Below are 57671 nucleotides of genomic sequence, written 5' to 3' on the forward strand. Positions count from 1 at the left end.
GTGTGTCTGAACGCCGGAAAGTGGTTAAAAAGTAGCCGATGTAAGTCGAGCCAGTAGGTGTTTAGCGGTGTTACAGCCTGAGTGCGGTACTGGCTGAGGTACTATGAGAAATCCAGGCTAGGTAGTTAAATACTCGATAGTTAAATACTAGATAGTTAAATACGGCCTGACTTAAGGCCATCTAGTTAAAAGCTATCAGTTAAACAGTGTTGACCATGGTAATCCAGGGAGGTAGAACATGGGCGATGTGGCTTTGAGTGAGGTTGCTAACATTAAAAGCATGCCGGACGAGAGCATGGTAGAAAATGACGAACAAGAGGGGCCTAGACTGAAAGAGGTTCCTTTTACCCATAACCAAGTAATCCCCCGGCACCATTTAAATCAAACTGTTACCGATCACCGTTATGACATTATCGATCGAAGCCATAACGATAAACTCGACTCTCCACAGCGCATTCTATTTGTTACCACTGAAATTACCGATTTCGTTAAGGTCGGCGGTCTGGGTGACGTCTCCTCGGCGCTTCCCCGCGCACTGGCAGCGCATCACGATGTACGGGTATTAATCCCCGCTTATCGGGAAATGGTTCAGTCCGATTATGACATCGTGATGGTTGGTCATTTGCCCGCTTTTGCAGGATTGCCAGCGTGTAATATTGGCCAGCTAACCTGCCGCGATGGGCTGATCGTTTATGTACTGCTCTGCCCAGAGCTTTATGAGCGTGAAGGCACTCCCTATGGCACCGGCTCTAGCGGTTATGGCGATGGTCAAGATGAAGGCTGGAAAGATAATGATATCCGCTTTGCTCGCCTGTCACGGGCAGCTGCCGATATCGCCTTGGGCAAGGCAAATCTCGATTGGCAGCCCCAGTTATTGCACCTCAACGATTGGGCCTGTGGCTTGGCACCGGCGTATTTGCACTGGCAAGGCCAAGGGCAACCCATCCCGACTGTTTTCACCATTCATAATCTGGCTTACCAGGGCGTGTTTGATGCCTCGCGCCTTGAGGTGCTCGGCATTCCTGACGAGGCATTTCATATTGATGGCGTCGAATACTATGGCGACATTTCCTTTATGAAAGCGGGAATCGTCTATGCCTCGCAAGTGACCACCGTTAGTGCGACCTATGCCCAGGAGATCACTACACCGAAATTCGGCTGTGGGCTCGACGGGCTTCTTCGCTGCAAAGCCGAACAAGGTTGCTTGAGCGGCATCCCCAATGGCATTGACGATTCCTGGGACCCACGCACCGATAGCCTTTTGATCCAAGCGTTCTCCTCTAACGATTGGCGCGGTAAGCGTGCCAATGCTGATTATGTGCGTCGTCACTTTGGGCTAACCCCCAGTCAAGGCCCCTTGTTTGCGGTGATATCACGCATGGTGCATCAGAAAGGCCTGGATCTGACCATCGAGGCCGCGAAGGCCATTGTCCATGCGGGCGGCCAAATCGTTTTTATGGGCTGCGGCGAACACCATGTCGAGGAAGCGCTACGTAAGCTGGCCATTCGTTTTCCTGGCGCCATCACTGCTTACATCGGTTTCGACGAGTATCAGGCTCGCTGCCTTTTCGCGGGAAGTGATTTTCTGTTGATGCCATCACGCTTCGAGCCATGCGGGCTAAGTCAGATGTATGCCCAGCGTTTCGGCTCCCTGCCGATCGCTCACCGCACCGGCGGCCTGGCCGATACGATTGAGGACGGCGTGACCGGCTTTTTGTTCGACGACATGCAGTTCGGCAGCTACATGCACGCCATTCAGCGCGCCTTTGCCGTGTACCGCTCAACCGATCTGTTCAATGCCATGCGCGGCGCTGCGATGGCGGGACGTTACCACTGGAAACAGTCAATCGTCCCCTACAGCAAGCTGTACCTGCAGGCCCTTGAGCAGGCAGGTAACGAGGCGTCCCTGGCCCAGTAAAAAGGTCCTGGTGAGAAGTGAGAACGCCCCTGTGAAAGCGACTGGTGAAAGAGGTGGCAAGCGATGTTTGAAAGGCCTCAGCTGCAAAAGAATAACTTTCAACCTGCCTTCGGCGCGCAGATCGTCAAGGAAGGTTTAACTCGGTTCGTGCTCTGGGCGCCAGGCGCTCGCCGGGTCGATGTAGAGGTTGAAGGACTGCCCAGTGTCACCATGGACCAGGCCGATGACGGCCGCGCAACGGCCGAAGTGGCTTGTGAGCACGATGCTCGCTACCGTTACCGAGTGTTCGACGATGAGAACGATGAGCAGGGCAGCCTCGTGCCCGACCCTGCCGCCCGTGCCCAGGCCGGTGATATCGACGGCCCCAGTGTGGTGATCGACCCCAACCACTACCAGTGGAAAAACACCGATTGGCAGGGGCGCCCGTGGCACGAAACCGTGCTTTACGAACTGCATGTCGGCACCCTGGGTGGCTTTAAAGGCGTGCGCCAACACCTGCCCTACCTGGCCGAACTGGGGGTCACTGCCATTGAGTTGATGCCGGTCTCAGAATTTCCCGGTGCGCGTAACTGGGGCTACGACGGCGTGCTGCCCTACGCGGTGGAAGCCTCCTACGGCAGCCCTGATGACATGAAAGCACTGATCGACGAGGCCCACTCCTACGGACTGATGGTGTTTCTCGATGTGGTCTACAACCACTTCGGCCCCGACGGCAACTATTTGGCTAACTATGCTGGCGCCTTCTTCCGTGAGGATTTGGTCACGCCCTGGGGGCCCTCCATCGACTTTCGCCAACCAATGGTACGCCGTTACTTCATCGATAACGCCTTGATGTGGCTAGAGGAGTACCACCTGGATGGCTTGCGCTTCGATGCTGTCCACGCCATTAGCGAGCAGGATTTCCTGGTCGAGTTGGCCGAAACAATACGCAACCGAATAGCCCCCGAGCGGCATATTCATCTGGTGCTGGAGAATGAAGGCAATACCGCCAGCCTACTCAACCAACAGCAGTTTACCGCTCAATGGAATGACGACTGGCACAACGTGATGCATGTCTTGCTGACCGGCGAGAAGGAAGGCTATTACAGCGATTTTGTCGATAACGCTACGCCCCGGCTGGCCCGCTGCCTCAGTGAAGGCTTTATATTTCAGGGCCATACATCGCGTCATGGGCATTCCCGAGGAGAGCCCAGCGCCCATCTGCCGCCGACGGCCTTTGTAGCGTTTCTCCAGAATCATGACCAGACCGGCAACCGCGCCCTTGGCGAGCGGTTAAATGTACTCACTGATGCCGATTCACTGGCAGCCGCCGAGGTTTTACTGCTGCTGTCACCCATGATCCCGCTGCTGTTCATGGGCGAAGAGTGGGGCTCCACCCGGCCCTTTCTATTCTTCACCGAACACAATGAGGAGCTCGCCCAAGCGGTTCGCGAAGGGCGGCGGGCAGAGTTTGCCGACTTTAGCGCTTTTCTTGACAAAAAGAGCCGCGAGCGCATACCCGACCCTAATGCGCTGACCACCTTCGAAGCCTCCATCCCCGACTTCGCCGCGAGGGAAACCTCTCCCTTTGCCGCCTGCTTGCAGCGCTATCGCACGCTATTAGCGCTGCGCCACCAGCATATTGTGCCGCGCCTGCCTGGCGCGGAAGCACTGGGGGCAAAAGTACTCGGCGACAAGGCCGTACTCGCCCGCTGGCGAATGAATGACGACACCCAACTGGTGATAGCACTCAATCTTGGGCAGCAGGCAGCCACCACGCCGGGATTGGGAGTAGGTCAACTGCTTTATGAAACCACCGAAGGGGCCGCAAAGGCCGCCGAGAGCGGCCGGATGCCAGCCCGTACCGCGGCTGCCTGGTTGCGTCACAACCCCGGTGACGAGGAGGTCAGTGCATGAAAGCGCCGTTGAAGGAACTCGCCGAAGCGGCCGGTTTACTGCTGGAGTGGGAAAATAGCGACGGCGAGCCCTGCCAATTGTCTGAGCAGGCTCAGCGTAACCTACTGGACGTACTCGGCTATTCAACGGCGAGTGAGTCCGCCATAGAGGAAGGCTTGCAACGCCTGAAACATCTCCATGCACCGGCAAGCCCTGCAGAATGGCCACCGCTGCTTACCGCCGACTGTGACACACCGATCACGCTGCCCTCGCCGTTGCCTCCCGGCACCGCGTTTACATTGCAGCTTGAGCAAGGCGGTTCTAAACAAGGTTACCTCGACGATAATGGTGCGGTGCCCAGCGTTACCGAGATCGGCTATCACCAGTTGCAGATAGCCGATACCGAACTGACCCTGGCCGTCGCGCCACACCAGTGTTATTCGCTTAGTGACGCCAGCGGTGAGACCACACCACGGCTATGGGGCTTGGCAGCGCAGCTTTACGCCTTGCGGCGCCCCGGTGACGGCGGTATCGGCGACACCTTGGCGCTGGAACAGTGCGTTTTGCATGCCGCCGAGCAAGGCGCGGATGCCCTGGCGATTAGCCCGACCCATGCCATGTTCAGCGCCGACCCTGAGCGCTATAGCCCCTACTCCCCCTCCACACGGCTACTCTATAACGTGCTTTACAGCGCTGCGGAAACCCTGCTGGGTGACGCCAGCGTTCATGGCGCTCAGGCCCGTAATGGGCTGCAAGCTGAGCTGCGACGCCTGGAAGCCGATGACTACCTCGACTGGCCCGAGGCAGCACGCGCCAAGCTCTCCTGGCTGCGTTATCTCTACGATGACTTCATGGCGCGTGAAGATGATGAAGCAAAAGCCCTACACCGAGAGATGCAGGCATTTCGCCGTGCGGGTGGTGCCTTGCTGGAAGATCATTGCCGCTTCGAAGCGCTGCAAAGAGAACTCGGCCCCGGCGACTGGCGAGAATGGCCCGCGGAGCTACGCGACCCCGCCAGCCCTAAACTCGCTCACTTCGCCGAAACCCGCGCCGATGAAATAGGTTTTCATGCTTTCTTGCAGTGGATAACCGCTGAGGGACTATCCCGTGCCCAGCGCGTCGCCCGTGAGAGTGGTATGGCGATTGGGTTGATCGCTGATCTGGCGGTAGGGGCAGATGCTGGAGGCAGCCAAACCTGGAGCCGCCCAACGGATATGCTGGAAGGCGTCTCAATCGGCGCCCCACCCGACCTGTTTAATGCCCGTGGCCAGGACTGGGGCCTCGCCGCCTTTTCACCCGACGGCCTGAAGCGTTCAGGCTTTCGTAGTTTTATCGATATGCTGCGCAGTGCCTTCGCCCACGCCGGCGGGGTGCGGATCGATCATATCCTTGGCTTGTTGCGACTATGGCTCATTCCCCGTGGCGCACCGCCCACTGAAGGCGGTTATCTCCGCTACCCGCTAGACGACATGCTGCGCCTGGTGGCACTGGAGTCCTGGCGACACCGCGGCATCGTGATTGGTGAAGACCTGGGCACCGTCGCCCCCGGCTTTCGAGAACGCCTTACCGCACGCGGCATATTAGGCATGCAGGTGCTGTGGTTCGAGCAGGACGAGGCGCATAACTTCCTTGCCGCCTGCGATTGGAACCCACATGCCATGGCAACCTCCTCAACCCATGACCTGCCCACCGTGGCGGGCTGGTGGGCAGGGCGCGATATTGAATGGCGCAGCCGCTTGGGGCTGCTCAAGGAAACGCAAAGTGCTGAAAGTGAACAGCTAGCCAGGCGCAAGGAACGGGCCAAACTCGCCGCTACGCTGGGCTTACTGGGTGTAAAGCCGACGACCGAGACACTAGAAGCGGCCGATATACCCGCCTCGCAGGTACTCGATGCGTGTGCGCGCCACTTAGCTGCCACGCCCGCGCCGTTACTCCTGCTCCCAGTTGAAGACGCCCTGGGACTTGAGGAGCAAGCCAACTTACCAAACACGGTGGATGAGCACCCTAATTGGCGTCGGCGCTGGGCATATGATGCCAATGATCTACTGACATCGGATGAGGTTCGTCACCGGCTCGTGGCGCTGACGCGTGCACGCAAAGACTCCTCCTCTGGCAAACCATCACGATCCGCCCTATCTGGGAAATCGACTCATGAATGAAATCCTCGCAACTGTGCGGTTGCAGTTTCACCGCGACTTTACCTTAGAGGATGCCGAACACTGGGTAGACTATTACGCCAGCCTGGGGGTGAGTCATATCTACGCCTCACCGCTACAGGCATCACGTGCCGGTTCGCCCCATGGTTACGATGGCATCGACCCGACAAGCATCGACCCCGAGTTAGGCGGCGAGGCGGCGCTGGAGCGCTTAGTGTCGCGGCTTCGCTCGCGCGGCATGGGGCTAATCCTGGATATTGTCCCCAACCACCTAGCGGTGGGTGGCTCACAAAACCAGTGGTGGCAGGACGTGCTGGCCTGGGGGAAGGATAGCCCCTATGCCGACTTCTTCGATATCGACTGGGGCGCTGCTGATATCAACCACGCCGCCCCCTCGCTTGTCGGAAAGCTGCTTGTGCCGTTCTTGGGTGACCCTTACGCCGAAATCCTGCATTCGGGTGAATTAGAACTGAGCTACGACGCCGATAAGGCAGGCTTCCATGTGGATTATCACGAGCACCGCTTTCCCATCGACCCCCGTCATTACGGCGACATACTACGCTTTGCTGAGCACAACGTGCTGCACGAACAGGCGGCCTTTTTCGATGCCCTGCAGCAACGCGAAGACGCCTATACCGCCGCTGACGAGGCGCGTTACCAGCTAAGCAAGGTGATGGAATCCCCCGCTGCCCGGCAGTCACTTGACGCTGTTCTGCCCCTGTTTGACGGTGCACACCCCAACGGTGCCATTCGCCTGCATAACTTACTTGAACGCCAGCATTACCGCCTGGCGTGGTGGCGCACCGCCTCTGATGAGATCAACTGGCGGCGCTTCTTCGATGTCACCGAACTGGGCGGGCTACGCGTTGAAGTGCCGGAAGTGTTCGAGGCCGTTCATGCCCTGCCGTTACGTTTGGTCGAAGCGGGCTGGGTAGACGGCTTACGGGTCGATCACGTTGATGGGCTTGCCGACCCACGCGGTTATTGCCTAAAGCTTCGCCAGCGCCTGGATGCCTTGCAAGCCAAGCGACCGACCGATGTGCCTCGCCACATCGCTCTCTATGTAGAAAAGATTTTGGGTGATGGCGAAACGTTGCATGACGACTGGGGCGTGGACGGCACCAGCGGTTATGAGTTTATGAACGAGGTCTCAGGCATACAGCACGACCCAGCCAGCGCCGCACCACTGCGCAAGCTTTGGCAGGAAATCAGTGGCCGAGACATTGATTTTTCAACCGAGGTACGGCTGGCCAGGCGCGAGATACTGACCTCACTACTAGCCAGCGAATTCAATGCCTGTGCCAACGCCCTGCATGCCGTTGCCCGCGCCCAGCTTGCCAGCCGTGATATTACCCTGGCGGCCATCAGCCGGGCACTGGAAGCGTTAATCGTTCACTTCCCCATTTACCGCAGCTATGCCGACGAGGCCGGACGCCCCGAAGCCGATGCTCCTTTTTTCGCTCAGGCGATGCGCGGGGCTCGGCAAGCGCTAAATCCGCCAGACATTGCAGTGCTCGAAGCGTTAGAGCGCTGGCTGGGCGGCGAAGCGCCTCGTGACATCGCAAAGGATGACGAGCGCCGACTGCGCCAGCGCGCCATCGTACGCTTCCAGCAGCTCACCTCGCCGGTGGCGGCCAAGGCAGTGGAAGATACCGCGGGGTATCGCAGCGCCGTATTGATCTCGCGAAACGATGTGGGCTTCGATGGCGAGCACTTCAGCCATTCTCCCAAACACTTTCACGAAGCGAATGCCCGGCGTGCCCGCCAATTCCCCCGCAACATGGTGACCACCGCCACCCACGACCACAAGCGAGGCGAAGATGTTCGCGCGCGATTAGCAGCACTCAGCGAGCACGCCACCCACTTTGCGACGCATGTTGAGCATTGGCGGCGGTTAGCCGCTCCGCTGCGCCGGTCGTTGCCCAACGGGGTTGCTCCCTCACCGGGCGATGAACTGATTCTCTACCAAATTTTACTAGGGGCCTGGGCACCAACGCTTGACCCGCTGGACAACGACGAGATGCAAACGTTTACCCAGCGACTCGCTCAGTGGCAGCAAAAAGCCCTGCGCGAAGCCAAGTTACGCAGCCATTGGCTATGGCCAGATGATACTTATGAGTCCGCTTCACAAGCGTTCCTTGAGGACTTACTGACCACACCGCCCCTGCGCGATTCCATTGCAGCGGCGGCACGCACTATTGATCTACCGGGCGCCCTCAATGGCCTCGTACAAACGGTACTTCGCCTGACCGTACCCGGCGTACCTGACCTCTACCAAGGTGGCGAATTCTGGGATTACAGCTTGGTCGATCCTGATAACCGCCGCCCCGTCGACCATGCCGCGCGTCAAGCAGCGCTTGAAGCGGCCCTAACGTCTACAGAGGCACTATTAACCTGGCGGGATGGACGAATAAAGCAAGCGCTCATCGCCCGGTTACTGGCGTTGCGCCATCGTCATCCACGGCTATTTACCCACGGTGATTATCATCCTATCTCGGCAACCGGTGAGCATGCTGACCATGTGGTGGCATTTACCCGGCGCTACGCTGGCTACCGATTGTTGGTGGTAGTACCCCGGCTGACGACAGCGCTACTAGGCAACGCTGAGCTACCGCATATTCCCCCGACGCACTGGGGAGATACTTTGCTACAGCCAGATGCTGGCGTTTGGCAGGGGATTTTGACCGCGTCTTCGCTGGAGATAGGCGACCACGGACTTCCTATTGCCTCCTTGCTGGCGGAACTACCCGTCGGTGTCTACCTGCGCGACGACGACACGGAGAGCAGTGGCGCTTGGGTTACTTCTAGATGACTTCCACACCCTGTCACATCGAAAACGAGCGTCGAAAACGAATTGTGACATAGCACATAGGATGAGCTGACATGACTGACGAAGAACGCGTGCGTCAACTGGCCTACAGCATCTGGGAAGCTGAAGGACGCCCCGAAGGCCAACAGCAACGCCATTGGGATAGGGCATTAAAGATCGTTGCCGCTGAGCAAACAGCCGGTAACGACGCCGATTTGGAAGAAGTCGGTGAGCCGCTGGACGAAACACCTATCTTGGAGGAGGACTTGCCGCTAGAGGATGACGAGGTAGGCATCCAGGAGAACCGTTTACCGCTGGAAGACCCGGACGGCGACCCCGACTTCGATGAAGCTCCCTTTCGCGACGACACCTTAGTCGGGCAGGACGTGCCGGTACAGGATCGTGGCCATCCGCCCCCGGCGCCCACCGCCCCCGACGCTACAGCGAGTTCAATGGAACCGCTGCCTGAGGACTCCGCCACGGTGGCGCGTACCCGCCGCCCGCGGCGTAGCAGCGACCCGCTGGCCGCTAGCAAAGAGACGAGCACAGCTAAGACAGCTAACACATCTAAGAAAGCAGGTAAGACGGCAACGGCTAAAAAGACAGACGCCAAGACAACGAAAAAAGCGACGCCACAGGCGAAGAAAACCAATACGCCTAAGACAAGCGACCCCGAGAGTTAAAAGCTGTTTTTAAAAACGGTCGTTAAAAAACGCTTGTTAACAAACAGACGTTAAAACGTTAGCTAACACCCAAGTGCCCGAATGGCCCAAGGATGAATGCAATGAATACAAGCCACGCCTCGCGGGACAGCGATAAGTCCGTTGCCGCCGACGAAACCCCAAGCGTTATGCGGCAGACACGTGTTCACGAAGGATCATCGTTTCCTTTAGGGGCGACCTGGGATGGGCTAGGCGTTAATTTCGCGCTGTTCTCGGCGAATGCCACGAGGGTTGAACTATGCCTGTTTGATGAAACCGGCGAACAGGAGTTGGCACGTGTAGAGCTGCCCGAATATACCGATGAAGTTTGGCATGGCTACCTACCCGACGCCCGCCCCGGCCAACTGTATGGTTACCGTGTACACGGCCCTTACGCCCCCGAGGAAGGCCACCGCTTCAACCCCAACAAGCTGCTGCTCGACCCTTACGCCAAGCAGATTGTGGGTGACCTGCAATGGGATGAAGCACTGTTTGGTTACACCATCGGCCATCCCGACGGTGATCTAAGTTTCGATGAGCGGGACAGTGCACCATTTATGCCGCGTTGCCGCGTGATCGACCCGGCCTTTACCTGGGGTCGCTCCCGGGATGTGCAGTTGCCTTGGGATCACACCATTGTTTATGAGACCCATGTTCGTGGGTATACCATGCGCCATCCATCGGTACCAGAAGCGCTACGTGGCACCTTTGCCGGGCTGATGGTCAACGATGTGGTTGACTATATTCACTCCCTTGGCGTGTCGTCGGTTGAGTTATTGCCGATCCACGCCTTCGTAGATGATCAGCGCCTGTTAGAGCAAGGGCTGCGCAATTACTGGGGCTACAACACGCTCGGTTTTTTCGCCCCCCATTCGCGCTATATCTCTGGCGAAAGCATCAATGAATTTAAAGAGCTAGTGGCGCGTTACCATGCCGCCGACCTGGAGGTCATTCTCGACGTGGTCTACAACCACACGGCCGAAGGTAACGAGTTAGGCCCCACCCTTTCGCTTAAAGGCATCGACAACGCCTCTTACTACCGGCTGATGCCCGAAGAGCCGCGCTACTACATCGACGATACCGGCACGGGTAATACTCTTAATCTTAGCCATCAGCGTGTGCTGCAAATGGTCACCGACTCGCTGCGCTATTGGGCCACAGAAATGCGCGTCGACGGTTTCCGCTTTGATTTGGCGACCATTCTTGGCCGCGAACCCCACGGCTTCGACGAGGGGGGCGGCTTTCTCGACTCCTGCCGACAGGACCCTATTCTCAGCCAAGTTAAACTCATTGCCGAACCCTGGGACTGCGGCCCCGGCGGCTATCAAGTCGGTGGCTTCCCTCCTGGCTGGGCAGAGTGGAATGACCGCTACCGAGACACGGTACGCGCTTTCTGGCGCGGCGATGAAGGGCAGTTACCGGAGCTTGCAACTCGGCTAATGGCATCGGCTGATTTCTTTAAGCGTCGCGGACGGCGGCCATTCGCCTCGGTTAACTTCATCACTGCCCACGACGGCTACACCCTTTTTGATCTGGTGGCCTACAACGATAAGCATAACGAGGCGAACGGCGAGGACAATATGGATGGCCATGACCACAATTTATCGTGGAACCATGGCGTCGAAGGCCCTACTGACGATGAGGATATCCAGGCATTACGGCTGCGTCAGATCCGTAATTTTATCGCCACCACGCTGCTCTCCCAAGGCACGCCGATGCTGCTGGCGGGCGACGAACTATTGCGCACCCAGCAAGGCAACAATAACGCGTACTGCCAGGATAACGAGATCAGTTGGGTGGACTGGAACCTCGACGGTGACGCCCACGCCATGATCGAGTACCTGCGGCGCGTGATCGCACTTCGGATGCGTTACCCCATCCTGCGGCGAGGTCGCTTCCTTTCAGGTGAATACAACGAAGAAATGGGGCTCAAGGAAGTGACATGGCTGGCCCCGGATGGCGCCGAAATGGATGTTGAGCGCTGGGAAGATACCGAGGCGCGCACACTCGGTCTTTTACTCGATGGTCGCGCGCAGCCTTCCGGCATACGCCGTGCGGGGGCCGATGTCACCTTGCTGCTAATTTTCAATGCGCACCACGAGGCCGTCGCTTTTCAACTACCGGCCGCCCCAAGCGGTAGCGGATGGTTATGCCGCCTCGACACTAGCCAAACCTGCGAGGAAGCCCCGTTCCAGCGCGCCTTTGGTGAAGAACATAGGATGGAAGGTCGTTCACTGGCCCTGCTAGAGCTAGTACAGCACAGCGAAGGCGCCGTTACCTAGATATAAGGCGGCGCGGATACCTTCGCTGTCGTTTTCGCGCTGCAAGGAGAAGCATGCGATGAGTTCACCTGTCTATCCCACGTCCGGGGCTTTCCCGGCACAGAGTCAACACCAGAACCATGGCCTAGCGGCCACCCATGCCCCGCGCATTGCCATTGAAGCCGTCACCCCCTCCCTGGATCAGGGGCGCTTTGCGACCAAAGCCATCGTTAATGAAACGGTGATGGTGAAAGCCACCATCTTCGCCGATGGTCACGATGTGCTGGCAGCCGCAATCTGCTGGCACGACGATGAGGGGCAGCAACAGCGCGCGCCCATGAGCCAGGTCGAGCCCCTTGGCCTGGATGTATGGGAAGGGAGTTTCACGCCTCTCCGGGTGGGCCGCCATGGTTTTATTATTGAAGCCTGGTGGGATGTGTATGCCACTTATCACTACGAACTTGCCAAGAAACACCAGGCGGGGGTTCCCATCGGGCTCGAACTGGAAGAAGGCAGACAACTGGTGGAACAAGCCGCCGAGCGTAGCGAAGGAACGCTTTATGAATCACTGTCTGATCTCCTTGAGCAATTTCGGCTAGCGCAGAATGATGCAGACCGCGTCGCGCTGCTATTAGATGATGAAACCACTAGATTGATGCACGAAGCGGATACTCGTCCGCACCTAACCAGAAGCGACGCCCTCTATCCGCTCGAAGTCGAACGGCTTAAAGCGCGTTTTGCCAGCTGGTACGAACTGTTCCCCCGCTCGGAAACCGACGATCCCAATCGCCACGGCACGTTCAAAGATGTGCACAGGCGGCTACCGTTAATCCGCGACATGGGCTTTGACGTACTCTATTTTCCGCCTATCCATCCCATCGGTCGGGCGTATCGCAAAGGGCCTAACAACAGCCTTGAAGCCGGGCCGAACGACCCAGGCAGCCCTTACGCCATTGGTAGCGAAGAAGGCGGACATGACGCCATCCATCCTGAACTTGGCACCCGCGAAGATTTCCGCGATCTGGTGTGTGTCGCGGCGGATCATGGCCTAGAGATAGCGCTCGATTTTGCCATTCAGTGTTCACCGGATCACCCCTGGCTAAAGGAGCACCCCGGCTGGTTCTCCTGGCGGCCCGACGGCTCAATTCGCTATGCAGAGAACCCGCCCAAGAAATATCAGGATATTGTTAACGTCGATTTCTACGCCGCAGAGGCGATTCCCTCGCTGTGGCTTGAACTGCGTAATGTGGTTCAAGGCTGGGTCGATGAAGGGGTAAAGATATTTCGTGTAGATAACCCACACACCAAACCGCTGCCCTTTTGGGAATGGTTAATTGCCGATATTCGCCAACGTGACCCTGATGTGATTTTCCTGGCCGAAGCGTTTACCCGCCCGGCCATGATGCTGCGCCTGGGCAAGCTGGGTTTCACTCAAAGCTATACCTACTTTACCTGGCGCCATACCAAGGCCGAAATAACCCAGTACTTCACGCAACTCAATGAATCGCCCCTGCGTGACGGCTATCGGCCCAACTTTTTTGTCAACACACCGGATATCAATCCCTACTTTCTGCAATCGTCTGGGCGGGCAGGTTTCCTGATTCGCACGGCGCTTGCCACCATGGGTTCAGGATTGTGGGGCATGTACTCCGGCTTTGAACTCTGCGAAGGCGCACCGGTACCCGGCAAGGAGGAGTACCTCAATTCAGAGAAATACCAGATTCGCCTGCGCGACTATAGCGCGCCCGGCAACATCATCTATGAGATCGCCCAGCTCAACCGAATCCGGCGCGAGAATCCGGCGCTGCATAGCCATCTTGGGCTGACTTTCCATGCGGTACACAACGACCGTTTATTGCTCTTCACCAAGCGCACCGAGCAAAGCGACGAGGCCATCTTGGTCGCGGTCAACCTTGACCCGTTTGAGCCTCAGGAGGGCGCCTTTGAGTTGCCCATGGCGCTATTCGAACTTCCCGACGAAGCGGCACTGCATGTGGAGGATCTCATGAGTGGCCGTCAATGGACTTGGCATGGCAAATGGCAATCGATGCGCTTAGACCCCACCGTTATGCCGTTCGCCATTTGGCGTATTCGCCCGGTTCACTAGCTACCGGTTTACTAACTCCCGGTTTATTAATAACGGTATTGGCTTGGAAGCCGCTAGTTCATGTCAATTTTGACCTAATGATCAAAGCAGAGAGGGTAAGCCAATGATGGATGCCAGCAGCGAAACACACGCCGTCGAGGCGATGGATTTCCTCGATGACCCACTCTGGTACAAAGACGCAGTGATTTACCAGGTACACGTGAAGGCCTTCTTCGATGCCAACGACGACGGTATCGGCGATTTCGAAGGTTTGATTCAGAAGCTCGACTATATCGTCAGCCTGGGTGTTAACACGATTTGGATTTTACCGTTCTACCCCTCGCCGCGTCGCGACGATGGTTACGATATTGCTGAATACACCAGCGTTAGCCCCGATTACGGCACGCTTGATGACGCCAAGCGCTTCATCCAGGAGGCCCACCAGCGCGGACTGCGCGTGATTACCGAACTGGTCATCAACCATACGTCTGACCAGCACGAGTGGTTTCAACGCGCCAGACAGGCGCCAGCAGGATCACCAGAACGCGACTTCTATGTCTGGTCGGACACCGACCAAAAGTACCCCGGCACACGGATCATCTTTCTCGACACCGAATCCTCCAACTGGACCTGGGACCCGGTGGCTGGCGCCTACTACTGGCATCGTTTCTACTCCCACCAGCCGGATCTCAACTTCGACAATCCTGTGGTACTCGACGAGATTCTCAAGGTCATGGAGTACTGGCTCGATATGGGGGTGGATGGCCTGCGCCTGGACGCCATACCGTATCTGGTTGAGCGCGAAGGCACCAACAACGAAAACCTGCCCGAAACCCACGTGGTACTCAAGAAGATCCGAGCGGTGCTCGACGAGCGCTACCCCGACCGCATGCTGCTCGCCGAAGCCAACCAGTGGCCCGAGGATACCCGGCCCTACTTCGGCGACGGCGACGAGTGTCACATGGCGTTCCATTTTCCTTTGATGCCGCGCATGTATATGGCTCTCGCCCAGGAAGACCGCTTCCCAATTACCGATATTCTACGTCAGACGCCTGAAATACCGGCCACTTGCCAGTGGGCGATCTTTTTGCGTAACCACGACGAACTGACCCTTGAAATGGTCACCGATAAGGAGCGCGACTACCTCTGGAATCACTACGCCTCTGACCGCCGCGCGCGGATTAACTTAGGCATTCGCCGTCGGCTAGCGCCGCTGCTTGAACGCGACCGGCGGCGTATTGAGCTGCTTAACAGCCTGCTGCTCTCCATGCCGGGCACGCCGGTGCTCTATTACGGTGACGAGATTGGTATGGGTGACAATATCTATCTTGGCGACCGTGACGGCGTGCGCACGCCGATGCAGTGGTCGGTGGATCGCAACGGCGGCTTCTCCCGGGCCGACCCAGCCAAACTGGTGCTGCCGCCCATTATGGATCCGCTCTACGGCTATCAAACGGTGAATGTGGAAGCGCAAATTCGTGACTCGCACTCACTGCTTAGCAATATGCGGCGGCTACTCGCAGTACGCAGCCAGCACCGTGCTTTCAGCCGTGGCACCATGCGCCCACTCTACCCCTCCAATCGGCATATTCTCGCCTACCTACGCGAGATGACACTCGATAATGGCGAGACAGAAACACTGCTGTGCGTGGCCAATGTGGCCAGCACTGCCCAGGCGGTGGAGCTCGATCTTTCCGCATTTGCCGGTCAGGTGCCGGTAGAAATGGTCGGCGGAAGCGCTTTTCCACCGGTGGGTAAACTGGCGTACCTGCTGACGCTGCCTCCCTACGGTTTTTTCTGGTTCTTGCTGGCCCCGGCTACCGCCATGCCGGAGTGGCATGTTCCTGTACCAGAGCCCATGCCGGATTTCGTCACGCTGATTATCAAAAAACGCCTTGAGGAGATTTTTGAGGAGACGCCCAGACGGCTACTCGAACGTGAAACGCTGCCCAGCTACCTGCCCAAGCGACGCTGGTTTGCTGCCAAGCAGTCCCGTATCGAACACGTCCACCTACACCCCACCGGCCGTCTTGAGCACAGCGGGCACTCACTGCTGTTTAGCGAACTGGAGGTCAAACATGGCCAAGGTAGCGAGCGCTACCAACTGCCGCTGGCTTTCCTGGGCGAAGACGAGCAAAGCAATCCGCTACCCCAACAGCTCGCCATGGCACGGGTGCGTCGTTTCCACGAAGTCGGGCTGCTCACCGATGCAGTCACCCTGGATGCCTTTACGCTGGCGGTACTAGAAAACATGCGCCTAGGCACTGTGCTGCCTTATGAGAAAGGAGAAATCCATTTCTTGCTCACCGCCGCCTTCGCCGAACTGACGCTTCCCGAGCACCCCGAGGTAGTGCAACAGAGTGCCGAGCAGTCCAATAGCTCGGTGATCATCAATCATCAATTAGTGCTCAAGCTGTTCCGACGCTTGGAGCCGGGCATTCACCCCGAAGCAGAGATCGGCAGCTACCTGACTGAGCGGGGCTTTATGCATACCGTGCCCCTGTACGGCGTGGTAACCCGGCTTGAACAGGGCTCCACGCAGACGCTCATGATTCTGCAAGGCTTCATCGACAACCAGGGCGATGCCTGGTCATGGACGCGCAATAAGCTGGAACGTGCCATTCGTGAAGCGGTGGCGGACGACGAACGCGCAAGCGAGCCAAAAGCCGAATCCCGCTACGGCGCCTTCGAGGAGTTGGAAGAATTTTCCACCACCTTAGGACGCCGGCTGGGTGAGCTGCATATGGTGCTGGCGATGCCCAGCGACGACCCAGCATTCGCGCCCGAAGTCGCCGGGTCATCCCATGTACAGCACTGGACGCAACGCGTGACGCAGCGTGTTGAGGAAGCGCTAAACGTGCTGGAGCAACACAAGAATACTGCCAACGAAGCCGAACAGCGGCTTGCCGACATCATTTTGGCTCGCCGCGCCAAGTTGATAGATGCCATCAAAAAGATGGCGGAACTTGCCCAAGGCAGCCTGCTCACCCGTATTCATGGTGATTTACATCTCGGCCAAGTTCTAGTGGCTCATGATGATGCCTACATCATCGATTTTGAAGGCGAACCGGCCCGACCCCTGGAAGAGCGTCGCGCAAAAGATAGCCCGCTGCGCGATGTGGCTGGCATGTTGCGCTCCTTCGACTATGCCTATGCCAAGGTGGAGGAAGCCCGGCCCGGCGACAATGAAGGCGCCGATACACATACCGACACTAGCCATTCGGTGGTGGAGCAGTATCTGCTTAAAGGCCGCCAAGCCTTTCTCAACGCTTATTGGCTGGCCACCATGGAAATACCCCACGAGTGGAAGCAAGCCAGCGGAGCCGCCGCGGCGGTGGACCTGTTCGTGCTCGAAAAGACAGCTTACGAAATTGCCTACGAAGCCGCCAACCGCCCCGAATGGTTGGGTGTGCCGCTGCACGGCTTAGCTGCCCTCATCGAACAACTCAACCCAGGAGAGCCACATGAATAATGTTGTTCACACCCGACCCCTTCTGGATCGCAGCTTGTGGTTGACTGAGGAAGACGCCAGTGCACTAGCGCAAGGAACCCATCGCGATCCCTTCGCCATTCTTGGCATTCACAGTGATGGCAAAGGACAGTTTTTGCGCGTATTCCTACCCGGCGCGGTAGGGGTTGATGTTCTCGACCGCGACGGCGGCAATGTGCGTTGCTGCCTCACGAGCATGCAAATTCCTGGTCTATTCGCCGCCCGGCTGCCGCATGCGGCTCCCTATCTGCTGCGTATTCGCTGGCCCCAAGGCGAACAGCTAACCGAGGACCCGTATAGCTTCGGCCTGCTGCTGGGCGAAATGGATCTTTACCTGCTGGGCGAAGGCAATCATCGACAGCTGGGGCACTGCCTGGGTGCCCAGCCCATGACAATAGATGGCGTCAACGGCGTGCGCTTTGCGGTCTGGGCGCCGAATGCCCAACGTGTTTCCGTGGTCGGTAATTTCAATAGCTGGGACGGCAGACGACACATAATGCGCCTGCGCATCGCTGCTGGGGTGTGGGAGTTATTCGTACCGCGCCTTGGTCCTGGGGAGGCGTACAAATATGAGGTGGTCGAAGCCCACGGTGCAATTGGCCTGCGTGCCGACCCGGTCGCTTTAGCCACCGAAGCACCGCCCTCTACCGCCTCGGTGGTAGCCGACACCACGCCCTTTACCTGGCATGACGACGCATGGATCGCCCAGCGGCAAAAAATCCATGACCCGACCCACCCAATAAGCATTTATGAAGTGCACGCCGCCTCCTGGCGCAAGCATGGCGGCGACAACGGCGAAATCTATAGCTGGCGTGAACTGGCCGAGCAATTGATTCCCTATGTGTTGGAGATGGGGTTCACCCACGTTGAGCTCTTGCCCATCATGGAGCATCCCTTCGGCGGCTCCTGGGGTTACCAGCCGCTGAGCCAGTTTGCGCCTAGCGCCCGCTTCGGTAAACCTGCCGACTTTGCCTACTTCGTTGATGAGTGCCATCGCGCAGGGCTGGGCGTCATTCTCGACTGGGTGCCGGCCCACTTTCCCACCGACCCCCACGGTTTGGCACGCTTTGATGGCACCGCTCTGTACGAATATGAGCATCCTTTTGAGGGGTTCCATCAAGATTGGGACACCTATATCTATAACCTGGGAAGGCGCGAAGTACATGGCTTTATGCTCGCCTCGGCACTGCACTGGCTGCGGCATTTCCATGTCGATGCACTGCGTGTCGATGCCGTTGCCTCAATGCTCTATCGCAACTACTCCCGTAACGAAGGCGAATGGATTCCCAACCGCTTTGGCGGTCACGAAAACCTGGAAACCATCGACTTCCTGCGCCACCTCAATGACGTCATCAGTGAGGAAGTCCCCGGCACCATCGTTATTGCCGAGGAGTCAACTGCTTGGCCGGGTGTCACCCAGCCGACCAAGGAGGGCGGGCTGGGCTTTGCCTATAAATGGAACATGGGTTGGATGCACGACACACTGGAATACATCGCCAAGGACCCGGTATATCGCAACTACTCGCATCACGATATGACCTTTCCGATGGTCTACGCTTTCTCTGAGCACTACGTGTTGCCGATTTCTCACGACGAAGTAGTCCACGGCAAGGGGTCGCTGATCGGTAAGATGCCCGGCGATGAGTGGCAGAAGTTCGCCAATCTCCGCGCCTATCTTGCCATCATGTGGTCGCAACCCGGTAAGAAGCTGCTGTTTATGGGCTGCGAGTTCGGTCAGTGGCGGGAGTGGAGCCACGACCGTGAGCTGGATTGGTCCCTGCTCGCCGAAGCCCGGCATGCCGGTGTCCACCGTTTGCTGAGCGACCTTAACCGCTGCTACACCGAGTTACCCGCCCTGCACCAATGCGATAGCGAACCACGGGGGTTTACCTGGGTGGTGGGCAACGACAACACCAATAGCGTTTTTGCCTGGCTACGCTGGAGTGCCACCGGTGAGCCGTTGCTGGTGGTTGCCAATATGACCCCAATTCCACGTATGGGTTATCGGCTGGGCGTGCCGCTAACTGGGGGGTGGGAAGAGTGCCTTAACAGTGACGCGGAGTGCTATGGCGGTTCCAACATGGGCAACCTGGGTCGGCTAACCGCCGAAGACTCCCCCCTACATGGGCAAATCGCCAGCCTGGAGTTGACGCTACCGCCACTCGCGGTATTGCTGCTACGTCCGGCCGGCATGCCCAACACTGACTGAGGTGCTCAGCCCAAACACGACCTAAACCTGGTGGCAGTATAAGAATATGCACGAATTTAATATTGGATTATTAGTCGTTGCAGCTAGCGCCTTATTGCTAGGGCTATTATCAACACCGCTGAAGCGCGTCGGCTTGCCCGACTCCGTCAGCTTGCTGCTGGTCGGGGTGGTGTTGGGGCCTACCGGATTTGGGCTTCTTGACCCAGCGCAGTGGGGGAATGAAATGGCCATTTTAGAGCAAGTGGCCCGTCTAGCCCTCGCCATTGGTTTGATGGGTATCGCGCTGCGGCTCCCCAAATCCTATATTTTTCACCATTGGCGATCGCTCTGCGTGTTATTGCTGGTGAGCATGCCGGTCATGTGGCTGTGCAGCAGCGTTATAACCGGCTGGGCTCTTGGTCTGCCATTAGGAGCGGCGTTACTCATCGGTGCTGTGATTACCCCCACAGACCCGGTGGTTGCCTCTACCCTGGTGACCGGCCCCGTTGCTAAAGAGAACCTCCCCGCTTATCTACGCCATATCATTTCGAGTGAATCGGGCGCCAACGATGGGCTGACGTTCATCTTTGTCATGTTTGCTGTGTTTTTGCTGACGTTACCGGCGAATCAATCAACAACCGTACACATGCTAGGGATTATAGGAGGCGATATTTTAGCGGCCCTTATGTTGGGGGCCATCATCGGTTACACGGTAGGCTTTGCAATGCGCAAGGCTGAAGAAAAAAACACTATCGACCAACCGTCGATGCTAATGGTAACCACAGCGCTTGCGCTCACCACCCTTGCCGCGGTGAAGCTAATGGGCAGCAATGGAATACTCGCTGTATTCGTAGCAGGGCTAGCATTTGATCAACAAGCCAACGCTTCAGAACGGCAGGAGGAAGAAAGAGTGGTGGAAGGCGTGGACCGCTTTTTCACCTCTCCGATTTTCGTCTTGCTCGGTTTAATGATCCCCTGGCAAGCATGGCTCTCCTTGGGGTGGCCAGCCCTGCTGCTGGTGATTGGTGTGCTTTTCCTGCGCCGCTTACCCATTCTGTTATTAGTAGGTGGCCGTATTAGGGATCTTCCCAGCAAGTTAGATGGCAGTTTCTCAGGCTGGTTTGGGCCGATTGGGGTCGCCGCGCTTTACTATGCGGCATTGGCTCATCATAAAACCGATGTTGCTGAACTCTGGCCCGTGGTGAGCTTGCTGGTAGTGTCGTCCATCTTGGTTCACGGGCTGACCGCCATGCCGTTTTCGCATCTTTATAGGCGAATGAAGGGATCCAGTGCTTCATCGTAAGAGTGCTCTCAGCGTTCTATTCGCTACTGGTTCTTTGGTTAACGCCATAGGCCACCTGGAGCGCTTTCGCATATCGGGATCAGCGTCTACTTTTAGGTGGCAAGATTAGGGTTTGCAGGTAGCAGACCAAGAGCATCATTAAGCAAAGGGAATGCGTGCAAACACCTATTACTCCTAGGTGTTACCGCTCAAGGACGAAAGGTGAAATATGGCAGGTGCCAGCAGTATGTTGATCGCGCTCGCGGCCTTCTTCTGGGGTATTTCAGGGGGAATCGCAGGCATTCTTTTAGACGGCGGCTGGGATGCCTCTGTCGTCTCTTTTTATCGTGGTTTTGTAGGGCTTCTCTGCGCGCTGGCGTGGCTTCTACTGCAACGCAGCCATAGCGGCTTAGCTAGTCGACAGCTGTGGTTCTGGTCGGTGGTGGCGGGCCTTGGCGTAGCGGGCAACTTCACTTTCTATTTCATCAGTATTGATCATGGCAGCGTGGCGGTCGCGGCTACCTTGATGTACTGCGCCCCAGTATTTGTTTATCTGATCTCCTTTGCCCTTAAGCTTGAGCGCCCCACCGCTGCCAAGTGGCTAGCCATCGTGCTAGTAATGGTGGGTGTGGTGCTGTTAACCAAACTGTATGCCATTAGTGCTAGCGGCCTCTCGTTGATGGGCGTAGCTACCGGGCTGCTTGCCGGACTCTCTTATGCGGCCTTCATTTTTGGCTTTAAATACGCTGCACCCCATGGCAGCCCCCAGGCAATACTGACGATCGCCTTCGCGGTACTGGCCATCATGCTCGTTGTGCCAAGCGATACGGGGCAGATTGTGAGCGTCCTGGGCTCATCGGATTGGCCTCTATTTGTAACACTCGGCCTCTTGGGTGCAGGCGTGTCTTTTGTGCTGTATATCGCGGGGATAAAACGTACAACGCCAGCGCTCGCCTCCATGGTGGCCATGGTCGAACCAATCACGGCCACCCTATTTGGGGTCGCCGTGTTAAATGAAAGCTTGGGTGTTATTCAGATAGTCGGTGTGGGACTGATCCTGGTGACCGTCACCGCACTGAGCGTTACATCGAGCTAGGCATAGCTTTTCACAAGTGTTCTTTGTAAGCACTCTTTGCAAGCGCCTATCCATTGGTTCGTTAGATCTTCTCGGCAATACGGTGGGCTAATTTATGAATAAAGGGTCCGCTGATAAACGCGATGATCCCTGCGGCTGGCCACGCCAACAGCCATGCATGCATCCAGATACCGACAAAGTCAGCATGCGTACCAATATTCACATAGGTCACCCAGGCGGACATAATCAGCGACAGCGTAAACGACATGAGAATTGCGAAGATAATTCTATGTTTCATAGAAAGTCCTTAACTACCGTTGTACGTACATCAAAGCTATTCCGCTGGTGCCGTCGCACCAGCAGAGATGAGCTGTCATTGATCTTGGTTAACGCTTAATTACCCGCTTTCGCCGCCCGAGCAGCGTGGAGCTTCTTGTAGCTATCGATCAGGCGCTGGTGGCGCTCAAGGCCCTCTAACTGCATGTTAGTCGGCGTTAGGCCATGGAAGCGTACTTCGCCACTCACCGAGCCCACGACGGCCGCCATGGTTTCCTCGCCAAACATGCGCTGGAAGCTATGTAGATAATCGTTTAGCTCCAGCTCGTCATCCAGCACAATTTCCAGCACCGCGCTCACTGCTTGATAGAACAGGCCGCGCTCGACGGTGTTGTCATTGTACTGGAGGAACATCTGCACACAGTCCAGCGCCTCTTCATGACGCTGCAGCGCCAGATAGACCAACAGCTTCAGTTCCAGAATCGTCAGCTGACCCCAGACGGTGTTCTCGTCAAACTCAATGCCGATCAGGGTAATAATGTCGGCATGGTCATCCATCTGGCTCTCTTCCAGCCGCTCGACCAGATCAGTGAGCTGATCGTCGTCGAGGCGGTGCAGGTTGAGAATATCTTCGCGGTAATCCAACGCCTTATTAGTGTTATCCCAGATCAGATCTTCGATGGGATATACCTCGGAGTAGCCCGGTACCAGAATACGGCACACCGGTGCGCCCAGGTCTTCGTGTACCGCCATGTACACTTCAGCGCCCAACTCTTCAAAGATGCCAAATAGCGTCTCGGCCTCTTCATCATTGCTGCCAGAGAAGTCCCATTCGCTGAACTCGAAGTCAGGCTTGGCACTAAAGAAACGCCAGGAGACCACGCCGACCGAGTCGATGAAGTGCTCCACGAAGTTGTTCGGCTCAGAGACTGTCTGCGAATTGAAGGTGGGCAGCGGCAGGTCGTTCAGGCCTTCGAAGCTGCGGCCCTGCAGCAGCTCAGTCAAGCTGCGCTCCAGTGCCACTTCAAAGCTCGGGTGGGCACCAAAGGAGGCAAACACGCCGCCGGTGCGCGGGTTCATCAATGTGACACACATCACTGGGAACTGCCCACCCATGGAGGCATCTTTTACCAGCACCGGGAAGCCCTGTGCTTCCAGGGCGTTAATGCCTTCGACGATACTCGGGTACTTGGCTAACACCTCCTGCGGCACATCCGGCAGGGTTAATTCCTGCTCGAGGATTTCACGTTTCACCGCCCGCTCAAAAATTTCTGACAGGCACTGCACCTGGGCTTCTACCAGAGTATTCCCTGCACTCATACCGTTACTAAGAAACAGGTTTTCGATCAGATTGGAGGGGAAATAGACCGCTTCGCCGTCGGATTGGCGTACAAACGGCAGCGATACAATACCCCGGTCTTCACGGCCGGAGTTGGTATCAATCAGGTTGGAGCCGCACAGCTCGCCTTCCGGGTTGTAAATGGCCAGGCAGTGCTCGTCGAGAATTTCTGCGGGCAGCTCGTCGTTCGGGCCCGGCTTGAACCACTTCTCATTGGGGTAGTGAACAAATTCACTGTTGGCAATCTCTTCACCCAAAAACTGGTCGTTATAGAAAAAGTTGCAGCTCAGGCGTTCGATAAACTCGCCCAGCGCCGAACAAAGCGCACTCTCTTTGGTCGCGCCTTTGCCGTTGGTAAAGCACATCGGTGAGGCCGCATCGCGAATATGCAGCGACCAAACGTGAGGCACGATATTGCGCCAGGAGGCGATCTCAATCTTCATGCCCAGGTCAGCCAGGATCGCACTCATATTGGCGATGGTCTGCTCCAGCGGCAGGTCTTTACCCTCGATATAGGTGCTGCTGCCTTCCGGTGCGCCCATAAGCAGCGCTTGGGCATCTTCGTCTATGTTCTCTACCGTCTCGATCTGAAAGTCGGGACCAGTTTGCACCACTTTCTTCACCGTGCAGCGGTCAATGGAGCGCAGAATGCCCTGGCGATCTTTTTCAGAAATATCTTCCGGCAACTCGACCTGAATTTTGAAGATCTGCTTATATCGGTCTTCCGGGTCAACGATATTGTTCTGGGAAAGACGGATATTCTCAGTGGGAATGTCTCGAGCGTTGCAGTAAACCTTTACGAAGTAGGCCGCGCACATGGCAGACGACGCCAGGAAGTAGTCAAACGGCCCTGGTGCCGAGCCGTCGCCTTTGTAGCGAATTGGCTGGTCGGAGATAACCGTAAAATCGTCGAACTTGGCCTCCAGGCGGAGGTTGTCGAGATAGTTAACTTTGATTTCCATGAGCGGGCATCCGGAGCAATGAGTGTGCCTAACAGTTGGCAGTAGGCGAATTGCGGCCCATTATCCAGTTTTTTGCCCGCTTCGTCTTGGTCAGTCGCCTCCCGAATCGCCTATCCAGCGTCGAGAAGAAACGGCAACGCTTCATCCAGCAGTATTTCGGGAATCTCTTCAGCTATATAGTGGCCGCAAGGGAGTGTTTTGCCTTTTACATCGGTGGCGACTTTTTGCCATTCACTGAGTGCATCGAAGCAAGCTTCAATGGCGCCTTCAGCGCCCCACATCACTTTTATCGGACAGGTGAGCTTAATGCCCGCGTCGATATCGGCCTGATCATGCTCCAAATCGATGGAGGCACTGGCGCGGTAGTCGCCACAAATACCGGTGGCGGTGCCTGGGAGCGACAGGCAGCGCTCGTATTCGGCCAGCGCTTCTGGGAAGAAAGGCGCCATACCGGCACTACGGGCACCCATTACGCTTTTCAGATACTGGGCGGGGTCGCTCTGGATCAGCATCTCCGGCAACGGCTGAGGGCGAATCAGAAAGAACCAGTGCCAGTAGCTGCGCGCAAAGGCCTCGGTGGTACCGCGATACATGGCCAGCGTGGGGGCGATATCTAACAGCACCATACGGTCTACTCGCTCAGCATGGTCCACGCCTAAACGATGGGCGACTCGCGCCCCACGATCATGGGCCAGCACTTTAAAACGTTCAAAGCCCAGCGCGCTCATTAGCTCTGCCATATCGGCAGCCATGGCGCGCTTGGCGTAATTTAGGTGCTCATGATCGTCGTCGGGTTTACTGCTGTCGCCGTAACCGCGCAGGTCGGCTGCGATAACGGTGAAATGCTGGGCAAGCTCTTCTGCCACTTTGTGCCAAATGACGTGGGTCTGTGGGTGGCCGTGGAGCAGAAGAAGTGCCGGGCCGCTGCCGCCCATTCGAAACGTAATGTCGACACCGTTAACGTGACGTGTCTGTTTTTCAAACCCTTTAAACATGGTGAGCTCCTGACTTATGTCATGACGAATCAATTCAGCCTGCGCTGATATTACGCAGCAGAGTTCTTTTTAATAAAACAACATCCGGGCATGATGGTGCCACTTATCGTTAACGAGAGAACTACTATGAAAGCGTTCGCCTTTACTCAAAGCCTGCCTATTGATCATCCTGATGCGCTGCAAGCCATTGAGCTCCCCTTACCCACGCCTGACGCCCACGACATTCGCGTTGCAGTTAGCGCGATTTCCGTAAACCCTGTTGATGCCAAAGTGCGCAACAGTGCCCTGCCAGAAACCGGCGAACCCCGCGTGTTGGGTTACGACGCAGTGGGCATTGTGGACGCCGTTGGTAGCGCCGTTACCCGTTTTCAGCCGGGCGACCGAGTGTGGTACGCGGGCAATATTGCTCGTCAGGGCTCTAACGCTGAGTTTCAACTGGTCGATGAGCGCATCGCCAGCCTAGCGCCGAAAAGCCTTTCTGACACTGAAGCCGCTGCGCTTCCACTAACCGCCATTACCGCTTGGGAACTGCTGTTTGACCGGCTAGAGCTGGGCATGCGTGATACCCAAGGCAAAAGCCTATTGGTGATTGGCGCCGCGGGAGGCGTTGGCTCGATCCTGGTGCAACTTGCTAAACAACTCACCGATATTACCGTGATTGGTACGGCGTCTCGGCCCGAAAGCCAAGCCTGGGTGAAGTCGCTAGGCGCTGATGCCGTGATTAATCATCACCAGCCGCTTGATCAAGAGCTTAAAGCAGGGGGCTTTGACGGCGTGGATATGGTAATTAGCCTTAACCAGACCGATCATCACTTTGAGGCCATTATTGAAGCCCTCAAGCCCCAGGGTAAGCTTGCCCTGATTGATGACCCTGAGCTGATCGATGTGCGTAAGCTCAAAATGAAAAGCCTGTCGCTGCATTGGGAACTGATGTTTACCCGCCCGCTGTTCGCGACGGATGATCTCGCCAAGCAGCATGACCTGCTTACCAAAGTAGCGGCTATGGTCGATGATGGTCGCCTAAAAACGACTCTAGGCGAGGTATTGGGCCCGATTAACGCCGAGAATTTAAAGCGCGCACATGCTCTGATTGAGAGCAACCGCACGATTGGCAAACTGGTCTTGGAAGGCTTTTAATACGCGCTCAACGTCACGTCCATCGCTGGCTATGGCGATGGGCGTACCAGTACTTGCTGGAACAGAATCGTTTCAAACTGCTCCATCGGCTCGACGGATTTAAGCGTTTTGGCACGCAGAATGGCACCTTCCCAACCGGTGAGAATAAAGCTGGCGAGCGCCTCGGGTGCGGTGTGGCTGGCAATATCACCCCGCGCCTGAGCATCCTGCAGGCAGCGCACGAAGCGCTGTTCCCAGCGCTGAAACACAAGATTTAGCGCATCGCGGAAGGTGTCGCTCTGGCCCGAAAGCTCTTGGCCAAGGTTGCCAATCAAGCAGCCCGTGGCATGATCGCACTCGTGCATATGGTCACGGCCTGACGCGAAGTACCGTTTCAGGCGCTCAAGTGGCGGCGTCTCACTATCTTCCAGTAGTGCCACCAGCGTTTCGTCATAAGCAGCCGCAAAGCGCTCAATCACCGCCAGCCCGAAATCCTCTTTGCTGGAGAAGTAGTGATAGAAGGAACCTTTGGGTACACCGCAGGCCTTTAAAACGGCATTAATACCCGTCGCGTTGTAGCCTTGCTGACTAATCAGCTGGGCGCCACTATCAATTAATTTGTCGCGGGTTACATTGTTTTTCATATACTTAAAGTAGACCAGTCAGTCTATTACTATCAAATGAGTGAAAGCCAAGTAAGTAAAAGCCAAAGGATTGAGTGCCAAGTAAATGTTAATTACATGTTATTTGCACATTGTTTGACTAATCGCTGCTTAACAATGCGTGATGCTAGCATCATACGCTTATTTTTCTGGAATTTTCGCCCTAGCCAACGGATGACGCGCGGTAATGACACCAAAACGCTCCCTCTCTTCCCCCCAATCGTCTTACCAACGAGGCCGCATTCGTATAGGCGCTGTGGTGGCATTATTGATTCTTGTGGGCACCCTGTCGATCGCCTGGTGGATTATTACCCAACCGCCCCGTATTGAGCGAACCCCTCCGCCGGAGCCTCTACCTACTATGGTAGATGTCGTCACGGTAAACGCGAGTGTTCAGGCACCTAATCTTTACGGCTTTGGGCGCGTTGAAGCAGAGCAGGAGGCGATGTTAGCCAGCCGTGTGGCGGGGCAATTGGAGCGTTTTGCCGATGGCGTGGTGCCTGGCCAAGTCGTTGAACAGAATGCCGCCGTGGCGTTTATTGATCAAGCCGACCTAGCATTAAGCCTGGAAGATGCCGAAGCGCAGTTGGCCAATGCGCAAGCGTTACTTGCTTTAGAACAAGCAGAGCAGCAGCGCGCCCGCAGTGAATACGAATCCTTTGGGCGTCAGCTTTCTGCTGAGCGACGTTCGCTGGTACTGCGTGAACCACAGCTGCGCCAAGCACAAGCCGAACTCACCCAGGCACGCGTGGCGCGCGATCAGGCAGCACTGAATGTTGAACGCGCAACCCTCACCGCTCCCTGGCGGGCCATGGTGCAGGAGCGCTTGGTCGGTGCCGGTAGCCTGCTCAGCCAAGGGACCGAGGTATTGCATCTGGTGGGCGTCGAGCAGTTTTGGGTGCGTGCCTCACTACCCGGTGAGTGGATGCAGTGGCTGGAAGCGGGCAGCAGCGTGACGTTAACCAGCCGCGGCTGGCCCGAAGGCGCCACACGTGAAGGCACGCTGGTGTCGATGTTGCCCAGCCTGGAAGAGAATGGCCTGCAGGCACAGCTACTCATCGCAGTAAACGACCCTCTGGCGCTAGAGAGCGACGGCCCGGCTCTGCGTCTGGGCGACGTGCTACGTGCGTCCTTTCAACCCGCTATTCAAGAGCAGCTCATATCACTACCCTCTGCCGCGCTTCGCCCGGGTGACATAACGTGGCGAGTCGATGAGGAAAGTCGCCTGCGCCGAACGCCGGTCATGCTGGCTTATCGCGGGGAAGATGACGCCTTGATTCGTAGCGGTCTGGAAACCGGCCAGCAAGTCGTCACCGCGGGCTTGGCCCAACCTCGAGAAGGCCAGCTAGTGCGCATTCGTCGGCCCAACGACACCCCGGCCCAAGCGGGAGATGAACCGGGAGACGAATCATGAAGGTACCACGCGGCCCATTGGCATGGATGGTGGATCACGGGGTAGCCCCCAACTTATTGATGGTGCTGTTTATCGTCGGCGGCCTAATGGCGTCGCTAGCGATTAAAAAGGAAGTATTCCCTGAATTTGACATCGAAGTCGTGCAAGTCACGATTAGCTATCCTGGCGCGACGCCAGAAGACGTTGAACAGAGCCTGCTGCTACCGGTGGAAGCCGCGATTGCCGATGTAGAGGGCATCGACGAGCTGACCGCGACGGCCAGCGAAGGCAGCGCCAACGTCAGCGCCACGCTGATTGACGGCATTGATGTCATGCGCGCCTATCAGGATATTCAGCAGGCAGTGAACGCTATCACCACGCTGCCCAGCGCCGCCGACCCACCGCGTTTCACCCTGGCGGGACGCTCTCGCAGTGTGCTCAGCCTGCAGGTTTATGGCCAGGTCGGCCTAGAGGCACTCCACGACGCGGCTGAAGATGTACGCGGCGAGCTGCAAGCCACCTCGGGCATTTCCCGTGCTGAGCTTTCCGGCAACCGTGAGCGGGAGATTCAAGTCCATCTGGATGAAGAGGCCATCGAGCGCTTTGGTCTCGACCATCAGGAGCTGGCTAGCCGCATCGCCGAAGAGGCGCTTGACCTTGCCAGTGGTCAGCTAACAACGGCCGAAGGCGAGTGGCTAATTCGCTACCAAGGGCGGCGCAATAGCGCTGAAGCCTTTGCAGAGCTGCCGATACTCACTAGCACCCAGGGCGCTCCGATTGCGCTCGGTGAGATCGCCAGGGTCAGCGATGGCTTTGCCGAGACCGATCGCGAAGAGTTCTATAACGGCCAGCCCGGTCTCTCCGTCGATGTGTACCAAATCGGCGATCAAACCCCAACCAGTATTTCAGAAGCGGTCAACGGTGAACTTGAACGCCTGCGTGCAGGCATGCCGGAAGGCGTTAGCCTGGCTATTTCCCGCGACAGCTCGGAAATTTACGAAGACCGCCTTAGCCTACTGTTAAAAAATGCCTGGATGGGCTTAGCGCTGGTGTTGGTACTCATGGCGCTGTTTCTGGAAGCACGGCTAGCCTTCTGGGTCACCCTGGGTATTCCGACGGCGTTTCTAGGCGCCATGCTGTTTCTGCCCTGGATCGGCGTCTCGCTCAACATGATGTCGATGTTCGCCTTTATTATCGCCCTAGGGATCGTGGTGGATGACGCCATTATCGTTGGTGAAAATATCTACAGCTACCGGGAAGAGGGTTACTCGCTGCGCGATGCAGCGGTGAAAGGCGCCAGCGAGATCGCCACGCCGCTTACGTTTGCGATTCTTTCCAATATTGTCGCCTTCCTGCCGCTGCTGTTTTTACCCGGCTTTTTGGGGCTAATCTTTGCCACGGTGCCGGTGGTGGTGGTGACCGTCTTTCTGATCTCCTGGCTGGAAGCGCTCGTCATACTGCCCGCTCACTTAGCACATAGCCGCAAACCGCGCCAAACGCCAGCGTGGCAGCGTCCGCTTGAATCACTTCGCCAGCGCCTTCAGGGCGGCTTGCACCACTTCACCTATCGTCAGTTCGAACCGTTTCTGCAGCGCGCGCTGAACCAACGCCTGCTGAGTATTTCGCTGGGCATCGCCATTCTGCTGATCGCCCTCTCCTGGGCAATGAGCGGGCGTTTGGGTTTTTCCCTGATGCCACGGGTCGAATCGGATCAGGTGCAGGCAACGGTAACGCTGCCCATTGGCAGCAATATCAGCGTTAGCCGTGAGCTTAGCCAACAACTGCTCGACGCCGCCGATGTCCTCAGCGAGCGCGAAGAAACACTCAGCTTTAGTAGCTCGCGCAGTCGCCTGGACGGCGAAAGCCTGGAAGTACGTTTGGATATTGCCAGCGAGAGTTTAGAGGCTTGGCCACCGTCGCGCATCGCGCGGGAGTGGCGCGACCTAACCGGCGATTTGCTCGGCGCTCAGTCAGTGCGTTTTGAGGCTGATGTCGGCGGCCCCGGCAGCGGCGCGGCGCTCAGCCTGCGCCTTTCCCACCCGGACACGCAGGTATTGGAAGCCGCCGCTGAACGCTTGGCGGAAACATTGGGCGGCTATGGACTCACCGATATCGACAGCGGCCTGGGCGACGGTAAACCTCAGTTAGAGATGCGTCTTTCTGCCGAGGGCCGTGCGTTGGGGCTCACAGGCAGCAATTTAGCCGAAGCGCTACGCGGACCTCTTCAGGGTGCCACGGCACTTGAACAGTACGTCGGGCGCAGCGAAATCAGCGTTGAGGTTCGTCTGCCCAACGACAACCGCGACAGCCTGAATGAGCTCTACCGCATGCCGGTGCGCACGCCTGACGGCCTCAGCGTGCCACTTTCACGGGTAGCCGACATCACCATCAGTCAGGCCTCTAGCAGCCTTGAGCGCATTAACGGGCGACGGATTATTACCGTGACCGCCGACTCGGAAAGCGATCTGGCCATTAACCAGGTGCTGGCAACGCTGCAGGAAGAGGTGTTCCCCAACCTTGAAGCAACCTGGCCAGGGCTTGAGGTCAGCATGGGCGGTCGTCAGCAGGACACCGCCGACAACTTGGCCACGCTCAGGACCTCCATGTGGTTAATGATTGCCGCCCTTTACGCCCTGCTCGCCATTCCGTTTCGCAGCTATTTGCAGCCGCTGCTGGTGCTGGCCGCGATCCCCTTTGGCATTGTCGGTGCAGTGGCTGGCCATATGGTTATGGGTTTCGGGCTTTCGATTATCAGCTTGCTGGGCATGCTCGCGCTCTCTGGCGTGGTGATTAACGATGCGCTGGTGCTGATTGACTACGCCAACCGTAAACGCCGCGAAGGCATGGATGCCCGGGGCGCCATCGTGGCAGCGGCTACCCGCCGTTTACGGCCAATTATGATGACCACATTGACGACCTTCTTGGGCTTGGCACCCATGATCTTGGAAACCTCGCGGCAGGCACGCTTTATGATTCCGATGGCGATTTCGCTAGGTTTTGGCATGCTGTTCGCTACGGCTATTCTGTTAATTCTGGTGCCCTGCCTCTACCTGGGCATGGAGAATGTTCGCGAACGGCTTAGTGCCCCGCGTCAGCCTAAAACTCTTCCCTCTACCCCTAGCCACGAGGAGGGCACTCATTAATGACCATGCTCACCGCGATACGCCAATGGCGGCCCTCTCGGCTGGGCCTGAAGCTGTTTGTGATTATCCTAAGCGTCAATGTGGCCATCTCAGCCAGTATGTTTCTGGCCGTCTCCTACAGTATTGACCGCGGCTTTCTCGACTATCTCAACCAAGCTCAGGAGCGCCGCGCCACGCTGCTGGCAGATGGTCTTGTCACACGCTGGGAAACCCAGCAGAGCTGGGAGTGGCTGGAGCAGTCACCGGAACGCTGGCCGTTTATTGTTCGTTTTGAACTGGGCCAGGAGCATCGCGACCGACCCTCACCGCTAGGTGAAGCGCGTGACTTTAGCCTGCGCGCGGAAGATGGACGCTTTGTCGTGCCGCCGAACAGCGGGCGCGAAAACTCGGGCAACTGGCATTGGCTAACCCTGCAAAGCGGTGAAACCACTATCGGGTCGCTGGGATTCCGGCCGCCGCGGGAAATGATGGAGCGCATGGAGAGCCGCTTCCTGGAGCGCCAGCAGCGTAATCTGGTACTTATCGTCATATCACTCTGCGTTGCTTCATTGCTACTGGCGGGCGGGCTTTCCTGGTGGCTGGGGCGTCGTACCCGGGCATTGGCCGGCGCCACATTGCGCCTTACCGAAGGCGACTACCACACCCGGCTACCGGAACGCGGCCGCGACGAACTCTCTCGCCTAGCGCGGGATTTCAATGTGCTTGCCGCCACGCTGGAAGCCAGCCGTGATGCCCGCGCCCGCTGGGTATCAGATACGGCCCATGAGCTGCGCACGCCGCTGGCGGTACTGCGCGGAGAGATCGAAGCCATGCAGGATGGCATCCGGCCACTCAACCAGGAAAATCTTAGCTCTCTCGCCCAGGAGGTGGGTCAGCTAGAGCGCTTAGTGGCGGATTTACGTCTGCTTTCCCAAAGCGACGCGGGCGCGCTGGATATACAACTGGCGCCGATGGATCTAAGCGACTGCCTGTCTAGCCGACTGGCTGACGCTGATCGCTGGTTAGTGGACAGCGGTTTAACGCTGACGGAAAAGATCGAGCCTGGCATTATGATTCGTGGCGATGCTCAGCGCCTGCGCCAACTTTGGAACAACCTGCTGGACAACAGCTGCGCCTACACCCAGCCGCCGGGAGAGCTGCATGTTACGCTCACGACTCAGAAAGGGGAGGCAGTAGTCACTTGGGAAGATAGTACGCCGGGGGTACCGGAAGGCGAGCTGGCCCGTTTGACCGAGCGCCTCTACCGAGTGGAAGGATCACGCAGCCGCGCTAGTGGCGGCAGCGGTCTAGGGCTCTCTATTGCGAGTGCCTTGGTCAATGCCCATGGTGCAACGCTGACGCCCTCTCCCTCCACGCTAGGTGGGCTGCGCTGGACGCTGCGCTTTCCTTTGTTGGCCGCTAATTAATGTTTTTCAGAATTCGTGTTTAAAAACTGTTTTAAGCCATGCTTTCCCGTTCACTGCTAAGCGAGTCTACCGCTATGTCTCATGCTGCCTCTTTGCTCGTTGTTGAGGATGAACCGAAAATTGCCCGCCTGATGGCGGACTACTTAACCACTCATGGCTTTGAGGTGACCACCCTGGGCCACGGCGATGAAGTGATGCCGTGGCTTGAGCAGCACTCCCCAGCCCTGGTGCTGCTCGATATTATGCTACCGGGTAAAGATGGCCTTACTCTGAGCAAGGAAATTCGCCAGCTGTGGCCTTCCATAGCGATCATCATGGTCACTGCCAAGGTAGAAGAGGTCGACCGCCTGCTGGGCCTGGAGCTAGGGGCTGATGACTATATCTGTAAGCCTTTTAGCCCTCGTGAAGTCGTTGCTCGGGTTAAAGCCGTACTGCGCCGCAGCCAAGCGGCAGCCGAGGCGCCGAGTGAAGTGCAAAACGCCCCGGTGGTGTTAAACGAAGACGGCTGGCAAGCCCTTGCCCACGGGCAGGACCTGGGCCTGACCGCGGTGGAGTTTCAGTTATTGCGCGTCATGATGCAGGCGCCGGGGCGAATCTTCAGCCGCGAGCAGTTAATGGATCACATGTACCGCGATAACCGCATCGTCTCAGAGCGCACCGTGGACAGCCACATCAAAAAGCTGCGCAAGAAGATTCACGAAGCGCTTCCCGAACTGGAAATCATCCGCTCGGTATATGGCGTCGGCTATAAGTATCAGCCGGAAGGTTAGGGGTTAACCTGCCGATTAAGAAACGCGATACCTGCATCAATAGCGCCGCCACGCAGTAGGAAGCTGGTGATGTGGCCGCGCCAGCGCTGGAGGTACAGCTCGCTTTCGATGTTGTTGTCCTGCAGAGCTTGATAGAAGTCCGTAGCGTGATCCACCGGCACGAGTTTGTCCCATTTGCCGTGGAAGAGAAAGAACGGCGGTGCCTGTGAGGTAATTTGCCAGGCAGGCGACGCTAGCCGGTACGTCTCGGTCTCTTCTGCGCGGGTGCCGCCAATAAAATCAACCACCAGCGGCCCGTCATCGAACTTTAGCAAATCACTGGGTAGGCCACCCGCCACCACCGCGGCCAGCCGGCTCTGTTCACCGCCATAAGGTTCCGCCAGCGGCCCTTCGGCGCCCGCGAGCGCCAATAAACTCACCAAATGCGCGCCTGATGAAAAGCCCACGCCCACGATACGATCGGCATCCACCTGCCACTCATCGGCGTTGGCGTGAATCCAGGCCATGGCCTGCTGCAAATCATGCAGCTGGCTGGGAAAACGGTATTCAGGTGCAAATCGGTACTCAACATTCACCGCCACGTAGCCTTGCCCGGCTAGCTGCTCGGCAATGCCCTGCATATCGGCCGGTGTGCGATTACGCCAACCACCGCCATGCACCACCAGGGCGGCTGGGCGCAGTGTATCCGTTGCCCCACGGGGCAGATAAACACTCGCCTTCAACGCCTGCGGCCAGGCGTCTGGCGTATACGTGACCGGGTCCAAGCGTGTAAAGGGCTGGGGTTCATGCAGCGGGTGACTCTCGGCCGCGGGTTCGCCCTGGCTAATATGCTGGGAAGCGCTACACCCACTCAGTAGTAAGGTAAGCGCTCCCAGGCCGGTTACCCGGCGTAGGGTAGTCAACGCGTCATGCTGCTGCCACGCGCGAAATAGCTCAGTTCGCGACATTTTGATGCTCCTTGATAACGAGGTGACCCCTCACCCATTTCCGTACGACCTGCCATAAGCCAATAAGATCATGATTGTTGCACACTATCTGCAAACGGTTTGCACGCCACCTAGCGATACTGGCATCGTCAACTCATCAGGAGAGATGCTATGAAAGCTATCAATACTAAGAAACTGTCGATTCGCCAACTATTTGCCCCAGCCCTGCTGGCGATTGCGATTGCGCCGCTAGCGATTACCGCTCAAGCGGATAGTCACGGCGACCACGGAGGCAAAGGCCCTGATCACGAACGTATGGTAGAGCGCATGGAGGAGCGCCGCCAAGAGGTATATCAGCGCGCAGAAATCTCGGAAGAGAAGCAGGCGGAGCTCAATGAAGCGCACGCAGAGCATCGTGAAGCCATGCACGCTCTGCGTGAAGAGCATCACGAACGGATGGCTGACATACTCTCAGACGAAGAGCAGGAAGCGCTACGCAGCGCGATGCACGATGTCCGTGAAGAGCATCGTGGCGAGCACGGCAAACGCGGTCACCACGGAGATAGCAAAGACGGTGCCGATAGCGAATAAACGCTGGTCATCGTTAACATTCGTTCTAACGCCCGGTTTTCCGGGCGTTTTTGTATCCGCATGTCGGTCAGATGGTGGCCGGCCTCACGCTAATTCAACCTACTAGGAGATAGGGTAGCTTGAAGGGGGACGCTTAATCGCGCATTTTATTTGAACGTTCATTCAAAATAAAATATTTCATCCACCCTTCAACACAAGGAGTCCACCTCGATGGCGAAAGACAATCCCGTCCTTCCCTCCCGCGACCGCCTCAATCCCGTGGTTTTTCACGGCAGTGTGGCCGGTATCCTTATCTTTTTAGTGCTCACCATGATGTTCACCGAGCAAGCAGGCGCCTTTTTTGATGCCGGCCTCGCCTGGGTGAGCAAAACGTTTGGCTGGTACTACATGCTCGCCATCGTGGCTTACTTGGTCTTTGTAGTCGCTATCGGCATGTCGCGCTTTGGCAGTATTCGCCTGGGGCCTGACCACTCTCGGCCCGAGTTCTCGCTGCTCTCCTGGTCGGCCATGCTGTTTGCGGCGGGTATCGGCATCGACCTGCTGTTCTTCAGCGTTGCCGAGCCGGTGGCACACTACTTGGCACCGCCGGATTTAACCCCGGAAAGCCAGGCAGCGATGCGTAACGCCGTCGTTCAAACCTATCTGCACTGGGGGCTCTCCGGTTGGGGGCTGTACGTGTTGATGGGTATGGCGCTGGCTTACTTCAGCTACCGTCACCGCCTGCCGCTGGCGATTCGCAGCGCGCTTTATCCGATTCTGGGCAAGCGTATCCACGGCCCGATTGGTAACGCGGTGGATATCACGGCGGTCATCTCCACCGTGTTCGGCATTGCGACCAGCCTCGGCATCGGGGTGATGCAGTTGAACTACGGCCTCACCTATATGTTCGGTGTGCCGGAAACCCTTACCGTGCAGGTGATCCTGATTGTCCTGGTCGTCATACTCGCGACGATTTCCGTGGTCACTGGGGTTGAGAAAGGCATTCGTCGCTTATCAGAGTTCAACATGCTGCTGGCGCTGGCGTTGATGCTGTTTGTCCTCTTTTCAGGCGACACCCTGGTGCTGCTGGATAAAGTGGTCAACAACGCTGGTGATTATCTATCAGGCTTTGTGGGCGCCAGCTTCGACACTTACGCCTTTGCCGATGAAGGGGCTCAAGAGTGGAAGATGTGGTGGACGATCTTCTTCTGGGGCTGGTGGATTGCCTGGACGCCGTTCGTCGGTCTTTTCCTGGCGCGTATTTCCCGCGGCCGTACCATTCGTGAATTTGTCGCAGGCGCCTTGTTTATTCCGCTGGCCTTTATGATGGTGTGGATGTCGGTATTTGGTAACAGCGGTATTGAATTGGTCGCTAATCAAGGCGTTGTGGAGCTAGGCGAGCAGGCGCTCAACACCCCGCAAACCACGCTTTACACGCTGCTAGAGTACTACCCTTACGTTGGCCTTAGCGCGGCGGTTGTCACCGTACTGGGTATTGTGTTCTTTATTACCTCAGCGGATTCCGGTGCACTGGTACTGGCCAACTTTACCTCTATTTTGAGCGATGTGAACCATGATGCGCCGGTGAAGCTACGTATCTTCTGGTCGGTAATGATCGGTTTGATCACCATTGCCCTACTGATGGCCGGTGGCTTAAATGCACTGCAGAGTGCCGTGGTCATCACTGCACTGCCCTTCTCGCTGGTTATTTTCGCGGTCATGATAGGCATGTATAAAGCGCTGAAAATGGAAGGCAGCAAGGCCGATGCGCGCCGCATGATTGCCGGTAGTGCCCCAGGTGGCGACTGGAAGGAGCGTTTGGATCGCGCCCTGGACACCTCTAACCGCGCGGGTGCGGCGGCCACCATCGAGCATGCGATTCGCCCTGCGATGACGCAGTTCGCCCAGGAGCTTGAAAGCCGCGGCCAAACCGCCAACGTGACCGAAGAACACGTTGAGGGTGAAACGTTAGCCAACCTGACGCTACAAGTCGATTTTGGCGAAGCCACCAGCTTTGTTTACCAAGTCTGTCCCCATCGCATGCGTACGCCGAGCTTTATCCCGGCGGACGATGACTTCTATGTACGCTTGGATGTGTACTTGGCTGAAGGCGGGCAGGATAAGGACCTTAATGGCTACACCCGGGGTCAGGTGATTGGTGATCTGGTAGCCGAGTATGAACGCCATCTACACTTCCTCACCTTGGCCGGTCAACAGATGGGCCATGTGCAGGCAATGCCTGGCACTATCGGCGAACCGCCGGAAGATTCCCAAATGTAACGGCGTTAGTGTTTAACCCAAAAGACGAATCCCGGCCTGCGCGCCGGGATTTTTATGCGCAAACGCCCTCGCGACTAACGCCTTGTTGTGCAAATTTCAGTGTAGGCGTAGCGTAATGGCTTGTTTTCTCTATTTTTAGGAGGCTGGCTCCATGTCCCGTGACCATCGATCTTCGGGATACGTTTTCCCGATGCCTGGGAGTGCGTTAGTCAACGCCTGGCGTGAAGGGTATACGTTGGCCAAATTAAAGCGCGATGTGATGGCCGGGCTAACGATTGGCGTGGTGGCTGTACCGCTTTCCATGGCGCTGGCAATCGCCACCGGCGTGCCGCCGCAGCACGGGCTTTATACTGCTATTGTGGCGGGCGCGGTAATCGCCTTAACCGGCGGCTCACGGTTTAACATCTCCGGCCCTACCGCCGCCTTTGTGGTCATCCTTTTTCCTATTGTGGCCAATCACGGTCTGGGTGGGCTGCTCATTGCTACCTTTATGGCAGGCGCTATTTTGGTCGCGCTGGGGATTTCGCGGCTGGGCAGCCTGATTCAGTACGTGCCCTACCCGGTCATTCTCGGCTTTACGGCGGGCATTGGTGTGGTGATTGCCCTGTTACAGCTGCCTGACTTTTTGGGTTTGGCGGGGGTCAAGCTTGGCGATAGCACCCTGGATAACTTGATGCTGATCGGCCAAGCGCTGCCCACGCTGTCGCTGGCGGAGATCAGCGTCGGACTTATCACCTTAGCAACACTGCTCGTTTGGCCGCGCTTAAATACCCCAATACCTGCCCCGCTGGTAGGGTTAGCGGTGGGTACGCTGGCAGCCTCGCTACTGCTAATGAGTGGCGTTGAGGTCGATACGATCGCCTCGCGATTTAGCTGGGAGTTTCAGGGTGAAAGCGGTAGCGGCATACCTCCCTTTGCGCCCAGCTTTATCGCTCCATGGCATTTCCCTGGTGCCGACGGCTCACCGCTTGAGATTAACTTTGCGTTGATTCAAGCGCTGCTGGGTCCGGCGCTGGCAATCGCCTTACTCGCTGCGATTGAATCGTTGCTGTGCGCCGTTGTCGCAGATGGCCTAACCCGCACCCGCCATGACCCCAATGCCGAACTGATTGGCCAAGGGCTCGGCAATCTGGTGGTACCCTTCTTTGGCGGTATTACCGCCACGGCCGCACTGGCACGCACCGCGACCAATATCAAAAGTGGCGCGTTTTCACCTGTCGCTGCGCTGGTGCACTCGTTAGTGGTGCTGCTGGCCGTCGTCGCACTGGCGGGCGTGTTGGGGTATGTACCGATGGCTGCGTTGGCCGCGCTTCTGTTTATTATTGCCTGGAACATGAGTGAAGCGCGGCATTTTATGCACACGCTAAAAAGCGCACCTGCCAGCGATGTATGGGTATTGGTAATCTGTTTCGCACTGACGGTTATTTTCGACATGGTGGTTGCCGTGGCCGTGGGTATTGGCCTAGCCGCCGCGCTGTTTATTCGCCGAATGGCACAGCTGACTCATACCCAACGCTTGGCGGCACCCAACACCAGCGAACACTTCCCGCCGGAAGTAGCCCTTTATAAGATAAGCGGACCGCTGTTTTTTGGCGCAGCAGAAAAGGCCATTGCCACACTCAGAGTGATTGACCACAGCGTAAAAATCGTCGTTCTGGATATGCGCGATGTACCCAGCCTGGATACCACCGCCATGGTGGCGCTGGATACGCTGCGACGCGAGCTGGGCGAGCATGGGGTGGGGGTAATATTTGTAGGGTTGTCACCGCGCATGGCGCTGAAACTCAAACGCGCGGGCATTAAGCGCGAAGCAGGTCAGTTAGCGGTTGTCAGTAACCTTGCCCACGCAGAGCGAATGGCGCGCCGTTGGTTGGGCCAACAGGGGAACGGCGGGGATTAAATCGTGCCTGAGCAGTGACACTGCCGAAATTAAAAAGGGGAGTTGCCTCCCCCTGAGATACGACACTAGAACGATGTCAGCTCGCCATATCCAACACGATACGACCCTCGATTTTGCCGTCGATCATGCGCTGGAAGACATCGTTGATATTGTCCAGCGTATCGGTTGCGACCGTGGCCTTAACCTTGCCTTCGGCAGCGAAATCCAGCGCTTCCTGCAGGTCGCTGCGCGTGCCAACGATAGAGCCACGTATGGTAATGCCATTGAGCACTGTGCTAAAAATTGGCAGCGGGAAGTCGCCGGGTGGTAGGCCATTGAGCACCAGTGTGCCGCCGCGGCGTAGCATATTCTGCGCTTGATCAAACGCCTTCGGCGACACCGCTGTCACCAAGGCACCGTGAGCGCCACCAATGGTTTTCTTCAGGTAGGCCGCTGGGTCGGTTTTCATGGCGTTAACAGTTACCGTGGCGCCTAAACGCTCAGCCAGGGCTAGCTTACCGTCATCGATATCGACAGCCGCCACGTTCAGCCCCATCGCTTTAGCGTACTGCACCGCCATATGGCCCAGGCCACCAATACCCGAAATCACCACCCACTGACCGGGGTGGGTATCGGTCATTTTCAAGCCTTTATAAACCGTTACACCGGCACACAGCACCGGGGCTATTTCGATAAAATCAACGGCATCCGGCAAGCGCCCTACATAGCCTGCATCCGCTAAGGTGTAGTCCGCGAACCCGCCGTTAACGCTGTAGCCGGTATTCTGCTGGGACTCGCACAGCGTCTCCCAACCGCCTAAACAGTGCTCGCAGTAACCACAGGCCGAGTAGAGCCAGGGTACACCAATACGATCACCCTCTTTGACATGGGTAACGCCTTCACCCACCGCCACGATATGCCCAACGCCTTCGTGCCCTGGAATAAACGGTGGCGAGGGTTTTACCGGCCAATCGCCGTGAGCAGCGTGTAAATCGGTATGGCAGACACCAGAGGCCGCCACTTTCATCAACACTTCGCCCTGCTTGGGGCGAGGTACATCAACTTCTTCTATGACCAACGGCTGGCCAAACTCACGAACGACCGCCGCGCGCATTGTGCTATCCATGATACAACTCCTAATAGTTTTCGATACGGCAGTTTAAGCACTGCTCTTATCAGTAGAGTCAGCGTCAGGGGACTGACAATTACCGCCCGGCTGATGCCGGACGGTGTGGGTTAGCTATACATAGAAAAACGTGGCGGGTTAGAAGAAGCCCAGCGGATTGATGTCGTAGCTGACCAGCAGGTTTTTGGTTTGCTGGTAGTGCTCAAGCGCCACCTTGTGGGTTTCGCGGCCGACGCCGGATTTCTTGTAGCCACCGAATGCCGCGTGGGCGGGATATTGATGGTAGCAGTTGGTCCACACTCGCCCGGCTTGAATGCCCCGGCCCATACGGAAAGCGACGTTGATATCGCGGCTCCACAGGCCAGCGCCCAGACCGAACTCGGTGTCGTTGGCAATCGCCAGCGCTTCTTCCTCATCCTTGAAGGTGGTCACCGCCACGACTGGGCCAAAGATCTCTTCCTGGAAAACACGCATCTTGTTGTTGCCCTTGAGCAACGTTGGCTGGATGTAATAGCCACTGTTAAGGCTGTCGTCCAGGGTTTCTTTATTGCCACCGGTGAGGAACTCGGCGCCTTCGTCGCGGGCAATGTCCATGTACGACATGATCTTGTCGAACTGCTCTTGGGATGCCTGAGCACCTACCTGCACATCGGTATCCAGAGGATTGCCACGCTTGATGGTTTGGGTGCGCTCAATAACCTTGGCCATGAACTCGTCGTACATACTCTCTTGAATGAGCGCGCGAGAAGGACAGGTACACACTTCGCCCTGGTTAAAGAACGCCAGCACCAGGCCTTCTACCGCTTTATCAATAAACGTCGGCTCGGCGTTCATAATGTCGGCAAAGTAGATGTTGGGGGATTTGCCGCCAAGCTCTACAGTGGAGGGAATAATATTCTCTGCCGCGCACTTCAGAATATGCGAGCCCACCGGGGTCGAGCCCGTAAAGGCAATCTTGGCAATGCGTTTGCTACTGGCCAGCGCCTGCCCTGCCTCAGCGCCAAAGCCGTTGACGATATTCAGCACGCCAGGCGGTAGCAGGTCACCGATCACTTCAGCCACTTTCAAGATCGATGCAGGGGTTTGTTCCGCAGGCTTCAAGACCACGCAGTTACCCGCCGCCAGCGCAGGCGCCAGCTTCCAGGCAGCCATCAGGATCGGGAAGTTCCAGGGAATAATCTGGCCTACCACGCCCAGCGGCTCGTGGAAGTGATACGCCACGGTGTTCGCGTCGATATCGGCCGCCGTGCCTTCTTGCGAACGCAAACAGCCTGCAAAGTAGCGGAAGTGGTCGACGGCCAACGGGATATCGGCGTTAAGGGTTTCACGCACCGCTTTACCGTTATCCCAGGTTTCGGCAACGGCGAGCATTTCGAGGTTTTGCTCAATACGGTCGGCGATTTTTAGCAGGATATTGCTGCGCTCTTGAACCGAGGTTTTACCCCAGGCAGGCGCCGCCTTGTGGGCCGCATCCAGCGCTTTATCGATATCCTCTGCCGTTGAGCGGGGGATTTCGCAGAAGACATGGCCATTGACGGGGCTGATATTATCGAAGTACTGACCTTTCACCGGGGCGACAAACTCGCCGCCGATATAGTTGCCATAGCGTTTTTCAAATGACACCACAGAACCGGTATCATCAGGGTTGGCGTAGATCATTGTATTGCTCCTGAGTATTATGATTATTAAAGGTGCTTTTTTAAGGTGCCTAAACAGTGTTGTTCACTAAAGCAAATGGCGATATAGCCCGATGGCAGGATTAGCCCTCATCCCTTGGTAGGAGACGCCATGTATTCCCTGTTGGTGGCGGATGACCACCCGCTGTTCCGTGATGCGCTGCAAACCGTGATTAGCGGGGGCTTGGCAGGCAGCCAACTGGCGGAAGCGGAGAGTCTCGCTGATGCGATGACGTTGGTGGAACAGCATGCGGAGTTGGATTTGCTGCTACTGGATTTAAGCCTGCCTGATGCCGAGGGGCTAGAGGGGCTGACCCGCCTGCGCGAGGTGTTTCCATGGCTGCCGGTGGCGATTGTTTCTGCACATCAAGAGCGCCAGCTGGTACTCGATGCCATTACCCTCGGCGCGGTGGGCTATATTCCCAAATCCACACCCCGGGAAGCGCTGCTGGCGGCGTTAACGCAGATTCTTGAAGGCCAGCTCTACCTGCCGCCCGATATCATGCGTCGCCCAGCACCGCGCACTTCTGCGGTGCCACCCATTGCAAATGCTTCATCGACCAGCGAGCGGTTGGCGCGTTTAACCGATAAGCAGTTAGAGGTGTTGGCGTGCATGACGACAGGCATGTCGAACAAGCATATTGCCCGGGAGTTGTTGATTGCCGAAACGACCGTCAAAACCCATGTCTCGGCGATTCTGCGCAAGCTGAATGCCACGAGCCGGGTTCACGCCATTGTTATCGCAGGCGAGGAAGATCTAAGCTTTCACCGGGCCAACCGCACGCGTTAGGCTTTATTGAGCAGTGTGGCTAGCAGCATGCGCAGCCGCAGGGGCTTTAACGGTTTGAGCAGGCAGTACATGCCCGCTTCGCGGGTTGCGCGCTTAATCTCCGCCTCGTGATTGGCAGTAATCACCACCGCTGCCAAGCCTGGATAACGGCGCTGCAGTCGCGCGGCTAAATCAATGCCGGTTTCACGGTGGTCACCCAAATGATAATCCACCAGGAGTACCGCAGGACGCTCACCATCGCTGGCGGCTTCGAGGGCACTCACCGTGGCAGCCGCACGAACTCGACATCCCCAACTCCCTAATAGGGCCTGCATGCCTTCGATAATGGCCAAGTCATCGTCGATCACCCACACGATACAGCCCTGCAGCGGATCCTCCATTTCAACGGCAAGGGCGCTGTAGCGTGCTGCTGGCAGCGTCGAGATAGAGGCCGTCGCGTAAGGCACGGTGATCGAGAACAGTGCGCCCACGCCGGGATGGGAAGCGAGCGATACCGGCTGCTCTAACATCGTGCTGATACGATCAACGATCGCCAGCCCCAATCCCAAGCCACGCGAGTGGGCGCCCTGGGGATGGTTGGCACGCCGGAATTCGAGAAAGATGGCTTCGCGCTGCTGCTCGGGAATACCAGGGCCGGTGTCACCGACCATAATTTCCAACCCCTCGCGACGGCGCCGACAGCCCAGCAACACGCGGCCATGCTCGGTATAGCGCACGGCGTTGCTCAGGAAATTGCGAATCACCCGCGCCAGCAGCGCCAAGTCGGATTCAATCACCGCACTTGAGGGCACATAGTGCAGCGCCAACCCCCGCACGCCAGCCACTTGACGGTACTCCTCCGCCAGCGCGTCCAGCAGTGTGCTTACCGCAAACGGTGCTTTATCGGCGTGTAGTACGCCTGCATCCAAGCGGGAGATATCCACCAGCGTGCCCAGGAGGCCTTCAACATCTTTTAGTGAACGGCCGATATGGCCCACTAGGGCTTGGGAAGCCTCAGGCAGTGCATGGGTTTCTAGGGCACTGGCAAACAGACGGGCAGCGTTTAATGGCTGCAGCAGGTCGTGGCTCACCGCGGCGAGGAATTTTGTTTTAGACAAATTGGCCGCTTCCGCGTCGGCTTTTGCAGCCAATAAACGCGTATTGACCTGGCCCAACTCGTCTAACGTGCGGTGCAGCGTATCGGTACGTTCACGTACCTGTTCCGCCAATAACACCGAACGTTCAAAGGCAGCGTAAGGAGCGCCCTCAGCATTGCCCTCGCCTTCTACGCGCTCCATTAGCGCCTGACAGACCTTGCGAAGACGGCGATTCTCTTCGCGCAGCGCTGCCATTGCAGCCGCTTGAGTGGCGCCTGTGGTGTCACTGCGTTCCGGTGAGTCGGTGTTAAACGTCGTTAGCTGGAAGAGATCCAAACGCCACCCCCGTAAACGTTTGATTCACGTGCATACCATGGTGTTGTTCGCCATAGGTATTGAACCCCACCACCCGGGACTGGCGCAGCAGTTGCGACGCCTGGTCTAAATGATCCAGTGCTTCAAGCTCCATACGGCGTAAAAAACAGTCGCAGGCAATGATGACGCTAGGCGCGCCTAGCCGGGCACTCACGCCTTCAAGCATGACATTGAGATCATCGAGCAGCGGTGTTGGTTGCATGGCCGTGAGCACGATGCCATTTTCCACTGCACAGTAAAAACTCAGGCTGCTGTCGCGGTTAACGCTCTGGATGGAGCGCACATAGTGCTGCCCACCGATACGCACCGCTAAAGGGTGACGAGCAAAAATCGCTGCATTGAGCTGTTCAGGCGCAACCCCAACCAAATCGGCATACACCTTCGCGGCGGGCAAACCATTCAATTCTATTACCCGCCGTTGCTCACGATTCGCCTCCGTTACCACGAGTTTGTGGGCCATTGGGGTCAAATGGTGAGTCGAAAAGACGTCAAAGGGCAACTGGGTATTAATCATCACCACCACCGCAGCCCGGGTATAAAAGCGCCCGGCGGTGTACACGTGGGTATGGCTGAGATGATTATCATCGCCGGCAGAGCCGCCAAAGCTGGGTATACGCCCCAGCGCGGCATCCAAGGTGGCAAGCACTTGCTCTTCGCGACTCGATAAGCCATCCAATAAGGTGAGCGCAAAGCTGTGCTCATTAATAGGCGCGACGGCCTGTCGACGGCAACGCTCCAAGAGTGTATCGACTAGCGGCTGAGCGTTGGTCAACTCAAAATGATCCAGGTCATCGATCAGCGCTGTTTCGATGGCGAACCAACGACGATCAAAGCCCATCGCGACGATCGAACCGCGATCATAACCAAGCGGCGTTATTTCCCCAGCGGTAGTGCAGCCGCTAAGCGGCGTGGAGGGAAAGCTTCGCTCTAATGCGGCCGCCAGCTCCGCTAAATCATACTCCGCACTGCAGAAGAACAGCACGAAGCCCAAGTGTGCGTGATAGAGAGCGTCGGCTAATTCCGACGCTGCGTTCCAAGCGTCTGCCTGCTGACTAGCCGCCGTAATAATGCCCTTTTCAACGGGATAAATGGTCACGACACCACCTCTCCAGAGCGGCATGGGTGCGCACAGCGGCAAGCTTTAACGTGCTGAAAGCATCATTGAGCTGGCTTGTGGTGGCTTGCTCTGTCTTGGCCAATATCTCCAACTGCTTCGCCAATTCGGCTAGCTGGTCAGCGCCCATGCTCACTGACTCGCCGCGCAGCTGGTGCGCCAAACGCATGACTTGATGGTGCTGCTCTGGTGTCAGTGGTGTTGCCACCAGACAAGCAGCCAGTTGCTCGGTGTAATCGCTGACTTGCTGATGGTAAAGCATCGCCAGTTGGCTCAGGCTCGACTCTTCCAGTGACGTTTTCAGCATAGTGAGAGTGTCGACATTCAGTAACGGCGGCTCCTCGGTTGGCGTTTGTGTTCCCGCTAATGCTGGTACAGGAGCCGTGTCGGGAGCGGCAAAAAGCTGTAACGCCAGCACATTACTTAACGCCGAAAGCGACAGTGGCTTGGTAATGTAATCATTCATGCCCGCAGCTAGGCAGCGTTGACGATCATCTTCAGCGCCGCCTGCCGTCATGGCGACGATAGGAACACTCGCCAGCCAGCCACCCTGTTCGCGTAAGCGCTGAGTGACCAACAAGCCATCTATATCGGGCAACTGGATATCCATAAAGATGAGTTGTACCTGCTGTGACTGGGCCATTGCCAAGGCGTCATGACCATTCTCTGCCCAGATCACATCGCAGCCTAGGCGCGATAACAAGCCAATAGCGACTTTGCGGTTGACCGCATTGTCCTCCACTAGCAGCAGCGTTGTGCCGGAAAAATCGCGTTTAGGTATCACGGGCAGTGACGCTGAAACAGGATCGACTTCTACCAAGGGCAACTGGCACCAGAAGATACTTCCCTGGCCTAATTGGCTCTTGACCCCTAACCGCCCTTGCATGGCTTCGCTTAACCGCTTGCAGATCGCCAGCCCCAGCCCCGTTCCACCAAAGCGGCGGGCCACTGACTCATCCGCCTGCTGAAAAGGCTCAAAAAGCCGCTCTTGCTGCTGCTCGCTCAAGCCACAACCGGTATCGATCACCTCAAATAATAGCTGTTCTACCGTAGAGGAGACCTTGACGCTTACCTCGCCATGGTCAGTGAACTTGATCGCATTGGCGATCAGGTTTAGCAGGATCTGCCGCAGGCGGGCAGCATCGATCAACACCCAGGCAGGTACCAGTGGGTCGATGTTAACCGTAAACGTCAATCCTTTAACTTCTGCCCTGGGTGCAAGCAGTACCACCACACTATCAATAAGTGGTTTTAGCGCAGTAGGCGATGTTTCCAGGGTCAGGTGGCCTGCTTCGATTTTAGAAAAATCGAGGATTTCGTTGATCATTGCCAGCAGTTGATTGGCACTATCGTGAATCGTGTGAGCGTAATCCTCTACCTGAGCGGGACTCGCCGATTCACGTAATAATTCACTCATTCCAATCACACCGTTCAGCGGGGTACGAATTTCGTGACTGACCATGGCGAGGAAGTCTGACTTTGCTTGATTCGCCGCCTGCGCCTGTTTGGCAGTAACTTCCAATTGCTGGCCTAATTGCTCCTGCTCACGCCTGACCGCCGCACTTTCGCGCATTTCGCGCACCAGGAAAGCAATCACCAGAAAAGCCGCTAAGCTCATTCCGACGATTAGTGACATGAGGAGCTTGTAGAGCAGGCTAAGCTGGGCGCGCTCTTCGGTCGCCGACTCGGCCAAATAGCCATTAATCGCAATAACCAGGCGCTCTGTTAACTGCGTTAGCGCCTGCAATTCCTCTTCCAGCACCGCCACCGGTAATGGATCAATTCTCCCATCGATTTCAGGCCCACCATAGGGATAAAACATACTATCCAGCACATCCAGCTGTTGCTGGATTTGGCCCAATAATTCCCGAGCAGTACCAATCTGTTGCAATAACGTGCTGACCTCACCCTCATTGAGCAACGTAATGCGGCTATATAACAGCTCAAAGCGAAGGTTTAGCTCATCATGCGTCTCGGTTGTAAGCGGTTCACGCGTGACTGCCAGCAAATGGTTTATAAGCTGTACCGCATCGCGGTCCAGCTTATAAACCACCCAGGCGGTATCTTCACGCAGGCTCTGAGTGAGATTTTCCTGCCGCCAGGCAGCCAGGGTAGCGACGACCAACGCCGCGGCAAATAGCGATACCGCAACGATGGCAACGAGCTTAAAACGGCGGGGATAACGCAGCAGGCTGGAAGCCTGTACGGTTGAAGCGCTAGCGGACATCAATATGCATAACCTGCCATACCGCCCTGAAGCGTATTTTTTCGCTTAACAGCGCTTCATCCTGATCAAAGGGATAAAGTACCCATAACGGACCGTACTCACGAATGGGGATCGCTTTTTCATCCTTTTCGAGGGCTAAGATAACGTCATACTCTTCAAAATCGCTCACTGGTATTTCCGCTTCGTAGCCGTTCAGGGCGGCGACGTGTACCGTATCGCTTTCCGCGTTTAAACGCGCCAGCAGGTCGCGCATTAAAGGTCCGCGATAGTGGTTACTAGCTTCTGTCCAGGGTGTGGTGGTATCGAACTCGTGCTGTGGTAACGCCTCTAACATGGCGCGGTCAAACTGCGCCTCACTACCAACGTTCGTAAGGCCAACATTACCGCTAACGGTCAAAATAACCGGTCCACTGGGTTCCTCTAAGTCATCGGCTGTTTCAGCGAGTCCCGCTAGGGGAGTGCTGAATATCAGCACAACCCACCCCATTAATAACGCTTTCACAGTAAACACCTCACGCCAAAAGACCCGTTGGTTTAAATGCCCAGAAATAAAAGGAGACAGCATAAAGATTACGCTATCTCCTTAAATAGGTCAGGCTCAATACTGTTTTTTGGTAATGTTTTTTTCGTAATGGAAGCGTTATTTGCAATTCAAAGTCGAGTTACGAGCTAATTTTCTCAATCGGGTCGAAGCGCACTAAATCTTCATAGGCATGCCAGCTGGCGTGACCTAATACTGGCAAGATTAGCGCCAAGCCAATATAGAATGTCATCACACCCACCAACACACACAGCGTTAAAATCACCGCCCACAACAGCATTACGCGAAAGTTCCGGGCAACACAGCGTACGCTGGCTTCAATCCCTTCCATAAAGGTTAAGTCTTGATCCATCAGTGTGGGTATCGCTACGACGCTAATAGCAAACGCGCCGAAGGCTAAAATGCCACCAGCGATCGTACCGACAGCGAGCATGCCCAACCCTTCAGACGTCGTCAGTAGCGCGGTATACAGTGTGGCGGGGCTGGGAACTTCGAAACCAAAAAACAGGGCAAACAGCAGAGTAGCCAAACGAATCCAGGCCAGAAAGAAGATCATCATCATGACGCCCATCATCGCCAATTGACCGGCGTGGGGTCTCCAGCTTCCGAATGCATCCCCCAGGTTAGGCACTTGCCCCCGTTCTAAGGCTCGGCTGATGCCATACGAACCTACCGCGACCAAGGGCCCAATAAACATAAAGCCAGCAATCATGGGTAGCAGCCAATACCAGTACCCCAGCGTGAATGCGCCCAGGGTGATAGCAATACTCAAGCCGACCCAAAACATGCCATACGAAAGACTGACCACCGTTGCGCGGCGAAAATCCTCTACACCCGCGGCCAACCACGCTCTAGGCCGATCCAATCCGACCTTATTAATAGTAATTTTAACGCTGGGCTGATCTGAATGGTGGTTTGTTTTTGTTGTAGCCGCATTCATGGCATCACTCCTGTTGTACCTGATACTAGGTCCTGAATTCAGGATTTACCTCAAAGCATTAGCGCTTGTTAGCGCTGCTGGCATTAATGCCAACTTAATGGCTTAACACTATTTTCAGTGCATTCTCTCAGTGCTTTCTTAATGCTCTCTTAATGTAGCTGACCTGAAGACACGAGGCGTTGCCTGAAAGGTTATGCGTACAAAAAATCCATGAGAAGGTCTTAAAACGCCAATTTAATTGCTGCGTTAGCAAAAGCGTATGTAGCCAACTTTAGGTACCAGCCATAAAAAACTCCGGACTAGCTGCCCGGAGTTTTTGGTTTTTGCTACGTGACGCTTTGAATGTCTAGCGCACAATCATTACCGACATTTTGGCATGGTGCACAACGTGCTCTGCATTAGGGCCGAGCACATAATCGACAAACTTACGCTTATTGTGAGAGGCCATGACGATCAGATCCACATCCAGTTTCTTAGCGGCTTTGATAATGGCCTCCCAAGGCGAACCATCCACAATGACACTTTGCACCTGAATATCATCGGGCACATTCGTTTTGATGAACGCGTGAAGCGCATCGGTGATCGCGACATGCGCTTTTTGGGCGAAGTCCTTGGGGAAGTAGGAACCCACCATGGGCATGCGATAGTCCGGCAGTACCGTAACCACATGAAGCGAGGCGCCGAAAGTTCGGCATAGCGTCAATGCCGTGGGCAGCGCCTTCGTCCAGGAAGCCTCCTCGTTCAAATCCACCGGCAACATGATCTTACTGTACATGGCACTCTCCTTCATGCGGTGGCGGTCGCTTGGGTGTCATCACGACGCCGACGCTGCATCAACACAATCAACCCAAAGAGCAAGAAGGCAGGAATCCACATGATCTCTTTCGTCCAGCGGTTCACGGGGGCTAACACTTCGATGATTTCTTGATCGAAGTCGAAACCGAGTTCAGCCGCTTGGCTGCCGTAGGTCACCATATCAACGGTCGCCGTGCCATCTTCAATAAATAGCTCCATACCCAAGTTATCAAGCCGCTCTTGACCTGTTTCACCTTCAGGCACCGGCAATGTCATGTAAGTGGTCATGGGATCGCCATAATCATCAAGACCGGCAATCTGCAAGCGCAGCGTGGAGTCTTCATCGACACTACCCAATGCTTCGACAAATTGCGCGGGCGGGATGGATTCGTAGGGATCATGAATCATGTCCATCCAGAAGCCGGGGCGGAACAGCGTGAACGCAATCAGCAGCAGTACAATAGACTCATACCAACGGTTGCGCGTAATCATGAAGCCCTGGGTCGCCGCGGCGAAAATCAGCATCGCGATGGTCGACACTACAAAGATCAGCACCCCCTGAAGGAAGGTCACATCGATGAGCAGCAGGTCGGTATTAAAGATGAACAGGAACGGTAGTGCTGCGGTACGAAGGCTGTAATAGAACGCCTGAAAACCGGTTCGAATAGGGTCACCACCGGATACTGCCGCCGCCGCAAAGGACGCAAGCCCCACCGGCGGGGTAACGTCGGCCATGATGCCGAAGTAGAAAACGAACAGGTGTACCGCAATCAACGGCACCAGCAAGCCATTTTCAGCGCCCAAGTTGACGATGACCGGCGCCAGTAGTGCCGAGACGACGATGTAGTTAGCCGTTGTAGGTAGCCCCATGCCGAGAATCAAACTAAGCACTGCGGTAAGCAGCAAAATCAGCATCAAGTTGCCCATGGCCAGCGTTTCCACCACTTCGGCTAGCACCAGGCCCACCCCGGTCTGCGAGACGGCACCGACGATAATACCGGCGGTGGCCGTCGCAATACCGATGCCGATCATGTTGCGGGCGCCAGTGACCAGGCCATTCCACAGGTCCATCGCACCTTCACGCAGATCCGCACGCATATCGCTGCGTCCGCGAAAAATCGATGTAATCGGGCGCTGAGTAAGAATGATAAAAATCATGAACACAGTGGCCCAGAACGCCGACAACCCTGGCGATAAGCGCTCCACCATCAGACACCAGACCAGCACAATTACTGGCAGGATGTACTGCAAGCCAACCAGCACTGTCGGCTTAGTCTGGGGTAGTGAGTAGATCGGTTCGTTAGGATCATCGAGCTCAAGCTCGGGGTAACCGGCCGCCAGCTTGAGCAGAGCGATATAAATAACCGTAAGCCCAACAGCCACCACCCAGGGCGTCGCCTCACCCAACACCGGCTTGAGCCAGCCAAGACCGTAATAGACTGCCAACGCGGTGACCATCATCAGTAGCAAGCCACCAAGAAAACCGATCACTTTATTGACCAGCGGCTTAGGTGGATTGCTGCTTTGCAGCCCCTTCATATTGGCTTTTAGGGCCTCAAGGTGAACGATGTAGACCAGCGCGATATAGGAAATCAGCGCGGGCAGGAAGGCATGCTTAATCACTTCGACATAAGAAATACCGACATATTCGACCATCAAAAAAGCGGCTGCCCCCATCACCGGCGGCATAATCTGTCCGTTGACCGACGATGCCACTTCGACAGCACCCGCCTTTTCCGCGGAAAACCCAACACGCTTCATCATCGGCACCGTAAAGGTACCGGTGGTCACCACATTGGCAATTGAGGAGCCAGAAATCAGACCGGTCATGGCAGAGGCCACCACGGCGGCTTTCGCTGGCCCACCGCGATAGTGACCAAGCAGTGAAAACGCCACTTTGATAAAGTAATTGCCAGCACCCGCCTTATCGAGCAGAGCACCGAACAAAACAAACAGGAATACGAAGCTGGTTGAGACGCCCAGCGCAATACCGAAGACCCCTTGAGTTGTTAACCACTGATGATTAATCAAACCAAAGAGACTCACCCCACCGTGGGAAAGAATCCCCGGCATCCAAGGGCCAGCCAGGCTATAAAGCAGAAAAACTGACGCCACAATCATTAACGGCGGGCCAAGCGCTCGACGTGTCGCTTCGAGCAACAGCAGTATCCCGGCGATGCCAATAATCACGTCCTGCAGTATCGGTGCGCCGGGGCGTTGCGATAACTGCTCATAAAACATGAACATGTAAGCGCCACAAAAGGCCGCCGCCGCTGCCAGCACCCAATCCTGGATCGGCACACGGTCGCGCGGGGAGCGCTTAAGTGCTGGGTAGGCCATATACGCCAGAAAAAGCGCAAAGGCTAAGTGAATAGAGCGGGCTTCCGTGGCACTAAACACGCCAAAGCCCAGAACGAAGGGCACTGGGGATGCAATCCACAATTGAAAAAGGGACCACGCTGCCGCAATGCTTACCAAGAGCTTGCCGGGCATACCGGCCGGTTTGCGGGCTCCCGTGTCGCTGGAGGCGACCATATCCTCCAAGTCTCCTCCGGCTCCCGAAGGCCTGTTCTTATCTTCTGTCATATGACTGCCCTGCTCCGAGTCGATTGACGCATCATTGCCATATCGAAATGCCCTATCAACATTCTAAGTGCCCTATCAACATTCTAAACCAAAATGCGCGGCACCCTGGGGTAACCGCGCATTTCTTACTAAGGTAGCAACACCTCAGGCTGAAGGATTACTCAATCCAGCCTTGCTCACGGTAGTAACGCGCCGCCCCATCATGCAACGGTGCGGAAAGGCCCTGAGTTACCATCTCTTCTGGAACTAGGTTCTCGAAAGCCGGATGCAGCTGCTTGAAACGATCAAAGTTATCAAAAACCGCTTTTACAGTCTGGTAGATAACTTCTTCGTCAGCTTCAGCGGTGGTGACAAATGTTGCTGCTACACCGAAAGTTTCGACATCTTCGTCATTGCCGCGATACAGACCACCCGGAATGACCGATGCGGAGTAGTAGGGGTATTCATCGATGATGCCTTGAATGTCTTCGTCATTCAGCGGAATCAAACGAGCATCAACCGTGGTGGTGGCTTCTTGGATGGAACCGTTGGGGTGGCCAACGACATACACCATGGCATCGACGTTATTATCGGAGAGCGCCGCTGCTTGCTCGGCCGCATCAAGCTGAGATGCCAAAGAGAAAGTATCTTCGGTCCAACCCTTGGCCTCCATCACCACTTCCATGGTGTTGCGCTGGCCTGAGCCTGGGTTACCGATATTGACGCGCTTTCCTTCCAAATCATCGAGTGTCTCGATGCCTGAATCAGCACGTGCAAGCAGGGTCAATGGCTCACCGTGGACACGGAACACAGCCCGCAGGTCCTCATAGGGCTCGCCTTCGAAATTCCCGGTACCATTGTAGGCTTGGTACTGGACATCCGATTGAGCGACACCCATGTCCAATTCGCCGGACTTGATGCCATTGATATTGGCGACAGAACCACCGGTGGAAGGTGCGTTACACTTAATATCAGCGTCTTCAAGACGATTAACCAAACGACAGATCGACTGCCCTACGACGTAGTAAACGCCGGTTTGGCCACCGGTGCCGATGGTGATGAATTGCTCGTCATCCTGTGCCATCGCCGGAGAGGCGAAAGCAGCGGCGGCCAGTAGCGCACCGGAGAAAGCAGCGGTAGAAAACGTATGGCGTTTCATGAACACACCTCTTTATATTGATGTTATGAGCACTGCACGCTTTGGGCTCACCTAGTGAATTGTTCCCATAGGTGATTTTGCTCCAAAACGTTTTTCAAGACATTCTATTTTCAAGACAAACTGTTTTTAAGACAATCTGTTACAAGCACCCGTTGGCTGCCTGCTAATACTACTTTAGCGAAAAACTAAGCCTTTAGCGAAAAAAGCGTGCTTAACGACATGCCGCAGTACCTATCGCTATTTAAAACGCATTTCAGCTTGGTAGATAGTAGTTTAGTGGTTGGTAACGTTTAGTAAGCGTTAATCCCTATACCGTTTTGGCATAGGGGATAAGGATATGCGCTGCTTGTTAGACATGAGCAATGCCTTGTGATCACTAATTTCTGAGCCCGCATCAAACGTTATAGCCCAACACGGTAGGCAGCCACAGCGCGATAGCGGGGAAAATAGCCACCAGCGCCAGCGCACACCCCATCGCCACCACAAACAGCAGCGCCCAGCCGAGCGTTTGCTCCAAACGAATTTTGGCCACCTCGGTCGTCACCATCAAATTCACAGCCACCGGCGGGGTAAACTGGCCAATAGCAATGTTCATTGCCAATAGAATGCCGAACCACACCGGGTTCCATTCAAAGTGCTGCATCACGGGTATCAAGATCGGCATCATAATCAGATAAATCGAGATCGCATCCAGCAGCATCCCGGCGACCAGCACCGCCAACATCACCAGAATAAGCAGCAGCACGCCGTTATCGGTCAGGCTAATGATCCACTCCGCCAAGTGGCGGAAGGTGCCCAGCATGGTGCCCGCCCAGGCAAAAATACCGGCCAGCGCGATAATCAGCATCACCACCCCCGAGATAATCGCCGCCTCGCCTAACAGTTCCCACAAATCGCGTAGCGACAGTTCGCGAGTAAGAAAAAGCCCGACAATCGCGCCATAGGCCACCGCCACCACGGCGGCTTCAGTGGGTGTAAACAAGCCTGAACGCAAGCCGCCTAAAATCAGCACCGGCGCAAACAGCGCCGGTATCGCCTGCTTAAAGGTGGTGCGCACACTGAGCTGTTCAGCGCCCTCTACCGGCGTGCCGCCCTCCCAACCATAGCGTTTGGAAACGATCATGGCAGGCACCAGCAGTGCTATCCCCGCCAACATGCCAGGAAACAGCCCCGCCGCAAACAGCGCCCGCAAATCAACACCGGGCACCACAATCGAGTAAAGAATCAGTGCCACTGAAGGAGGTATAAGAATCGCCGTCGAGGCTGAGGCCGCAATCAGCGTGGCCGAAAACGGCTTGGGGTAGCCCGCTTTGGTCATGCTGGGCAGCATCACCATCGCCACGGCCGCCGCATCGGCAGGGCCAGAGCCGCTCATGCCGCCCATAATCATACACACCAACACCGCGACCAGCGCCAAGCCGCCGTGGCGAGGGCCAATCAGCGCCTGGGCAAAACGCACCAAGCGAAGCGCCACACCGGAACGCTCAAAGATAAGCCCGGTTAAAATGAATAACGGAATCGCAATCAAGGGGTACTTGGCGATGCTGTTATAGGTATTAGTGCCCAGGGTCGCCAGCATATCCGGAGACAAGCCAAGCACGATACCGACAGCCCCGGAAAGCGCTAATGAAAACGCCACCGGCACACCCGCAATCAGCAAGCCTGCAAAGGCCAGAATCATCCAAACATCAGGGCTCATCGGTGAGCCTCCCCGTCAAACGGTCAGCGGTTTGCTGGAACAAGCGCCATAACATGGCCGCGGAAAGCACTGGCAACCAGACTAAATACCACCACTGAGGCAACCCCAGCCCCGGCGAAAGCGACTCCCACTGGTACTCCTGCCAAGCCAACTTGCCGCCATACCAAGTGATCAAACCCAGCACAATGGCACCGCACAGCGCTTGCAAAAGGATCAGAGCCCGACGGTATTTGGGTGGCAGTGCCCGTTCCAGAAAGCCAATACGGATATGGCGGTTGCGCCGCAGCGCCACCGAGGCCCCGGCAAACGTCAGCACTACCAACAAAAACACCGAAAACTCCTCCGTAAATGAAAAAGAGCCACCGGTCAGATAGCGGGTAATGACATTACCCAGGCTGATCAATGAGATAATGATTAACGCCAGCGCGCCCAGCCAGTGCTCGGGGCGTGCATCAGGAAAGCCTTTCATGGCAGCCTCACAGCAAAAAACTCCCAGCCTTGAGGGCCGGGAGTTAGAACATCATAGGTAATTAACGTGCGTCGATAGCCGTTTGTGCGGCGTTGACCACTTCTTCACCAATGCGCGGCGCCCATTTCTCATAAACGGACTGTGTCGCATCGACAAACGCCTGGTACTGCTCATCAGAAAGCTCGGTCACCGTCACACCGCGCTCTTGAATCGCCGCTAAGCGTTCGCTCTCCTCTTCACGGGTCATGGCGATTTCCCACTCCCCAGCTTCCTTGGCGGTTTCACGCAGCATGGTTTGCTGCTCTTCATCGAGCGACTGCCAAACCTGCTGGTTAACGGCAAAAATCAGCGGATCATTCATGTAGTTCCAGAGTGTTAAATGCTCTTGGCCCACTTGATCAATACGCGCCACGTCAAACACCGAAAGCGGGTTTTCCTGGCCATCTACCGCACCAGTCGTTAACGCTGGCTGAGCATCGGTCCAGCTCATTTGGGTGGGATCGGCGCCCAGTGCTGAGAACGTATCCTGGAACAACGGCGAACCCACCACACGAATCTTCAGACCATCCAAGTCATCCGGCTGGCTGATTGGCCCGCGCGAATTGGAAACCTGACGGAAACCGTTTTCACCCCAGGCTAACGGGATAACCCCACGTGATTCGATTGCTTCAAACACTAGCTCCCCCGCTTCACCACCGGTGACCGCATCCACGGCGGCTTCATCGGGAATGAAAAACGGTAAGGAGAACAAATTGAGTTCCGGCACCTGGGGCGACCAGTTAATCGTCGAGCCCACAGCAGCGTCGATTAGACCAGAACGCATAGCGGAAAATTCGCGGGTTTGGTCGCCGGAAACCAGTTGAGAGTTGGGGTAAACGCGCAGCGTGAGTTCACCACCGCTGCGTTCCTCGACCAATTCTGCCCACTTCTCCGCCGCCTGACCCCAGGGGAAAGCGTCAGACAAAACGGTAGAAACCGAGAGTTCACGAGCTTGTGCTGATAGAGAAGCGGAAAGCAGTGCCGCACCGGCCAAGCCGGCAGTGAAACGAGCCATTGAGCGTGTAAGCGTCATAGTAGATCCTTTTTTATCGATTTTTATGGTGACTTTATTAGGAGGTCTATCACTGTATCGCCTAAATAACGGTGCGCATTGCGTGCATGTTGGCGATAAGCACTCCATTGTAGGTATTCTTGAGGGGAAGGAAAGCCATTCTATCGGCTATTAACGACCGACTTTCGGCGTGTATCACAGCGGTGTGACGCTACTACCACCGCCGCCGTCATAGAAACGTCACGTATCCGTGTGGGCCAATCGGTTAGACTAAAACAGTTACCAATCAAGGAGTTTCCCATGCAGATGCTGGCGCTTTACAGTATCAAGGGCGGCGTGGGCAAGACCGCCTCCGCCGTCAATCTCGCCGCTGAAGCGGCACGCGACGGCAAGCGAGTGTTGCTGTGGGATATTGACCCCCAGGCAGCCACCACCTTCTACCTGCGCAGCAAACCCAAAGTGCGCGGTGGTGTCGACAAACTGGTCAAGGGCAAGGCCGACCTTGATCGG

The 57671-nt window shown here is 56.4% G+C and carries 39 protein-coding genes (1 of these 39 running past the window's edge); 21 read left to right on the forward strand and 18 right to left on the reverse strand.

Going from position 1 to position 57671, the window contains the following annotated elements; translation table 11 throughout:
- Positions 1-238 precede the first annotated feature (238 nt).
- The 11 genes from glgA (at position 239) to V8L71_RS16065 (ending at position 21862) form a co-directional block, all read left to right on the forward strand.
- Positions 239-1918: a glycogen synthase GlgA gene (gene glgA / locus V8L71_RS16015; protein WP_336274737.1), complete on the forward strand. Its 1680-nt coding sequence runs from the start codon at positions 239-241 to the stop codon at positions 1916-1918.
- Positions 1919-1981: 63 nt separating this feature from the next.
- On the forward strand, positions 1982-3814 hold the full coding sequence (gene treZ / locus V8L71_RS16020) for a malto-oligosyltrehalose trehalohydrolase (protein WP_336274738.1): 1833 nt from the start codon (positions 1982-1984) through the stop codon (positions 3812-3814).
- Positions 3811-5952, forward strand: coding sequence for a 4-alpha-glucanotransferase (gene malQ / locus V8L71_RS16025; protein ID WP_336274739.1), 2142 nt, complete (start codon positions 3811-3813; stop codon positions 5950-5952). Before treZ ends, malQ begins: the two co-directional genes overlap by 4 nt.
- The gene (gene treY / locus V8L71_RS16030; protein WP_336274740.1) at positions 5945-8761 is read left to right on the forward strand and encodes a malto-oligosyltrehalose synthase; all 2817 of its coding nucleotides are present in this window, start codon (positions 5945-5947) and stop codon (positions 8759-8761) included. Before malQ ends, treY begins: the two co-directional genes overlap by 8 nt.
- A 71-nt stretch (positions 8762-8832) precedes the next feature.
- Complete coding sequence (locus tag V8L71_RS16035) at positions 8833-9441, forward strand: DUF2934 domain-containing protein (RefSeq protein WP_336274741.1); 609 nt, start codon at positions 8833-8835, stop codon at positions 9439-9441.
- Between the two features lie 101 nt (positions 9442-9542).
- Complete coding sequence (glgX, locus tag V8L71_RS16040) at positions 9543-11741, forward strand: glycogen debranching protein GlgX (RefSeq protein WP_336274742.1); 2199 nt, start codon at positions 9543-9545, stop codon at positions 11739-11741.
- Between the two features lie 58 nt (positions 11742-11799).
- Positions 11800-13827, forward strand: a complete 2028-nt coding sequence (locus V8L71_RS16045; RefSeq protein WP_336274743.1) for an alpha-1,4-glucan--maltose-1-phosphate maltosyltransferase — start codon at positions 11800-11802, stop codon at positions 13825-13827.
- A 103-nt stretch (positions 13828-13930) separates the two neighbouring features.
- Positions 13931-17278 carry a maltose alpha-D-glucosyltransferase gene (treS, locus tag V8L71_RS16050; RefSeq protein WP_336274744.1) on the forward strand — a complete coding sequence of 1116 codons (3348 nt, stop codon included), beginning with the start codon at positions 13931-13933 and terminating at the stop codon, positions 17276-17278.
- Entirely contained in the window at positions 17271-19505 is a 2235-nt protein-coding gene (gene glgB, locus V8L71_RS16055) for a 1,4-alpha-glucan branching protein GlgB (RefSeq protein WP_336274745.1), read from the forward strand. Before treS ends, glgB begins: the two co-directional genes overlap by 8 nt.
- A gap of 46 nt (positions 19506-19551) precedes the next feature.
- Positions 19552-20787: a cation:proton antiporter domain-containing protein gene (locus V8L71_RS16060; protein WP_336274746.1), complete on the forward strand. Its 1236-nt coding sequence runs from the start codon at positions 19552-19554 to the stop codon at positions 20785-20787.
- A 208-nt stretch (positions 20788-20995) separates the two neighbouring features.
- Positions 20996-21862, forward strand: coding sequence for a DMT family transporter (locus tag V8L71_RS16065; protein WP_336274747.1), 867 nt, complete (start codon positions 20996-20998; stop codon positions 21860-21862).
- A 61-nt stretch (positions 21863-21923) separates the two neighbouring features.
- Here the strand turns inward: V8L71_RS16065 and V8L71_RS16070 are convergent, their stop codons facing one another.
- The 3 genes from V8L71_RS16070 to V8L71_RS16080 all read right to left on the reverse strand — a co-directional run bounded on the left by V8L71_RS16070 (position 21924) and on the right by V8L71_RS16080 (position 25413).
- Positions 21924-22139 carry a DUF2798 domain-containing protein gene (locus tag V8L71_RS16070; protein ID WP_280104383.1) on the reverse strand — a complete coding sequence of 72 codons (216 nt, stop codon included), beginning with the start codon at positions 22137-22139 and terminating at the stop codon, positions 21924-21926.
- A 95-nt stretch (positions 22140-22234) separates the two neighbouring features.
- Complete coding sequence (locus V8L71_RS16075; RefSeq protein WP_336274748.1) at positions 22235-24418, reverse strand: OsmC domain/YcaO domain-containing protein; 2184 nt, start codon at positions 24416-24418, stop codon at positions 22235-22237.
- 110 nt (positions 24419-24528) lie between these two features.
- A complete protein-coding gene (locus V8L71_RS16080; RefSeq protein ID WP_336274749.1) occupies positions 24529-25413 on the reverse strand; it encodes an alpha/beta fold hydrolase in 885 nt (294 codons plus the stop codon).
- A 126-nt stretch (positions 25414-25539) separates the two neighbouring features.
- Here V8L71_RS16080 and V8L71_RS16085 point away from each other — a divergent pair, with 126 nt between their 5' ends.
- Positions 25540-26550 carry a zinc-binding alcohol dehydrogenase family protein gene (locus V8L71_RS16085; RefSeq protein ID WP_336274750.1) on the forward strand — a complete coding sequence of 337 codons (1011 nt, stop codon included), beginning with the start codon at positions 25540-25542 and terminating at the stop codon, positions 26548-26550.
- 29 nt (positions 26551-26579) lie between these two features.
- On the opposite strand, the gene V8L71_RS16090 is transcribed toward V8L71_RS16085, so the two are convergent.
- Positions 26580-27173 carry a TetR/AcrR family transcriptional regulator gene (locus V8L71_RS16090; protein WP_101147472.1) on the reverse strand — a complete coding sequence of 198 codons (594 nt, stop codon included), beginning with the start codon at positions 27171-27173 and terminating at the stop codon, positions 26580-26582.
- 205 nt (positions 27174-27378) lie between these two features.
- On the opposite strand from V8L71_RS16090, the gene V8L71_RS16095 reads away from it, so the two are divergent.
- The 4 genes from V8L71_RS16095 (at position 27379) to V8L71_RS16110 (ending at position 33903) form a co-directional block, all read left to right on the forward strand.
- Positions 27379-28605, forward strand: coding sequence for an efflux RND transporter periplasmic adaptor subunit (locus V8L71_RS16095; protein WP_101147473.1), 1227 nt, complete (start codon positions 27379-27381; stop codon positions 28603-28605).
- Positions 28602-31727: an efflux RND transporter permease subunit gene (locus V8L71_RS16100; RefSeq protein ID WP_336274751.1), complete on the forward strand. Its 3126-nt coding sequence runs from the start codon at positions 28602-28604 to the stop codon at positions 31725-31727. The genes V8L71_RS16095 and V8L71_RS16100 overlap by 4 nt, the downstream gene beginning before the upstream one ends.
- Positions 31727-33133: an ATP-binding protein gene (locus tag V8L71_RS16105; RefSeq protein ID WP_336274752.1), complete on the forward strand. Its 1407-nt coding sequence runs from the start codon at positions 31727-31729 to the stop codon at positions 33131-33133. Before V8L71_RS16100 ends, V8L71_RS16105 begins: the two co-directional genes overlap by 1 nt.
- Positions 33134-33207: 74 nt before the next feature.
- Entirely contained in the window at positions 33208-33903 is a 696-nt protein-coding gene (locus V8L71_RS16110) for a response regulator (protein WP_176302404.1), read from the forward strand.
- On the opposite strand, the gene V8L71_RS16115 is transcribed toward V8L71_RS16110, so the two are convergent.
- Complete coding sequence (locus tag V8L71_RS16115; RefSeq protein WP_336274753.1) at positions 33900-34850, reverse strand: alpha/beta hydrolase fold domain-containing protein; 951 nt, start codon at positions 34848-34850, stop codon at positions 33900-33902. The two genes, V8L71_RS16110 and V8L71_RS16115, sit on opposite strands and share 4 nt — an antisense overlap.
- Positions 34851-35000: 150 nt before the next feature.
- Here V8L71_RS16115 and V8L71_RS16120 point away from each other — a divergent pair, with 150 nt between their 5' ends.
- The 3 genes from V8L71_RS16120 to dauA all read left to right on the forward strand — a co-directional run bounded on the left by V8L71_RS16120 (position 35001) and on the right by dauA (position 39579).
- Positions 35001-35420, forward strand: coding sequence for a hypothetical protein (locus V8L71_RS16120; protein WP_336274754.1), 420 nt, complete (start codon positions 35001-35003; stop codon positions 35418-35420).
- Positions 35421-35630: 210 nt separating this feature from the next.
- Positions 35631-37679 carry a choline BCCT transporter BetT gene (gene betT, locus V8L71_RS16125; RefSeq protein WP_336274755.1) on the forward strand — a complete coding sequence of 683 codons (2049 nt, stop codon included), beginning with the start codon at positions 35631-35633 and terminating at the stop codon, positions 37677-37679.
- Positions 37680-37830: 151 nt separating this feature from the next.
- Complete coding sequence (gene dauA, locus V8L71_RS16130; RefSeq protein WP_336274756.1) at positions 37831-39579, forward strand: C4-dicarboxylic acid transporter DauA; 1749 nt, start codon at positions 37831-37833, stop codon at positions 39577-39579.
- A 76-nt stretch (positions 39580-39655) separates the two neighbouring features.
- Here the strand turns inward: dauA and adhP are convergent, their stop codons facing one another.
- Positions 39656-40684: an alcohol dehydrogenase AdhP gene (adhP, locus tag V8L71_RS16135; RefSeq protein ID WP_101147481.1), complete on the reverse strand. Its 1029-nt coding sequence runs from the start codon at positions 40682-40684 to the stop codon at positions 39656-39658.
- Between the two features lie 138 nt (positions 40685-40822).
- Complete coding sequence (gene exaC, locus V8L71_RS16140) at positions 40823-42343, reverse strand: acetaldehyde dehydrogenase ExaC (RefSeq protein WP_336274757.1); 1521 nt, start codon at positions 42341-42343, stop codon at positions 40823-40825.
- Positions 42344-42472: 129 nt separating this feature from the next.
- Between exaC and V8L71_RS16145 the strand changes: the two genes are divergently transcribed.
- Positions 42473-43150 (forward strand): response regulator, encoded by a 678-nt coding sequence (locus V8L71_RS16145; protein ID WP_336274758.1) that lies wholly within the window; start codon positions 42473-42475, stop codon positions 43148-43150.
- Here the strand turns inward: V8L71_RS16145 and V8L71_RS16150 are convergent.
- The 11 genes from V8L71_RS16150 to V8L71_RS16200 all read right to left on the reverse strand — a co-directional run bounded on the left by V8L71_RS16150 (position 43147) and on the right by V8L71_RS16200 (position 57182).
- Positions 43147-44562, reverse strand: coding sequence for a hybrid sensor histidine kinase/response regulator (locus V8L71_RS16150; RefSeq protein ID WP_431313186.1), 1416 nt, complete (start codon positions 44560-44562; stop codon positions 43147-43149). The genes V8L71_RS16145 and V8L71_RS16150 overlap by 4 nt on opposite strands.
- Positions 44534-45697, reverse strand: a complete 1164-nt coding sequence (gene nosP, locus V8L71_RS16155; RefSeq protein ID WP_336274759.1) for a nitric oxide-sensing protein NosP — start codon at positions 45695-45697, stop codon at positions 44534-44536. Before nosP ends, V8L71_RS16150 begins: the two co-directional genes overlap by 29 nt.
- A complete protein-coding gene (locus V8L71_RS16160; protein WP_336274760.1) occupies positions 45678-47942 on the reverse strand; it encodes a hybrid sensor histidine kinase/response regulator in 2265 nt (754 codons plus the stop codon). The genes nosP and V8L71_RS16160 overlap by 20 nt, the downstream gene beginning before the upstream one ends.
- Positions 47932-48507, reverse strand: coding sequence for a putative pterin-binding protein (locus V8L71_RS16165; protein WP_336274761.1), 576 nt, complete (start codon positions 48505-48507; stop codon positions 47932-47934). Before V8L71_RS16165 ends, V8L71_RS16160 begins: the two co-directional genes overlap by 11 nt.
- Positions 48508-48604: 97 nt before the next feature.
- Positions 48605-49423 carry a DUF2189 domain-containing protein gene (locus V8L71_RS16170; RefSeq protein WP_336274762.1) on the reverse strand — a complete coding sequence of 273 codons (819 nt, stop codon included), beginning with the start codon at positions 49421-49423 and terminating at the stop codon, positions 48605-48607.
- Positions 49424-49769: 346 nt separating this feature from the next.
- Positions 49770-50198, reverse strand: a complete 429-nt coding sequence (locus tag V8L71_RS16175; protein ID WP_176302394.1) for a universal stress protein — start codon at positions 50196-50198, stop codon at positions 49770-49772.
- An 11-nt stretch (positions 50199-50209) separates the two neighbouring features.
- Positions 50210-52804 carry a TRAP transporter permease gene (locus V8L71_RS16180; protein ID WP_336274763.1) on the reverse strand — a complete coding sequence of 865 codons (2595 nt, stop codon included), beginning with the start codon at positions 52802-52804 and terminating at the stop codon, positions 50210-50212.
- 157 nt (positions 52805-52961) lie between these two features.
- Positions 52962-53942, reverse strand: coding sequence for a TAXI family TRAP transporter solute-binding subunit (locus V8L71_RS16185; protein WP_176302393.1), 981 nt, complete (start codon positions 53940-53942; stop codon positions 52962-52964).
- Positions 53943-54336: 394 nt separating this feature from the next.
- Complete coding sequence (locus V8L71_RS16190; RefSeq protein ID WP_101147491.1) at positions 54337-55641, reverse strand: TRAP transporter large permease; 1305 nt, start codon at positions 55639-55641, stop codon at positions 54337-54339.
- Positions 55631-56110 carry a TRAP transporter small permease gene (locus tag V8L71_RS16195; protein WP_336274764.1) on the reverse strand — a complete coding sequence of 160 codons (480 nt, stop codon included), beginning with the start codon at positions 56108-56110 and terminating at the stop codon, positions 55631-55633. Before V8L71_RS16195 ends, V8L71_RS16190 begins: the two co-directional genes overlap by 11 nt.
- Before the next feature lie 61 nt (positions 56111-56171).
- Complete coding sequence (locus tag V8L71_RS16200) at positions 56172-57182, reverse strand: DctP family TRAP transporter solute-binding subunit (protein WP_336274765.1); 1011 nt, start codon at positions 57180-57182, stop codon at positions 56172-56174.
- Positions 57183-57461: 279 nt separating this feature from the next.
- Between V8L71_RS16200 and V8L71_RS16205 the strand changes: the two genes are divergently transcribed.
- Positions 57462-57671, forward strand: partial view of a ParA family protein gene (locus V8L71_RS16205; protein WP_336274766.1) — the 5' end (the start) only. It continues 525 nt past the right edge of the window; 210 of the gene's 735 nt are visible here — the first part of the coding sequence; the start codon lies at positions 57462-57464; its stop codon lies off the right edge, out of view.

The sequence above is a fragment of the Vreelandella indica genome (assembly GCF_037070225.1).
Taxonomy (GTDB): domain Bacteria; phylum Pseudomonadota; class Gammaproteobacteria; order Pseudomonadales; family Halomonadaceae; genus Vreelandella; species Vreelandella arctica.

Excerpts from the sequence above, each read along its gene's own strand:
- glgA (WP_336274737.1), top strand. The coding sequence starts at position 239 with ATGGGCGATGTGGCTTTGAGTGAGGTTGCTAACATTAAAAGCATGCCG.
- treZ (WP_336274738.1), top strand. The coding sequence starts at position 1,982 with ATGTTTGAAAGGCCTCAGCTGCAAAAGAATAACTTTCAACCTGCCTTC.
- malQ (WP_336274739.1), top strand. The coding sequence starts at position 3,811 with ATGAAAGCGCCGTTGAAGGAACTCGCCGAAGCGGCCGGTTTACTGCTG.
- treY (WP_336274740.1), top strand. The coding sequence starts at position 5,945 with ATGAATGAAATCCTCGCAACTGTGCGGTTGCAGTTTCACCGCGACTTT.
- V8L71_RS16035 (WP_336274741.1), top strand. The coding sequence starts at position 8,833 with ATGACTGACGAAGAACGCGTGCGTCAACTGGCCTACAGCATCTGGGAA.
- glgX (WP_336274742.1), top strand. The coding sequence starts at position 9,543 with ATGAATACAAGCCACGCCTCGCGGGACAGCGATAAGTCCGTTGCCGCC.
- V8L71_RS16045 (WP_336274743.1), top strand. The coding sequence starts at position 11,800 with ATGAGTTCACCTGTCTATCCCACGTCCGGGGCTTTCCCGGCACAGAGT.
- treS (WP_336274744.1), top strand. The coding sequence starts at position 13,931 with ATGATGGATGCCAGCAGCGAAACACACGCCGTCGAGGCGATGGATTTC.
- glgB (WP_336274745.1), top strand. The coding sequence starts at position 17,271 with ATGAATAATGTTGTTCACACCCGACCCCTTCTGGATCGCAGCTTGTGG.
- V8L71_RS16060 (WP_336274746.1), top strand. The coding sequence starts at position 19,552 with ATGCACGAATTTAATATTGGATTATTAGTCGTTGCAGCTAGCGCCTTA.
- V8L71_RS16065 (WP_336274747.1), top strand. The coding sequence starts at position 20,996 with ATGGCAGGTGCCAGCAGTATGTTGATCGCGCTCGCGGCCTTCTTCTGG.
- V8L71_RS16070 (WP_280104383.1), bottom strand. The coding sequence starts at position 22,139 with ATGAAACATAGAATTATCTTCGCAATTCTCATGTCGTTTACGCTGTCG.
- V8L71_RS16075 (WP_336274748.1), bottom strand. The coding sequence starts at position 24,418 with ATGGAAATCAAAGTTAACTATCTCGACAACCTCCGCCTGGAGGCCAAG.
- V8L71_RS16080 (WP_336274749.1), bottom strand. The coding sequence starts at position 25,413 with ATGTTTAAAGGGTTTGAAAAACAGACACGTCACGTTAACGGTGTCGAC.
- V8L71_RS16085 (WP_336274750.1), top strand. The coding sequence starts at position 25,540 with ATGAAAGCGTTCGCCTTTACTCAAAGCCTGCCTATTGATCATCCTGAT.
- V8L71_RS16090 (WP_101147472.1), bottom strand. The coding sequence starts at position 27,173 with ATGAAAAACAATGTAACCCGCGACAAATTAATTGATAGTGGCGCCCAG.
- V8L71_RS16095 (WP_101147473.1), top strand. The coding sequence starts at position 27,379 with ATGACACCAAAACGCTCCCTCTCTTCCCCCCAATCGTCTTACCAACGA.
- V8L71_RS16100 (WP_336274751.1), top strand. The coding sequence starts at position 28,602 with ATGAAGGTACCACGCGGCCCATTGGCATGGATGGTGGATCACGGGGTA.
- V8L71_RS16105 (WP_336274752.1), top strand. The coding sequence starts at position 31,727 with ATGACCATGCTCACCGCGATACGCCAATGGCGGCCCTCTCGGCTGGGC.
- V8L71_RS16110 (WP_176302404.1), top strand. The coding sequence starts at position 33,208 with ATGTCTCATGCTGCCTCTTTGCTCGTTGTTGAGGATGAACCGAAAATT.
- V8L71_RS16115 (WP_336274753.1), bottom strand. The coding sequence starts at position 34,850 with ATGTCGCGAACTGAGCTATTTCGCGCGTGGCAGCAGCATGACGCGTTG.
- V8L71_RS16120 (WP_336274754.1), top strand. The coding sequence starts at position 35,001 with ATGAAAGCTATCAATACTAAGAAACTGTCGATTCGCCAACTATTTGCC.
- betT (WP_336274755.1), top strand. The coding sequence starts at position 35,631 with ATGGCGAAAGACAATCCCGTCCTTCCCTCCCGCGACCGCCTCAATCCC.
- dauA (WP_336274756.1), top strand. The coding sequence starts at position 37,831 with ATGTCCCGTGACCATCGATCTTCGGGATACGTTTTCCCGATGCCTGGG.
- adhP (WP_101147481.1), bottom strand. The coding sequence starts at position 40,684 with ATGGATAGCACAATGCGCGCGGCGGTCGTTCGTGAGTTTGGCCAGCCG.
- exaC (WP_336274757.1), bottom strand. The coding sequence starts at position 42,343 with ATGATCTACGCCAACCCTGATGATACCGGTTCTGTGGTGTCATTTGAA.
- V8L71_RS16145 (WP_336274758.1), top strand. The coding sequence starts at position 42,473 with ATGTATTCCCTGTTGGTGGCGGATGACCACCCGCTGTTCCGTGATGCG.
- V8L71_RS16160 (WP_336274760.1), bottom strand. The coding sequence starts at position 47,942 with ATGTCCGCTAGCGCTTCAACCGTACAGGCTTCCAGCCTGCTGCGTTAT.
- V8L71_RS16165 (WP_336274761.1), bottom strand. The coding sequence starts at position 48,507 with ATGCTGTCTCCTTTTATTTCTGGGCATTTAAACCAACGGGTCTTTTGG.
- V8L71_RS16170 (WP_336274762.1), bottom strand. The coding sequence starts at position 49,423 with ATGAATGCGGCTACAACAAAAACAAACCACCATTCAGATCAGCCCAGC.
- V8L71_RS16175 (WP_176302394.1), bottom strand. The coding sequence starts at position 50,198 with ATGTACAGTAAGATCATGTTGCCGGTGGATTTGAACGAGGAGGCTTCC.
- V8L71_RS16180 (WP_336274763.1), bottom strand. The coding sequence starts at position 52,804 with ATGACAGAAGATAAGAACAGGCCTTCGGGAGCCGGAGGAGACTTGGAG.
- V8L71_RS16185 (WP_176302393.1), bottom strand. The coding sequence starts at position 53,942 with ATGAAACGCCATACGTTTTCTACCGCTGCTTTCTCCGGTGCGCTACTG.
- V8L71_RS16190 (WP_101147491.1), bottom strand. The coding sequence starts at position 55,641 with ATGAGCCCTGATGTTTGGATGATTCTGGCCTTTGCAGGCTTGCTGATT.
- V8L71_RS16195 (WP_336274764.1), bottom strand. The coding sequence starts at position 56,110 with ATGAAAGGCTTTCCTGATGCACGCCCCGAGCACTGGCTGGGCGCGCTG.
- V8L71_RS16200 (WP_336274765.1), bottom strand. The coding sequence starts at position 57,182 with ATGACGCTTACACGCTCAATGGCTCGTTTCACTGCCGGCTTGGCCGGT.